At 38.3% G+C, this 54159-nt stretch carries 57 protein-coding genes; 16 read left to right on the plus strand and 41 right to left on the minus strand.

Annotated elements, in window-relative coordinates:
- The 8 genes from TERMP_RS10950 to TERMP_RS10985 form a co-directional block, all read right to left on the minus strand.
- The gene (locus tag TERMP_RS10950) at nt 1–768 is read right to left on the minus strand and encodes a hypothetical protein (RefSeq protein WP_013747408.1); all 768 of its coding nucleotides are present in this window, start codon (nt 766–768) and stop codon (nt 1–3) included.
- Nucleotides 765–4364, minus strand: coding sequence for an Eco57I restriction-modification methylase domain-containing protein (locus TERMP_RS10955; RefSeq protein WP_013747409.1), 3600 nt, complete (start codon nt 4362–4364; stop codon nt 765–767). The genes TERMP_RS10950 and TERMP_RS10955 overlap by 4 nt, the downstream gene beginning before the upstream one ends.
- Before the next feature lie 810 nt (nt 4365–5174).
- The gene (locus tag TERMP_RS10960) at nt 5175–6557 is read right to left on the minus strand and encodes an ATP-binding protein (protein WP_013747410.1); all 1383 of its coding nucleotides are present in this window, start codon (nt 6555–6557) and stop codon (nt 5175–5177) included.
- Nucleotides 6558–6780: 223 nt separating this feature from the next.
- Entirely contained in the window at nt 6781–7995 is a 1215-nt protein-coding gene (locus tag TERMP_RS10965) for a Cdc6/Cdc18 family protein (RefSeq protein WP_013747412.1), read from the minus strand.
- Between the two features lie 541 nt (nt 7996–8536).
- Nucleotides 8537–9466: a hypothetical protein gene (locus tag TERMP_RS10970; protein WP_013747413.1), complete on the minus strand. Its 930-nt coding sequence runs from the start codon at nt 9464–9466 to the stop codon at nt 8537–8539.
- A 249-nt stretch (nt 9467–9715) separates the two neighbouring features.
- The gene (locus TERMP_RS10975) at nt 9716–10348 is read right to left on the minus strand and encodes a nucleotidyltransferase domain-containing protein (protein ID WP_048160003.1); all 633 of its coding nucleotides are present in this window, start codon (nt 10346–10348) and stop codon (nt 9716–9718) included.
- Entirely contained in the window at nt 10314–10649 is a 336-nt protein-coding gene (locus TERMP_RS10980) for a hypothetical protein (protein ID WP_013747416.1), read from the minus strand. Before TERMP_RS10980 ends, TERMP_RS10975 begins: the two co-directional genes overlap by 35 nt.
- Nucleotides 10650–10789: 140 nt before the next feature.
- On the minus strand, nt 10790–10939 hold the full coding sequence (locus tag TERMP_RS10985; protein ID WP_373419383.1) for a hypothetical protein: 150 nt from the start codon (nt 10937–10939) through the stop codon (nt 10790–10792).
- A 49-nt stretch (nt 10940–10988) separates the two neighbouring features.
- Here TERMP_RS10985 and TERMP_RS11450 point away from each other — a divergent pair, with 49 nt between their 5' ends.
- A complete protein-coding gene (locus tag TERMP_RS11450; RefSeq protein ID WP_013747418.1) occupies nt 10989–11177 on the plus strand; it encodes a hypothetical protein in 189 nt (62 codons plus the stop codon).
- A gap of 2 nt (nt 11178–11179) precedes the next feature.
- Here TERMP_RS11450 and TERMP_RS10990 read toward each other — a convergent pair whose 3' ends face one another.
- Both TERMP_RS10990 and TERMP_RS10995 read right to left on the minus strand, forming a co-directional pair.
- Nucleotides 11180–11620 (minus strand): putative toxin-antitoxin system toxin component, PIN family, encoded by a 441-nt coding sequence (locus tag TERMP_RS10990; protein ID WP_013747419.1) that lies wholly within the window; start codon nt 11618–11620, stop codon nt 11180–11182.
- Nucleotides 11617–11940: a ribbon-helix-helix protein, CopG family gene (locus tag TERMP_RS10995; RefSeq protein ID WP_013747420.1), complete on the minus strand. Its 324-nt coding sequence runs from the start codon at nt 11938–11940 to the stop codon at nt 11617–11619. Before TERMP_RS10995 ends, TERMP_RS10990 begins: the two co-directional genes overlap by 4 nt.
- Nucleotides 11941–12274: 334 nt before the next feature.
- Here TERMP_RS10995 and TERMP_RS11000 point away from each other — a divergent pair, with 334 nt between their 5' ends.
- The 3 genes from TERMP_RS11000 (at nt 12275) to TERMP_RS11010 (ending at nt 14568) form a co-directional block, all read left to right on the plus strand.
- Nucleotides 12275–12766, plus strand: coding sequence for a hypothetical protein (locus TERMP_RS11000; RefSeq protein WP_013747421.1), 492 nt, complete (start codon nt 12275–12277; stop codon nt 12764–12766).
- A gap of 381 nt (nt 12767–13147) precedes the next feature.
- Nucleotides 13148–13735 (plus strand): hypothetical protein, encoded by a 588-nt coding sequence (locus tag TERMP_RS11005; protein WP_013747422.1) that lies wholly within the window; start codon nt 13148–13150, stop codon nt 13733–13735.
- Between the two features lie 110 nt (nt 13736–13845).
- A complete protein-coding gene (locus tag TERMP_RS11010) occupies nt 13846–14568 on the plus strand; it encodes a hypothetical protein (RefSeq protein WP_013747423.1) in 723 nt (240 codons plus the stop codon).
- A gap of 163 nt (nt 14569–14731) precedes the next feature.
- Here the strand turns inward: TERMP_RS11010 and TERMP_RS11015 are convergent, their stop codons facing one another.
- Nucleotides 14732–15103 (minus strand): GntR family transcriptional regulator, encoded by a 372-nt coding sequence (locus TERMP_RS11015; RefSeq protein ID WP_013747424.1) that lies wholly within the window; start codon nt 15101–15103, stop codon nt 14732–14734.
- 347 nt (nt 15104–15450) lie between these two features.
- Here TERMP_RS11015 and TERMP_RS11020 point away from each other — a divergent pair, with 347 nt between their 5' ends.
- On the plus strand, nt 15451–16050 hold the full coding sequence (locus tag TERMP_RS11020) for a hypothetical protein (protein WP_013747425.1): 600 nt from the start codon (nt 15451–15453) through the stop codon (nt 16048–16050).
- Between the two features lie 84 nt (nt 16051–16134).
- Here the strand turns inward: TERMP_RS11020 and TERMP_RS11025 are convergent, their stop codons facing one another.
- From TERMP_RS11025 to TERMP_RS11090, 15 genes are all read right to left on the minus strand, one after another.
- Nucleotides 16135–17061: a hypothetical protein gene (locus TERMP_RS11025; RefSeq protein WP_013747426.1), complete on the minus strand. Its 927-nt coding sequence runs from the start codon at nt 17059–17061 to the stop codon at nt 16135–16137.
- Nucleotides 17062–17185: 124 nt separating this feature from the next.
- Nucleotides 17186–20062: an McrB family protein gene (locus TERMP_RS11720; RefSeq protein ID WP_013747427.1), complete on the minus strand. Its 2877-nt coding sequence runs from the start codon at nt 20060–20062 to the stop codon at nt 17186–17188.
- A gap of 14 nt (nt 20063–20076) precedes the next feature.
- The gene (locus tag TERMP_RS11035) at nt 20077–21741 is read right to left on the minus strand and encodes a DUF2357 domain-containing protein (RefSeq protein ID WP_013747428.1); all 1665 of its coding nucleotides are present in this window, start codon (nt 21739–21741) and stop codon (nt 20077–20079) included.
- A gap of 38 nt (nt 21742–21779) precedes the next feature.
- Nucleotides 21780–23207 (minus strand): tetratricopeptide repeat protein, encoded by a 1428-nt coding sequence (locus tag TERMP_RS11040; RefSeq protein ID WP_048160004.1) that lies wholly within the window; start codon nt 23205–23207, stop codon nt 21780–21782.
- Nucleotides 23197–23355: a hypothetical protein gene (locus TERMP_RS11625; RefSeq protein ID WP_013747430.1), complete on the minus strand. Its 159-nt coding sequence runs from the start codon at nt 23353–23355 to the stop codon at nt 23197–23199. The genes TERMP_RS11040 and TERMP_RS11625 overlap by 11 nt, the downstream gene beginning before the upstream one ends.
- The gene (locus TERMP_RS11045) at nt 23352–24293 is read right to left on the minus strand and encodes an ADP-ribosylglycohydrolase family protein (RefSeq protein WP_013747431.1); all 942 of its coding nucleotides are present in this window, start codon (nt 24291–24293) and stop codon (nt 23352–23354) included. Before TERMP_RS11045 ends, TERMP_RS11625 begins: the two co-directional genes overlap by 4 nt.
- Nucleotides 24294–24295: 2 nt before the next feature.
- Complete coding sequence (locus TERMP_RS11050) at nt 24296–24637, minus strand: gamma-glutamylcyclotransferase family protein (RefSeq protein ID WP_013747432.1); 342 nt, start codon at nt 24635–24637, stop codon at nt 24296–24298.
- A gap of 2 nt (nt 24638–24639) precedes the next feature.
- Nucleotides 24640–25608, minus strand: a complete 969-nt coding sequence (locus tag TERMP_RS11055) for a class II glutamine amidotransferase (RefSeq protein WP_048160005.1) — start codon at nt 25606–25608, stop codon at nt 24640–24642.
- A 9-nt stretch (nt 25609–25617) separates the two neighbouring features.
- The gene (locus TERMP_RS11060; protein WP_048160006.1) at nt 25618–26868 is read right to left on the minus strand and encodes a DUF7662 domain-containing protein; all 1251 of its coding nucleotides are present in this window, start codon (nt 26866–26868) and stop codon (nt 25618–25620) included.
- Nucleotide 26869: 1 nt separating this feature from the next.
- The gene (locus TERMP_RS11065) at nt 26870–28411 is read right to left on the minus strand and encodes an MBL fold metallo-hydrolase RNA specificity domain-containing protein (protein ID WP_013747435.1); all 1542 of its coding nucleotides are present in this window, start codon (nt 28409–28411) and stop codon (nt 26870–26872) included.
- A gap of 129 nt (nt 28412–28540) precedes the next feature.
- A complete protein-coding gene (locus tag TERMP_RS11070; protein WP_013747436.1) occupies nt 28541–29572 on the minus strand; it encodes a type I restriction endonuclease in 1032 nt (343 codons plus the stop codon).
- Between the two features lie 6 nt (nt 29573–29578).
- The gene (locus TERMP_RS11075) at nt 29579–30127 is read right to left on the minus strand and encodes an NYN domain-containing protein (protein WP_013747437.1); all 549 of its coding nucleotides are present in this window, start codon (nt 30125–30127) and stop codon (nt 29579–29581) included.
- Between the two features lie 579 nt (nt 30128–30706).
- A complete protein-coding gene (locus tag TERMP_RS11080; RefSeq protein ID WP_013747438.1) occupies nt 30707–31078 on the minus strand; it encodes a hypothetical protein in 372 nt (123 codons plus the stop codon).
- A gap of 23 nt (nt 31079–31101) precedes the next feature.
- Nucleotides 31102–31494 (minus strand): hypothetical protein, encoded by a 393-nt coding sequence (locus TERMP_RS11085; protein ID WP_013747439.1) that lies wholly within the window; start codon nt 31492–31494, stop codon nt 31102–31104.
- Nucleotides 31495–31642: 148 nt separating this feature from the next.
- Entirely contained in the window at nt 31643–33133 is a 1491-nt protein-coding gene (locus TERMP_RS11090; protein WP_013747440.1) for a hypothetical protein, read from the minus strand.
- A 70-nt stretch (nt 33134–33203) separates the two neighbouring features.
- On the opposite strand from TERMP_RS11090, the gene TERMP_RS11095 reads away from it, so the two are divergent.
- Nucleotides 33204–33473 carry a hypothetical protein gene (locus tag TERMP_RS11095; protein ID WP_013747441.1) on the plus strand — a complete coding sequence of 90 codons (270 nt, stop codon included), beginning with the start codon at nt 33204–33206 and terminating at the stop codon, nt 33471–33473.
- Nucleotides 33474–33627: 154 nt separating this feature from the next.
- Nucleotides 33628–34521, plus strand: coding sequence for a transcription initiation factor IIB (locus TERMP_RS11100; RefSeq protein WP_048160012.1), 894 nt, complete (start codon nt 33628–33630; stop codon nt 34519–34521).
- A 181-nt stretch (nt 34522–34702) separates the two neighbouring features.
- Here the strand turns inward: TERMP_RS11100 and TERMP_RS11105 are convergent, their stop codons facing one another.
- From TERMP_RS11105 to TERMP_RS11355, 7 genes are all read right to left on the minus strand, one after another.
- Nucleotides 34703–36637 (minus strand): COG1470 family protein, encoded by a 1935-nt coding sequence (locus TERMP_RS11105; RefSeq protein WP_013747443.1) that lies wholly within the window; start codon nt 36635–36637, stop codon nt 34703–34705.
- Complete coding sequence (locus TERMP_RS11350) at nt 36634–37563, minus strand: metal-dependent hydrolase (protein WP_013747444.1); 930 nt, start codon at nt 37561–37563, stop codon at nt 36634–36636. The genes TERMP_RS11105 and TERMP_RS11350 overlap by 4 nt, the downstream gene beginning before the upstream one ends.
- Before the next feature lie 65 nt (nt 37564–37628).
- The gene (locus TERMP_RS11115; RefSeq protein WP_013747445.1) at nt 37629–38486 is read right to left on the minus strand and encodes an ATP-binding protein; all 858 of its coding nucleotides are present in this window, start codon (nt 38484–38486) and stop codon (nt 37629–37631) included.
- A 20-nt stretch (nt 38487–38506) separates the two neighbouring features.
- The gene (locus tag TERMP_RS11120) at nt 38507–39349 is read right to left on the minus strand and encodes a hypothetical protein (RefSeq protein ID WP_013747446.1); all 843 of its coding nucleotides are present in this window, start codon (nt 39347–39349) and stop codon (nt 38507–38509) included.
- A gap of 125 nt (nt 39350–39474) precedes the next feature.
- Entirely contained in the window at nt 39475–40071 is a 597-nt protein-coding gene (locus tag TERMP_RS11125; RefSeq protein ID WP_013747447.1) for a hypothetical protein, read from the minus strand.
- Nucleotides 40072–40133: 62 nt separating this feature from the next.
- Nucleotides 40134–41132: a hypothetical protein gene (locus tag TERMP_RS11130; protein ID WP_013747448.1), complete on the minus strand. Its 999-nt coding sequence runs from the start codon at nt 41130–41132 to the stop codon at nt 40134–40136.
- 6 nt (nt 41133–41138) lie between these two features.
- A complete protein-coding gene (locus tag TERMP_RS11355; protein WP_013747449.1) occupies nt 41139–42053 on the minus strand; it encodes a phospholipase D-like domain-containing protein in 915 nt (304 codons plus the stop codon).
- A 159-nt stretch (nt 42054–42212) separates the two neighbouring features.
- On the opposite strand from TERMP_RS11355, the gene TERMP_RS11140 reads away from it, so the two are divergent.
- On the plus strand, nt 42213–42734 hold the full coding sequence (locus tag TERMP_RS11140; protein ID WP_048160007.1) for a hypothetical protein: 522 nt from the start codon (nt 42213–42215) through the stop codon (nt 42732–42734).
- A 128-nt stretch (nt 42735–42862) separates the two neighbouring features.
- On the opposite strand, the gene TERMP_RS11145 is transcribed toward TERMP_RS11140, so the two are convergent.
- The gene (locus tag TERMP_RS11145; protein ID WP_048160008.1) at nt 42863–43414 is read right to left on the minus strand and encodes an HD domain-containing protein; all 552 of its coding nucleotides are present in this window, start codon (nt 43412–43414) and stop codon (nt 42863–42865) included.
- Nucleotides 43398–45449, minus strand: coding sequence for an NACHT domain-containing protein (locus TERMP_RS11150; RefSeq protein ID WP_158304574.1), 2052 nt, complete (start codon nt 45447–45449; stop codon nt 43398–43400). The genes TERMP_RS11145 and TERMP_RS11150 overlap by 17 nt, the downstream gene beginning before the upstream one ends.
- A gap of 552 nt (nt 45450–46001) precedes the next feature.
- Between TERMP_RS11150 and TERMP_RS11155 the strand changes: the two genes are divergently transcribed.
- The 4 genes from TERMP_RS11155 (at nt 46002) to TERMP_RS11170 (ending at nt 48296) form a co-directional block, all read left to right on the plus strand.
- Nucleotides 46002–46775 carry a type IV toxin-antitoxin system AbiEi family antitoxin domain-containing protein gene (locus TERMP_RS11155; RefSeq protein ID WP_013747452.1) on the plus strand — a complete coding sequence of 258 codons (774 nt, stop codon included), beginning with the start codon at nt 46002–46004 and terminating at the stop codon, nt 46773–46775.
- Nucleotides 46769–47596, plus strand: coding sequence for a nucleotidyl transferase AbiEii/AbiGii toxin family protein (locus TERMP_RS11160; RefSeq protein ID WP_013747453.1), 828 nt, complete (start codon nt 46769–46771; stop codon nt 47594–47596). The genes TERMP_RS11155 and TERMP_RS11160 overlap by 7 nt, the downstream gene beginning before the upstream one ends.
- The gene (locus TERMP_RS11165) at nt 47593–47772 is read left to right on the plus strand and encodes a recombinase family protein (protein ID WP_013747454.1); all 180 of its coding nucleotides are present in this window, start codon (nt 47593–47595) and stop codon (nt 47770–47772) included. Before TERMP_RS11160 ends, TERMP_RS11165 begins: the two co-directional genes overlap by 4 nt.
- Nucleotides 47773–47948: 176 nt before the next feature.
- Nucleotides 47949–48296, plus strand: coding sequence for a recombinase family protein (locus TERMP_RS11170; RefSeq protein ID WP_013747455.1), 348 nt, complete (start codon nt 47949–47951; stop codon nt 48294–48296).
- A 34-nt stretch (nt 48297–48330) separates the two neighbouring features.
- Here the strand turns inward: TERMP_RS11170 and TERMP_RS11175 are convergent, their stop codons facing one another.
- From TERMP_RS11175 to TERMP_RS11185, 3 genes are read right to left on the minus strand one after another with little or no spacing between them, the layout of a single operon-like run.
- A complete protein-coding gene (locus TERMP_RS11175) occupies nt 48331–49146 on the minus strand; it encodes a DUF3800 domain-containing protein (protein WP_013747456.1) in 816 nt (271 codons plus the stop codon).
- Nucleotides 49147–49180: 34 nt separating this feature from the next.
- Nucleotides 49181–49510: a restriction endonuclease gene (locus tag TERMP_RS11180; protein ID WP_013747457.1), complete on the minus strand. Its 330-nt coding sequence runs from the start codon at nt 49508–49510 to the stop codon at nt 49181–49183.
- A gap of 25 nt (nt 49511–49535) precedes the next feature.
- The gene (locus tag TERMP_RS11185) at nt 49536–49895 is read right to left on the minus strand and encodes a ribbon-helix-helix domain-containing protein (protein ID WP_013747458.1); all 360 of its coding nucleotides are present in this window, start codon (nt 49893–49895) and stop codon (nt 49536–49538) included.
- Between the two features lie 309 nt (nt 49896–50204).
- Here TERMP_RS11185 and TERMP_RS11190 point away from each other — a divergent pair, with 309 nt between their 5' ends.
- The 4 genes from TERMP_RS11190 (at nt 50205) to TERMP_RS11205 (ending at nt 52196) form a co-directional block, all read left to right on the plus strand.
- On the plus strand, nt 50205–50654 hold the full coding sequence (locus tag TERMP_RS11190; protein WP_013747459.1) for a plasmid mobilization protein: 450 nt from the start codon (nt 50205–50207) through the stop codon (nt 50652–50654).
- A 392-nt stretch (nt 50655–51046) separates the two neighbouring features.
- Entirely contained in the window at nt 51047–51568 is a 522-nt protein-coding gene (locus TERMP_RS11195; RefSeq protein WP_148221139.1) for a hypothetical protein, read from the plus strand.
- Nucleotides 51569–51597: 29 nt separating this feature from the next.
- The gene (locus tag TERMP_RS11200; RefSeq protein WP_013747461.1) at nt 51598–51828 is read left to right on the plus strand and encodes a hypothetical protein; all 231 of its coding nucleotides are present in this window, start codon (nt 51598–51600) and stop codon (nt 51826–51828) included.
- Entirely contained in the window at nt 51825–52196 is a 372-nt protein-coding gene (locus tag TERMP_RS11205; protein WP_013747462.1) for a hypothetical protein, read from the plus strand. The genes TERMP_RS11200 and TERMP_RS11205 overlap by 4 nt, the downstream gene beginning before the upstream one ends.
- Here the strand turns inward: TERMP_RS11205 and TERMP_RS11210 are convergent, their stop codons facing one another.
- From TERMP_RS11210 to TERMP_RS11220, 3 genes are read right to left on the minus strand one after another with little or no spacing between them, the layout of a single operon-like run.
- Nucleotides 52197–53201, minus strand: coding sequence for a transglutaminase-like domain-containing protein (locus TERMP_RS11210; protein WP_013747463.1), 1005 nt, complete (start codon nt 53199–53201; stop codon nt 52197–52199).
- Nucleotides 53185–53658, minus strand: coding sequence for a hypothetical protein (locus TERMP_RS11215; protein WP_013747464.1), 474 nt, complete (start codon nt 53656–53658; stop codon nt 53185–53187). The genes TERMP_RS11210 and TERMP_RS11215 overlap by 17 nt, the downstream gene beginning before the upstream one ends.
- Nucleotides 53659–53684: 26 nt before the next feature.
- Entirely contained in the window at nt 53685–54116 is a 432-nt protein-coding gene (locus tag TERMP_RS11220; protein WP_013747465.1) for an EVE domain-containing protein, read from the minus strand.
- Nucleotides 54117–54159 lie beyond the last annotated feature (43 nt).

The raw sequence follows: 54159 nt of genomic DNA on the forward strand, positions 1-54159 counted from the left end.
TTACTTAAAGATACGTTCTACTTCATTTTCTTCTACGTCAAATATTAGCGAAATTATTTCAATAGCATCACGTCCTCGTGTAATAGGACTAATTCCCCAGTATTTTGCGGACTTTTGTTTCATTTTTTGGGAGATATCTTTTCCCAGTCTTTCCATATCTTCTCTTGATGCTCCACCGACAAAGTATGCCTGAATCTTTTCATTATATACCCCATCAGTAAATGTTTCTATATCACGATGTTTGACACCGGGATAATGGAATAAGACTCTAATATAATAATCTTTAAAATACTCTTTTGGTTTATACGACGTCAAATAGGGTCCAAGGATATCAAAATACTCATTTAGAACACGTCCAAAATCCAGAGCATAAGGTATAGAAGATCTGACTTCCAAAGTTATGTTTTTATCAAAAAATGTTAGTTTAATATCATTGTGGGCTTCATAGTTAAACGTATCTACATTTATATTTTCACTATCTACCTGAATATCCAGGTCAATCCTTAAACATCTAGCAACAATGTTCAATATATTAGCTGTAAGCTTTTCTGCTATTAACCCTGATAAAATAGAAGTGAGCATGCGCTTTTCATCACGTTCCCTTCCATCTGGAGCCTTTCTATTGAAATTTTTCATAACCTTTAATGAGACTGGGCGCATATTTTCCATCAGCTTTTTTAGATACTCTCTATGACATTTGATAACTCTAAATGATTCATTTTTACACCCTTTACAGGTTCGAGGATATTCCATAACCTCAAACTTCATTCTATGTCACCCATATATTTCTCTTCTACTATCGATATAAACTTATGTTCTCCTGCTTTTTTTCTAATTTTTGCTATAAATTCTTTAACTTCATCGTCGGTGAAGAGCTCCCTTGCTATTTGATCGTGCCAAAAGTTGAACTTATTAACAACTGTGTATAGGTATTCGAATATTTTCTCAGTTTCTGATTGTGGTAGTATTTCTGGGAAATAAATACAATATATAAGATAGTCTAGTAACAGATCCACAAACTCACAATATTTTTTGTACTTTACGTTGCTATACAATTCAGTTAATAGTTTACTTAAGGCTGAAACTACATCTTTGATAACATCCTCATGGGGAATTACTATGGGAAGCTCTCTTAGTTCTGTAAGAGTAGTTTGTCTAAAATCATCCTTTAAGGCTATTGAAGACTTACCAAGGTATATAAAAGACAGCAGTTTGCTATTGATAAGAGCTAATAAATAGTAATAATCTACCAATGATAAAAACTCAGATTTTAGATTAAACACATATAAGTCCTTTTTTACAACACCTTGAAGGTTACAGAACGAGGCCATAATCCTGTCTTGTCTGCTAACAATCCTTCTAATCATTATCTTCTCTTTTGAGAGGTAAAGGTCTAAGTAGTCCTTGTTGTCCTTGTGCTGTGAAAAGTCAACAAATTTTGTTTGTTTTAAGTTAGTGATGTATCTATAGACATTTCCCTCTAGATAGGGTAGATGCCACTTGCTAAGCTTAACTAGGGAAAACTTATATTTAGACGCTAATATACCAATTGTTGAGTTTGTTAGATCACCTAATGGGTAAACATCATAATTTCCCCTTTGACTTAAGCTAGATATATGGTCTAATATCTCGTATATTACATTCCCACCCGGGAAAATTCTACATAATGGATCATTCAAGAGCAACGAATACCTTATTTTTTCTATTTTTGGATTCTCCCATACTGTTAAAAGTTCCTCTAGTCTGCTCCTTTTAGGAAAGGCATATATTAGAACCTCGTTGTCCATTGACGGCTCTTCATTTTTCAGGACTATTATTGAGTTATCCACATATGCCCCTTCAAATACATCAAATGGCAAATACAAAAAGACCTTGAGTTCCATTGTTTGCAAGAAGTGTTTTCTGGCCTTTGTGTAGTTTACGCCAGTTCCAAAACTTGCTGGAATTATAAACCCAAGATATCCACCATCTTTGAGCAATTCTTGACTTCTCCTCATAAAGGCGAGGAATGAATCTACACTATAAGTGGCCTCTTCTTCTCTATATCGTGTATCTATTATGTCTTTTTCGATATTTGATAATATGTTGCCGTATGGTGGATTTCCTATTATTATGTCAAAGCCACCTTCTTTCATTATCCATCCGAAGTCAACTACCCAGTGAAATGGTTTCAGAATATCTTCGTCGAACTTAATCTTTTTCTTCTTCCTTCTATTTTCATTAATTGTGTCGTTAATAAAGTTGAAATACTCCCCACTCACCCTTTGGTATATTCTCCTACGGATGCTCTCGAGTATCTCCTTCAGTATGGCAGCCTTCTTCCCGACGTTGTTCTTATATATCTCATAGAGGATACAGTACGCTTCCACATAGTCTTTAACCGTACTCGAATGGTCCTTGAGGAGTTCTTCAGCTTTCTTTATCTTGACAGCCTCTTCACCCGTTGCCAGCGCTTTCAATCCAATAAAGATACCCTCAACCTTTTTGTCGTACGGATAGTCAAGCGTTGCTATTGTCAATCTTTCCCCTATCCACCCCACGAGGGAGTTACCCACCCTCACGTTATACTCTATGTTCGGCAAAATAACATCTCCCCTTCTAACAGCATCAACGTCTAAGTCTTCAATGAGCGCCAACCACAACCTAAGTTTTGCAACTTCAACGGCCGTTTCATCTATATCGACGCCGTAGAGATTGTTTAAAATTATCTCCAACTTCAGCTTGTAGGTATTGAACTCTTCGCCAATAAGAGAATGCACCCTCTTCTTAATCTCGAGGAGCTCCTTCAATACAGAAATCAGGAAATGTCCACTTCCAACAGCTGGATCAAGTATTTTCATTTTGTTAATCTCGTCCAAAAAATCTTTTAGTACTCTTCCATCCCGTGTTATTGGCCGATCCTCGTTAAGGACTTCATCCAGAGTGCTAAAATTCAACAATTGTTCCTGCCATCCCCACTTTTTGAGGACTTCTTTCAGCTTCTTTATTACAACAGGCTCTACTGTACTTTTTACTATAGTTCTAGTGACTTCTTCTGGAGTATAGTAGGCACCAAGACCTTTTTGCCCCTTATTTGTTAAGAGGTTTATTAGCTTCTCATACACATGTCCAAGTATGTCGGGGTCCAACGATTCTTCATTACTCTTGCTTCCCAAAGTGAAGTCATATCTCTCCAAGAACTTGATGATTTCTTCCATAACATTATCGTCAGGAATATCATATTGTTTTTCATTCCTTAAGTTTTCTCTAAACAGACCACCATTTAAGTAGGGTATATCTCTAAAGTGTTCAATAACTTTCCTATCCCTTTCTTCTTCGGGAGTGTTGAAAACGCCGAAGAATAGTGGTTCAAGGTAGGCTTTGTAGTAACTCACAGGAACACTTGAGTTTCTCCACTCTTCAAAAGTTCTCTTCAGGAGACCTCCCGGGACAAGCCCTTTATCCTCTAGAAACTTTACAAAAATCAATCTGTTCATTAGAACAACTGCAAACTTCTGCTTATCTTCTTCTGTTGCGTCGAGAGGGGCTTTGATCTTATCGTACAGGCAGTTGTTTGTTACTTTTTTTAACTTCGTTTTGCTGTTCGTTTTGACTTCCCGATACCCAAAGACATAGTAAATGAAGTCGTCATAAAACTTTTTAGTTATCGCTTCCTTTTTCTCTCTAATAAATTTCGTTCTACCCTCTATATACTCTTCAATGTATTCTCTGGAAAACGCATAGTAAAATCTTACAAAGAGCTCTCTTAACTCTTTCACGCTGTATCCTATTATAAGACCTTTTTCTCTCTTTGAGAGATAGTTAAAGATTGGAGCAAGATCTATCTCGGCGAGTGTTTTTATCTCCTTTGAGGTATTATCATAATAAAGAAGTATCCACTCAAAACCATTCGTTGCTATCCCGATATCAACGTTGAAAGATCTTCTGTCGAGCCATTCTATCACTTGATTGACACCACTCCCCTTTTTATAGAGGTTGCTACCAAGAGGTTCAGCTTCTATAAGGATCTCTTCACCAAATATACTCTTTACGCGATAATCGGGTTGTTTTATTTTTTTGATCATGCTACTACCCAATACAGAGACAGTCCTCTTTACAACTTCTGGGGTTAGTTCGTAACCCAAAAACTTGAGAAGAGGATCTATAACGTGCTGCCTTGTAAAAGGTTCAGGTTGCTGGTCTTCACAATCTTCGGAAGTTATAGTGATATTTTGCCCCCTCAAAATCCCCTCCAGTTTTCTTCTTACTTTTGGATAAGAGCCAAGATCAGCATTTATTTTGTTTGCGAGTTCAAGAAATTTACCCCACTTTTCATACACATTTTTTGGGACTTCAATACCAAAAGTTAATACAGCTTGAGGCATGCGTCATCACCTTTTAATTTTTAGCTTATTTCTGAACGGATTCTATTCTAGGACTATAAGCCCCTAATTAACGTATATTTAATGCGGAATTAATAGTTTTAAATTTTTTAGTGTTATTTAAAGATACTCCAAAGCCCGAAATAAACATTTCCCTCCTACGATTTATCTCACTAATAGCTTTCACAATCATTGGGGCCTATCTACCTATCTAGCAGCTAGCACGTAGAATCCTTAAATTTTGTTGTCCCAACAGGATCCTTCTCAGACCAAGAAATTTTGAGTCAAAAATACGGATTGGATAATAAGAAGCAAGGTTAAACAGAAATATTGGTAGCAGGGCTCGTACTTGTTAGGCGATTCTTTAGTGGGGATTATGGATATCATTATTGAAGAGAAAGTAGAGACGTGTTTATCACTTGTATTACTTATAATGATAGTATAAATGAGGTCAATTCAAGAATTTTTGATAGAAATGCAGTGTCCTGGTGCTACATGACTTTTTCCGAAAGTCTGTTACAAGTGATAAACATCTCTCTGTCTCTACTGGGCTGTTTCTTGGTTGGTAATTTTTCTGACCTTGTCCCCGGTGTGAAGGGCAAGGGGCTTCCAACCTGCAAGATAGGTAATTTTATGCTGAGGAAAATTGCATAGACGCAAAAATGCTATCACTATAGTCACTATAGTTAATAATCAGTTCTCGTCAAAGCCACGCTTCGGGCATGCTCTGTCCTAAAGATCTCCTGTGTTTCCCACTAATAAAAAACTGGCCTCCTTCCCATCCCAAAGGACAAGGCTTGAAAAAGAAAAATATCAGAGCGTCAGTAAAAAGAGCTCTCTTGGCACGAACCATACATCGCCTTTCTTTTTCAAAGGACCATTGTAAATAACAACACCGCAGGTTAACCCCGTCTTCTTCATAGTCTTGATAACCTGGCGAAGATCCTTCTTTCCCCAACCGACCTCAATTACAATTCCTATGGAGTGCCCTTTTAGAATAAAATCTGCACCGCCCTTTTGGGCATCATAGTGAAGACCCAACTTCTTCTCCTTAGCGAGCAAGTGGAGATAAAGTGCTACAGCATCCTCAAGAAGCATGCCAAGCGTTTTTGAATCCCTTTCAAACAGTCCAAACTCATAAAGCACTGCACTCCTAAGCATTGGAGCCAAAAATTTATACTTTGGAGTCTTCCGAGCAACTTTACCTAAAGAACCGTAAGCCCTTACTGGGAAGATAACCTCAAGGTCCTCGAGCTTCTCAATCAGCTTCTCTATCGTTCCCTTAGCAAGCCCCAGCGTTGAGCTCAAGTCATCATATGCCAAGCTCTCACCGGAAGCAAGAAGAAGTAACAGACCAAGAGCCTTTTCCCGAGTTGTTTCGGAAAGCCCCTCGCGCACTAAATCAACTTCGACAATCTTTCTCACTATTTCGTAAGCATCTTCAAGCGGACTCGTGGAGGTGAGATAAATGGGTAGCGAGCCCTGAATGAGGTAATCCTCAACATCCTTTTCAGTGAACTTCAATAATACTCCTTCAAGCTTCTCCTCAATTCCCGAAAAATCACAGTTGAGGAGTGCATGCTTTAAAGCTATGCTGAGCTCCTCTGGAATCCTTATCCCTTTTTTCAAGAGCAGGTACTCGGTGAACGTTAGGGGTGGCACTCTGAGCTTCTTAGCTCTTCTCGTCAAGTCAGGGTCAAGCTTGAGGGGAAGTGAAGAAGAGCCAGTGACTACAATCATGAGATTGTTTGCGGAGTCGTGAAGGTCTTTCACTGTGATGCCAAAGTTCTCATCATAGTGGGCTTCATCAATAAATAGGAACGTAGGCTGGCTGAACTCTTCGACTCTCTCACCGAGAAGACGCTCGTATGCTTGAATAAAGTCGCTCAGGCTTATTCCCAGTGAACGAAGCTTGTCAAGGGGAACATAAACAAGTCTCTCTCTTGAAATTTGGGGAAGAAGTTTGAAGTAGGTTTGAGCGAGCATGGTGGTTTTTCCAACACCACGGAGACCATAAAGGACAAGGAGTTTGTTCTCTCGTGTTCTGAGGAATGATTCAATTTCTTCACTAAGCTTTGCAAGAGGCTTTCTTTCGGGTCGTTTTTCCCCAGCTGGAGTGAAGGCGTACTTTCTAAGCCTTGCCTCGGCTGTGTCAATTGTCCTCCTTACGATGCTTTCTACAAGCTTTTCATCCATACTTTTGCACCTTAGTGTAGTTCATTGCAATAGGATAAAAACCTATCGTTTTATATCACCAAAGTGATATTGAATGTAAGCTAATTGTGAAGAATCTCCAGTTGTTCTGTTTCCCATTATTGTGATAATGTTCCTTTCACTTAATATCCTCTTGAGAACACTGACCTCCATCCTGAGAGGGTGGAGGTAAATCATCACATGCAACGTCCAGAAAAAAGAGAGATTAAAGTTGAGTCGCGGAAAGATTAAATCGCCCAGCAATTATTTCTTTTGTGATGTTTTTCACTGTTGTTGGGTCCTCTTCAAGGTGGAACAAGTGCGTCCGCCCATACCTACCACGTGAGATTGCTTTCCGTGTAATTAATCCCTCCGCCTCCAATTTAGCCCCGATATAATTTATAGTATGTTTCATTGTTCTCGGGTACCACCCCAAAACATCACACAACTCTTTATATTTTAGATACAAGGTGCTACTGTCAATCTGAGCATGCCCTTTCTCTGTGAGAACGGCTAATGCATACAATAACAGTAAAGCATCGATGTCCAAACCATTGATAACCTGATTTAATACCTTCCTCTCAATGATTTCTACAGCTCTCCAAATTGATTTTTCTGTAATTTTTCCATTCTCAGCTTCATTTGGCGCTTCTCTTAAAACAAGAAATGCCCAACGTAGATCCCTCGACTCCCGGCGTATTAATGCAGCAAGCAATCTCAGAGCAGCGTCGTCAACAGTTCCAGGCGCAAATGCTTTTTCAACCCTATCCTTTAGAATAGCATATAGCTCATCGGTGTTGTAATTCCTAAAGTACACAAATATTGGCGAGAGGGATGAAAATGATGGGGCAGACAATCTTTCCACAATCCTGGCATTATTAGTTACAAAAAAGATAGAAACTACAACTTTACCCACCCGCTCATTAATACGAGAAAGACTATACACAAGATTATCAACTGGTTCTTCTCCGGGCCTTTTTCTCAATTTATCAATTTCATCCACTATAATAAGGTACTTGGACTCTTTTTCTTTCATATACATTATAGTGGAGTCATAAATATCGGCAATCGACATTCCGAGATTCACGTTAATTCCAAGTTGAGACGCAAGTTCATATAGGACTCTGCGGTACGTAAGATCCTTGGCAGATATATAGATCGCCCTTGAATCAATCTCATTTTCTAAAGCGACTTCATTGTAAGTTCTTTCAAGCATTCTTACTGCAACTGTTTTTCCAACACCTGGAGGACCATGTATGACAAGATTCTTGACTATAGAGGAAAATAAGAAATCTGCAGCATGTCCCGCTATTTCTTCAACTTCTCTGTCTCTAAAAAGCAACTTCTCAGGAATATATCCCTCAGATAAATACTGCGGGTAAAGCAGTATTCGAGTAGTAGTTCTTCGTTTTGTGAAAATTTCTTTGAGCTTGTCACTCATATTTAGCCCTCCACTTCCCAAGCAAATTTCCACTTCCTAACTCTCGCTTATCATTTATATATGTTTCTCCATTTCCTGCATTTCTCATCTTTACAAATGTCGGGGGGAAGGGGGTGTGTTAAGAAGTGGAACCTATTTTTGGTAATATTTTTAGCATTTTAGTAACTTTTTGTTATTAAATTATTATAGAGGATTAATAAAGATAAAAAGACATAAAAAATTCAAATTAGTTCAAAAAACAGCAATTATTAATGTTTACCCTGATAAAAGTCATATTAAATTAGTTTTTTGTTTCGATCAAGATAACATTTTGGAAAATTTCCAACAGTACTCTATTGGAAATTTGCATTAGGAAGTGGAACCCTAACATATTACACGGGTTACCGCATATAAGTTCCATTTCCTAACACACCCCCACCCCCCAAGGCACCATGTCTCTATATAATATCTTGGCAGTCCTCAAACTTTTCGTAGGGATTATCCGAAGGGCAACCCTTATCTTTTAGGAATAACCTTGTATAGCAAAGATATAGTAAAAAAATTAACCAAAAAACCACTCTTTGTCAATAGTTTCGATGGTTAGTGGATTCTTATCATCAAGTATCTTCTTTATCGGACCAAGTTTAAATTTGGGCCCTAATTGAAGCTTCTTGTAAAGGAGGTAGAGTAATGAATTCACTGGAATACAAAAGACATCCTTTTTAATATTCATCCCGACACTTTTAGCTATGAAAACAGGATAATACCTGTTTTCTTCTCCATTTCTTTTCATTTCATCCTCAAGGTACTTTTTAATTGCCCTGATGTCAGAGTCAGTAGGGGTGTAGTTCCAACGGTTCTTGCAGTCGTAAACAATGTAATAGTTATCTATCCACGCAATTCCATCAGCAAATTCACCTTCCAATTTGTGTCCCTTTTGAATTACGTTGAATCCAATAGCCTTTAACAAATCAGCTATTCTATCTTCAAATTCATCGTTACTCAATTCTTCTTCCTCAATATCCGAGAAATACTTTCCAATCCAGTCTTTCCAGTTCCATCCTCTTGCTTCCCCTTCGAGGAGTTTTAGCCACTCTTTTGGTGGCTTTTCTCCAAGTTCCTCAAGAATCTGGATTATTTCTTTCGGGCTGATAGAGAAGAACAATGCACTCTTGTTTGGAAGCCTCTTGAGGAGCTCTTCACTCTTAACCTTAGCTTTTCCTATGGGTTCAAAATCAAAGTGAGGTTCTCCTTTTTCATTGTATTTCATTCCTTTTACCCTTAAGTACACGAAAGGTTTGTGAAGATAATCGTGTATTTTTCCTTTTATTGTCTGCTTAATGTAAACGCCGAGACCAGGGAGAGGAAGAGATTTCTTAAGGTTTTCCCAGTCTTTGAGTTCCTTGTATGACCTCTTAGGATATGGGGCTTCTTTTGCGCTTTCCCAATAGTCCTCAGCCCAGGCAGTTTCCAGCACAAGAACACGTTTCATAAAGCTTTCCCCACTATCATCTTAGTCTTAACAGTATTTCAATCTTATTTACCTGTGTTGTTATCGCTATCCTTAGATATCTCTACTATGTTGAATTGCTTTTGGTGCAATTCAGTCGTTTCTGGATTCATCGCTTTCCAACAAAGAAGAGCTCGAGCCCTCTGATAAACTTCTCCAAGTTTCTACTTCTAAGCCCTCTTTCTGCGAGTATGTCCCTGAGCATTAAAGTCTCGTTGTTCACGAGGGAGGTCAGAATTGAAGGTAGCCAATAGTTCTCATCATGCTTTTTGTTCCATACATCAGGTAAACCTCATACTCCACTATCCAATAGTCCAGGAATTCTTTGAATTTATAGGTATTCTCTATGGGAATTAAAACTACCCAAGGAGCTAAGAACACTCCATTAAGATCTTTGAGAATTCCTCCACTTCCATCTCTCCCTTTAAGGGCGTAATTAAACTTCTTTCTTTGACTCCTGTCTAATCTTTGAACATTTATACTAAATAGGCTATAGCTCTCTCCATTCATGAGCTCATGAATGGGCTTTCCCTTGGTAAGAGAAAAGCCACTTATGATAATTCCAGGGGTGGCTAAGTAATTTGGGTCCCAAAGGCTTTCCAGATTAATAGCCTTAACATCTAACTTTTCATGGGAAAATCCTAAATCCAAGAGTATTTCCCTGAATTCAAAAGCTAAATCAAATCGCTCCTCTTCATTAGCTTTCTTTGTGATAACCATGAAGTCAAAGTCATTGGGAAGTTCCTTTCCAAGTGTGGTGGACCCATAAAGGATCACATCAAAGACTTTCTTGTGTTTCTTCTTGAAGTTCTTGGCTGCCTTCACAAGTTTACTTAATTCTATCGGCAAGCCTGAGAACTGCATTTCTTAACTCCCCCACTTCTCTTTTTGTGATCCTTCTCTCATAAGCATCTCTATAGAAATCAAAATACTTATTCACAACCTTGTATAAATCTCTGTAATGAAGTCTCAAAACTGCAAATCGTTCTGCGTGATTCTTTGGCTCAAGCCCCAAGTCCCTCTTAATAATGTAATCACAAATCCCAACCATAGCCTTGAAATACATAATGGTAGCAGAGTTATACTTTCCTCGTTTAAATGCTATTTCTCCGACTTCAATGCATTCCTGAATATTAGCCTTTAAATCGTCCAAATTTATTGGCATATTATCGCCTCCTTTCAGTCATGAGAACAATAAACCAATATAAAAGGCTTTTTGTTCTCATGATCACAGCAATGGATATTACATGCTCTTTTTAAATTTGCCTCTTAGTGCAAAATTGCCGCCACCAATAAGGTGAAGTGTTATCTTTTCAAAATCCTTTTCCAGAACTTCCAAGTAGAGTCCGATGGCTTCTTTGATGTTTCTGAGAGCTTCTTCTTTGGTTTCTCCTTGAGACATGCATCCAGATAATGCTGGAGCGTGATGTTTCTGATGACCTTGAACTGAAACATGATCATAAGGATTAAAATACCGTACTCCAGATTTGTTTGGGTGGGTATTATGGAGGATCGGTTTGAGGAGCTTGCGAGGGCTGTGTTGGGTAAGAGGGTTGTTAGGGTTGTCACTGGTCCGGATGGTTTTGATTTGGAGTTTGATGATGGCACCATTATTGAACTCTATGATGTTGGTGGTTATGTGATAACGAGCAGAAAAGAGGTAGAAAAATACGAAAAGCTTAACCAAGAGTAATCTCAGCACTCTTTCCTTAATTCTTCTTTCAGAAATTCTATTGGTTTAAGGATTTTAACTTGATGATCTTTAAGCCGCAAGACTTTCTTGTCATCTCTTAAATCCAATAGGTCATCGTCCCATGTTAGGATTACTTGAACCTTTGCATCATAGGCAATGTCAAGCAATTTGTTGTCATCTTCATCACGGCAAAGGTTGAAGTGTTCTTTTGGCTCAATTATTTCTGTTCCATAGAGGAAATTTGCAAGCACTTGCAGCCAATTTTTGCTCAGCTTTCCTTCCTCTTCTAGGATCGCCATCTTAATTTGGAGCTCCTCTAAGGCTTCTTGACTGGTATAATTAATAAAGTGCTCTTTATCGAGAAGCTCTATGAGAAGAGCAGCCAGTCCTCTTGGTTTTATCATGACAGCTAAGACAACGTTGGTGTCCATGACGAGCTTCATTTCTTTACACCTTTGAGCTCCTTCCACTTTCTGTCAGCATCCTCGAGGATATCTTTGATCTCTGACCATTCGTCTTCGATCTCTTCAGTGAAGAGCTTCTGAAGGGCTTGCCTTGATCTTGCCTTAGCTTCTTCTGGCGTGATTGTTTTCGCCTTTTCTCTCGCTTTTTCCATCATTATCTGTCCAAGTGTTAGTGTTACGGCGTATTTGATGAAGTCGGAGCGGCTCTTGAATTCGCCTTCCTTTACAAGTTCATCTATCTTTTTGATTATGTATTTTGGGAGTCTCACTGAAACTGGAGATTCAATAACCTGAGCCATCAGTATCACCAAATACAAATGTAATACAATTGTATTTAAATTTTCTGGTTATCATGATAACAAAATTAAAAGGGCCACTTGAGGTCGTGTTGGTGGCGTCTATTAACTTCCATTACTATATTAAAGTCTTTTTTGAGTCTGACATAATTGTCTGCCAGTTGCATAATTTTATTGGATCTCTCATCTATTAGTTTGCTCTCCACAAACACTTTCTTTCATCTATATATCTTATATTTAGTGTAATTATTTAGTGTAATGTGTCCAATTTGGTTTTCAAAATTAGAACGTTACTGTTATATATGAAAAGTGCAGTAATTATTATTCGGTGAGATTCGTGGGTCTGAGAAAGTTGATTTTGGGTTTTGATCCTGATGAATTACATGAACTAAAAACAGCACTTATTCGAATTGAGAATATTGAAAAAGAAATTCGAGAAGTGAAAGAACATATGAAAGAACTCCAGAGGTTGCTTAATGATAAGGCTGATAAGCAGGCCGTGGATTTATTGTCAAAGATGCTTGAAACTGAACGAAAAATCGTTGATTCGTTAGAACAGGAACTAAAGGAGATAAAACTAAAATTCGATACTTTAGAGCTATCTTCGGAATTAGCTGAATCTCATAAAGTCTCAATAGATGATTTTGAGTTAGAAGAACGATTAATTAAGCTAATTTCACAGGGTCATAATTCACCAACCGAATTAATACGTATGCTTGGTATTTCAGCAGATAAGCTTTATCAGATAATTAATAGATTAATAGCAAGCCGAAGAATAAAGAAGATTAAGAAAGGACGCAAAGTATACTATGTTTTAGTAGAAGAGTGATGTTATTATTGTTCGGTTATAATTCGGAGCCGAATATCGATATTTTATCTGGGTACTTTACTGAATCTCCCTTATGTGCTGGGAAAACGTCCTTTGTAGTACATTTACGATTGAATAGTTTGACATATGGGCTTAGATGAAAAATCTCCGAATTTACCCGAATAATTCAAATCACTGTTGTATTAGTGTATTTAGGTAAATTACTTGATATATTGAACTTTCTTGGCTCGAAGACTTGTTATATGGAATAATCGAGGGGGAGTGTTTAAGAAAATTATATATTTACCGTAGCATTAAAGATCATAATGGCAGGCCTCCGCTTTTTCTTTTTTCCATAACTCACTTAAACAATGAATGGGGACACAGTTATTAGTGAGGCATATGAAGAAAGTTAACTCATACTCTGTTAAGTCTTCAAATATCATAACAAACGATATTCCTCCCAAAATAAACCAGAACAGTCTGATTGACTTCAGGAGAAAGCTTACTTCCTTGATAGTTAGGGATTTGTTTGATGTTTATCTCAGAAACCCATATTACAAGAGACCTGTCCTTGTATTTGGTCCAGATATTCTGTACGTTCACTTCGACAAGACGTTCTATGTAATTGAGCGTGAAATTGGCAAAGCCCTAAATAGGTGGGCGAACTTAGCTCAGGCATTTTCACTTAATGAATTGGCTCCAGTAAAGGCTGATAGGATCGTTCTGAATGAGTTTTATACTGTGCCATTGTATCATGAGACTTTGAGAGGGATTTTGCATGAAGAAAGGACTCTAACATTCCTTGGTAATGAGCCAAGAAAATACACAAGCAGTGAGCTTAGGGAAATCTCCCGAGCATTGCTTAGCAGTAAAGGGGCTCTTTTTGAGTTTGAGATGTTTAGCAGGATTGAGAAGAGAAACAAGGAGACGTTGGTGGCTAAGTTTTATCTCTTTGTGCCCCTTGAAAAAGGGCTCGAGTTTCTGTGAATCTCTGCTTCTGAGGGGAATGAAACATACATTTTTCTGTGTTGTTTCATAGAGGAGTGTAACAAAATCTATATAACTGTGGAATCTGCTAAACGCTATGAGGGATTGGAATGGCAATGCCGAGAAGTATAAGAGAGTGTTTAGGAGAAATTATCCCTGCAGGAATTTTGTTGGTCTCATATAATCAGTATTCTTTGGGTTGGAAGGTTGGAATTAAGTTGGCGAAGGAGGAGATAGACTCTGGCGGGTTTGCTATTATAACCAATATTGCGATCCCTTTTAGGAAGTTTTGTGCAAGGGTGAATGCTGCAGGCTTGGATATTATAAAGGAGGGCGAACAAGGGAAGTTGGCTGTCATAAATGTCTTCAAGGAAGAGGTACCTTATGATTTCGTTTACAGTTTGGAGGATGTTGATGAGAGTACGTTTATTCCAAAATATGTAGAAGTCAAAAAGGAGATTGTTAAGAAATATGGATTAGGGAAAAGGAAGGTCATTCATGTATTTGCTACGTTGGATACGCTTTATACAAGATTTGGTGAAGATGTTATGAGGGAATTGTTTATGGCACGTTTGTATGCAGGAGAAGAGTTGGTTTTGAGGGGGTTTAATTTTTGGGATGTTCTCATTGTTAATAGGGACAGCATACCTAAAGAGCTACACTCTTGGATGGTCACCATTAGTGATTATGTCATCATGACTCAGGGAATTTTGAAAGAGCAGGAATTTATCGAGAATATCTCTGTATTAAAAGGAGTCTCCAAAAATTTTAGACCCATAGTTTTTCAAGTCAGAACATCAACAATATCAATACCCTCAGAAATGATATATTAAATGTGCTCGTATGAAATCTAAAGTTGTAGAATTGAGAGGTTAACACAATGAAATGGGGAGTGTTTGGAGAATTAAATGTGACAACTTGAGGTTTCATTTGAGTTAGACTTTGTCCTGAATCTTGAAAGAATTACAAAATTTTAAATTTATAAAATATCGAAGGTCAATAGTTCCATTTTTCAAATAGCTCTCTCGTGGTTTTTGCATAAATTTCGTCAAAGGCTTCTCTCCAGTCTTTGGTTAGCTTGAGCAGTCTGCGTGGTCGGTTTCTTGGATTCTCTACGAGTCTTGTTTCAATTATACCGAGCTCTTCCATCTCGAACATGAGGTTTCTCCAGCTTCTGAGGGCTGTCCCGGGATTCACACCAAGAAACTCGGCAAGTGCCAAGTTGCAGAGCTCTTCCGCTTCACATTTGCAGTAATCTTTGTGTGTCCAGCAGGGTCCTCCTATTTCCCGGAATGTTTTCTTTATTTTTGGGGCATTTTCAAGGGCTGCAATCATCCTCATTACATTCCTGAGCGTGGCTCCTCCCATGGTGATAACCTCAATGATGAATAGTTCGAATTGCTTTAAAAGCAATTCGGTGTGAACCACAAATGTAAATGCATTTTCATGCATAAAACTGTAAGGTGGTACTATGTTTGTAGATAGAAGGGTAGAATTCCCTCTTCTCAAAGTCTGGCTTTACTGAGAAGGCCAAGGAGTTATGTGAAAAAGAGGGAGTTAAGATGCTTAAGCCTGAGGATTTAGAAATTAGGTGATTTTTGGGTCAAAGGATGTCTTTGGTTTTTAGAATTTGCCTTTTATGATATTTCTACCGAGTGTTGCCATTAAGATTAAATTATTTGAATAAATATCTAAGAGAGGATGGGGGGTAAGAAATGCCCTCATGGAGAGTTCACAAGAAATGGGGAGAAAGGATTTTAGGCTTCTCAACTTCGAAAATTGATCAGTTAATAGACCAGGATGAAACTCATGATGCGGGGAGATATGATATTAATATCTTTGAGAGACAGGTGACTCATGTAAAGTCACTATACGGGGAAACGGGAGTTGAATATTATATCCTCCACCACTTATTAGACTATGCTGAGCAGAGATTGTTAAGTATACTATCTGATGAAGCTATAAGGGAATATTATGAGAGGACTAGAAGTGCAGAAGAAGTTTTAAGAGAGGTTAGACGTAAGCTTCTTGAAGATCTTCAAGAGTTTAAATTAAAAGATGACCCTTTTATAGCTAAAACAATAAAGAAGATAGTAAAATTCTATCAAAATTTAGACATGCTGGATGAGCTTATTTTTGATATAATGAACGGAGATAATTTTCCTAAGCGATTGGGAAATATCATTTATATGAAGGCCATTCCTCACTCAAAGAGTTGGTATTTCATTGATCAGAAAAAAGTGGACGAGATAGTGAACATAGCAATCGAATGTATAGGTGAAATATTTGGAATTTTGGCTAAAAAATTTCAGTAGTTGGAGCCACGATGTTCCCTATTCATTTTGAATTACTTTAAAAGCAACTCGATTAATTATATTAATATTTCCACGTTTTAATTTTCAAATAAACTCAAATCCAAAGCTAATCAAGTCCTTCACAATTGAATGCAAATGGATAGAATTACTATTCACTTCTGGGACAAAATACCTGACTAAACCATCATTCAGTAGGTCATGTAGCTCTCTTAAGAAATGCACTTTAAGCTCTCTTACTTGTTCTTGCGGATTACCTTTAGATAGCTCTTTACATTTCAGTCCACCAAAATATGAGTCTAATGTGCCTACGTGGGATGTAGGTCTCTTATTTTTCCCCAGACATTTTCCCCATAGATGAATGCTCATTATATATCCCCTTATTGGGTATAGCTCTTTGAAAATCTGAGATATTCTCTTTTTTGAAAATCTGCCAATTTCCATGTTGTGAGCTGAAAATAGTTGTGGTATGTCTAAAGCAATTCTCAATTTTAGCTCACGTGTTTCTATTAGCTTTGTCAGCTTCTTTAAATCGTACGTAGTTGAGAGTATGAAATTGCCACCATGATATTGTGTTCCATACCTATTTTCGATGAATATCTGCACATCCGGATACTTGTTTAGGATTTCTCTTTCGAACTTTTCATAGAGGTCCACGAAATGACTTAAATTTTTACAGTAATCATTGAATGGTGGATGTATTTCAATTATTTTTGGCGGTCTTTTCTCACCTACAAGCCTGAAAATAAAAACAATAAAGTCCCCCACCCAGTCTTCATCAAACCATAATTTGGGTACCCCTCTTTTATCTGCTCTCTTTATCCCTATTAACCCTTTGCAAGCAGGAGAGGTAAATTTTCGTGGATAATATGAGTATTCCGTGTGAAGTGAATAGTCAAAGTTGCAGGGTATTTTTGTTTTACTATCAAAATGAGCTGGGATTTCCTTGATCTTGGGTTTGATTCCATAGGGATATCTCTTGTTCCCATAGAGTATTGGTATAAGCTTAACCATAATTTCACACCTATCTTGTGATTATTTTTTATAAGTATCTATCTGTTTTCTGTTTTTAAAGTTCAATAAGGAGGATTTTTTTAGTTTTTAGAATTTTGCCTTTGATAGTAAATAACAAAAAGAATCAACTAAAGGATGCAAAGCCAATCTCATAGAGCTGTCTGAGCATTCTAAGAACTTTTTTGGCTGTGTGTTGGAGTGTATAGTTGCTAGTAGAATTTGCAAGTACTTTAACCACCACATCACTCTTGTTCTGTATGTTCTCAGTCTCAAATACCTCTTTGAATAGTTCGTCAACATCTTTGTCGGCGTCTTTTTCATCAAGCATCCCTTTCTTTGCGAGCTTAAGAACAAGCAGTAATGGTTTCTCAAGCTTCTTTCTGTTGCCGTGGAATTTTGGAAGTATTTTCATAAGAAGTGCAAGGTCGAAAATTTCATTGTTAACTTTATTTTCATCATTATTATTTTCAAACTCTATTATTCTTGCTTTCCAGCTTTCTTTTGCGTTTTCGAAGAACAAAGCAATCTCATCAACTACTCTGTAACCAAAGTGCAAGTCGTATGGCTCGAGGGTCTTGTTGAGTTGCTGGAGTATTTGCCAGTATTTTCCATTGCCAGCGTTTTTGAGCTCTTTAAGGGCTTCTTCAATATCGCTTTTTGCTAGGCCATCTTTTCCTTTCTTGTAAACTGTTAAGAATTTCCCACTCCTTCTTAGATCATCAAGGACTCTCTTTCTTAAATTTTCAAGTTCTTCCTGCGATAACTTGGCTTCCTCTGGAGGGTAACCTTCAAGATCCACATCATGGAACTCTATTGTAAACGCTCTATCGAGAACCTTAGGGCTGAACATGTAAGTTGTTTCGTCTATATTCACCGTACCTATTATGTATAGGTTTGGCGGGAGTTTGAGTTCTTTGGGAATGCCTTGCTCTTCTACAACTTTATCAACATCGTGGAGCTTTATGCTCTCTCTCGTGAAACCGCTATCATCTCTGCCGCTCTCAAGGACGCTGAGGAAGTCGGCGAAGTAATATTCGACGTGAGCAAGGTTCATCTCGTCGAGAATGATGAAGTAGGGCATGGCTTTTTCTCTGTTCTGTTCATAATCTTTGATTGCCCTTAGGATGAATTCTAAGAGAGGAGTTTTGTAATATTTGCCATCTAACGGGTTGTAGTAGCCAAGCAAAGGCTTTGAATCTCTCCAATCTGGGCGGACGGAGAGGAAGATGTGATTACTAATCTTAGGCATGCAATCTTTTGGAGCTTTGACCTTGATGAACCCTCCACCACTCATGTCACTACTCCTAGCTGGTCGTTCTTTTTCAACATCCCAAAATTGTGATACACTTCTATCACACTCTATGACCTTTATAGCTTTTAAGAAAATGTCATGCTCTTTGATGTAGTCCTCTACAGTCTCATCATAAACCCTTTTAACCCATTTCATACCTTTTTTCCAGCTTTCTGGCAATTCTTTTTCTTCTTTTAAAATTCTATCAACTATAAAAAGCCCGTAGGGAACCTTTCGATAGTACTGGGTATCTTTTTCATCACTATCATACACCCACAGGATAAATGGAAGATCAATATCTTTTGCTTTTCCTGCAGGTCTCCAAGCATAAATCACGTATCCAATTTCTTCAATTGTTTTTTCAATTGCCTTGATTTCCTCTTCAGCTTTCGTATTTGGACCTGATGCAACCATTAATTGAGGGATTTTATCCCCTGCTAATCTATCTTCTAAAAGTTCAGCAAACTCCAAAGCAATTTTTGTCTTTCCTGTTCCACTTAAGCCTGAAAGAATTACAAAACCTTTTGTTTTTAGGGCAGTGTAAAATTGAGCAATGACATGATCTGGGAAGTGGTAACCTTTTGAGTGGAAATATTGCTTCAAATTTTTAATATTCTTCGAATCTGAATCATCTTTGCCCATAAATTCACCCTCAAAATACTCCTCCAACACCCATTCTATCTTTTTAATGATGTCTTCTGCTTCTTGTCTTTTTTCATCTGGAAGTTCTGGGTTATTTAAAAGCTCTTCATGTTGTTGTTTTGCTTTTAAAAGGAGGTTATATACACTTTCTGGCTTAATAATCTCATTTTCTCCAATATATACTATCTTGTTTTGACCAAATTTTTTGAGTCCTATCTCTTCGGGAGAAAATTTAACATATGCCTCTGGAAGGAACACTGTTGATAATGTTTTTTTGCCCCTGAGTTTGCTTACAACTTCATTAACTTCTCCAGATAGCACTTTGGCAATATATTCAGCATGCTTTTCCGAAATATCGCCCTTTTTTATTGCCTCATTTAAGTATTCTTTAGCTTCATCTGGAAGAATCTCGGTTAGTGCTTTACCGGTTCTAAAACCCTCCCTTGAGTATTCTCCTTTTCCATAGAACCCCACAAGATAAAATTTCCCATCATCTATGTTTCTTGAAATGAAAATTACTAAACCCTCACTAAACTTGCCAAGTTTTCCCCTACTCTCAACGTGGCCATAATAATATTCTGGACTGAAGTTTTCATAGAAATTCCACCATTCATGAGCTAACCCAGTCTGTTTAACGTACTCAAAGCCATATTTATCCCTTTTCTTAAATCCTTCCTCATCAAATCCTTTCCATCTGTTATGCGCCCAAGCAATATTTGCAACTATCCCAATTGTTTTCGTTTCTATTTGTTTCTCAGAGTTTGAGTCTCCAAAGAATTCATGAATCCTTTTTTTATCCCTGTTATCAACAGCATATTTCAACAACCTTTGCATTAGGGGCTGAGGATTGTTGTTAATTATCCATTCTTTCAAGAGCTCATCAAACCCTGCTACATTCAACCCAAGTTGCCGTGTATACTTATCGGATACAGTGTTTATTTCTACTCCATGTCTTTTTGCAACTCTTTCTGTTGCCTCTTTTCTAAGCTTTTCTAAGTCTTGCTCGGGAGAATACATATCCTTAATTTCCTTAAGAACATCTAATATTTCGTCAATCCTCCGGGACACTTCTCATCACCTTTTTAGGGTTTACAACTTAAATACCCAATTCCCTCAAGTTTAACATTATCTCTGTCCAATAATGCCCTTAAATCGAATTTTCCTTTGCATTCTTTTAGGTCTCCAATACATTTCTTGCTTATTTTGTCAAAAAACAAACTCCTATCCCCCGGATAAAGCACCACAGCAAATTTAGCATTTAGAGCATCCCTATAAGTGTGCATCTTATAAATATCCTCAAGCTTTGCCCATGTCTGAAAATTGGGCGCTCTTTCCATTTCTCTGTCCTCTTCTGCAAACTCGTTAACGTCAACAACATCGAGCTTAAACTTAGCGTCGAAAACCCCAATGATATTTCTTCCTTTTAAAAGCAAAAAGTCTGGCCTTAATGAGACAGAATAACCACGCTTTTTCAGATTATAATAAAGCCTCCAACCGTTATCAAACTCTGCATAAACATGTCCTCTCTCAGATAGCTCCCCGGTTGGTTCAACAATTATTCTCAAGTTTTCTTGTCCAAGTATCTTCCCAAGTTCCTCCACAAGCTTGAAGAAGCACCAGTACTCGTAAAGCTTGGCAATGTCTTTGTTATCTATGGCTTTTTGCATTTCATCGAAAAACGGTGAGTAACTCCTGAACTCTCGCCAGAGCTGGAGTAAATCCCTGTATCCTTCACGTTTAAGAAGCACTTGAGAAGTGTATGGAAAGATGACCATCTCACCAACATCATCGAAAATATCACTTGTGGCATAGTATTCCAGTTCACCAAGAATAGAGGTTAGTTTGGAAGTTGCATTCTCCTTTTGCTCTTTTGTTAGATATGACGAAGTTAGAATTGCAGCAATAGCTTTCTCACCCCATGTTATCAACTCGTTGAGGAAGTGCTTGGCAAATCTATTCTCATGAGTGTCAAAGCTTTCATACTTAATTCTTTGAGCAACCTTAGTGGGAACATGATTGTTCAAGTATTCTGCAACTGCAATAGAAGAGGGCTCCGCTTTTATCAAGTATTCAGGATGGGTAATGATTGACATCACAGTGTCTTCATCAACTTCACTTACTTCCCAGAAGTTTAGCCATTCTTCCCTCTCAACAAGTTTTCTGTGAGGACGTCTTATGATTTCTTCATAGGCTGAGATTATCCTCTCCCTGTTATTCACAAGAAAGTGATATACAAAGAGTTCGCTCATAGGCTCTTCGGATTCTTCAACTCCAAAGGCTGTGGGAGCACTAACCGAGAATGGAAGAGAAATTGATTTTTCGCTTATGTATTTGAGTAACGCATTGTAGAGTTCCTCATGCTTCTGTATAAGCTCTTCTGTATTCTCTGGACTGACGTTGTAAATTTTCCCCACTTTCTCTGAGAGCACTTCAAAATTCTTGAATTCAAGGGAGATTGGTTTAGTACCCTCCAGAATCTCGATGTGAGTCTTTCCAATGTAGTTTTTGAACTGAAATGTTGCTATGTAGGTATTTTCGTTGATTTTCTCTGCCTCAATCTTTTCATCTCCAATTCTTACGCTGAATTCTTTTTCTCCTATAATCATATATTCTTGCCATTCAAAGAGATATAATGTCTCTGCATCTTTTATTATACTCTCCTTTTTCTTCTTGGCTTTTAGTTGATATTTTCCACCCTTATCTAATGATATTTCTGGAAGGAAATTTTTATTCCTGCTCTTTTCCATATCTATATATTGTCCCTCCCATAATTTACCTCTGTCATTTAAAATAACACAAATCTGAACTTATCTTTTTCGGTTATGAAATGATTTGTTAGAACTTTCTCCAAGTTATCAGACCAGGCGTTCCATAAATCTCCAGTGAAGTTAGCCGGTATCGGTAAGTTGAAGATTTTTGGCTCAGACATGTCTATGTTGTAGAGGGCATACCAGAGTCTTTGTTTTTTAACTTTCCCAAGTAGTATGTGCGGCTTTTCGTTAATCCAAACAATGCCCTTGATCCTCCATCTCCAGTTTCTTCTCTTCATAAACCAGGAGAACGTAAGTTCTTCATAGCTCCCAACTAAGTAGTAGCACTCCTTACTCACATAGTTGACTTTAATACGAGATTCTAAATTGTGAGTCACACTTATTTCCCAAGTTAGATGTTGTACATTCCCACACTTCCCTCTGATGTATTCCCCCAACTTCTTCAGATCCTCCTCAACTTCTCTTGGGTAGAAGCTCTGTAGCTTTAGAGCATTTTCATTTCCAACTATTTTTGCAATGTCTTGCAAGAGCGTTATACACTCCACTAAATCAATTGACAGCATGCACTCTTCTCCGTTTAGTATTGAGAGCAAGGCATCGGTTAGCGGCCACTCATCACGGTCAATCTGCTCAAGCAGTTTCTTAGCCTCCTCGGCAGTTAAATTTCCGCTAATTAAGTCAAGCGCAACCTTCAAAGCATAAATGTCCGTATTAGCATCACCAGTCATCTCAATTATTCTGTTAATGTCGTCATCATAAAGAGAAGCATCGCCGAAGTCGTGTTGTGTTGAATAATGAATACAGATTGCGTTCACCATGAAGTCAATTGCTTTCCTATTCATGCCCAATTCAGCATAAGTGAGTGCCAGGTTATATAGAGTAAGTGCCGTCTCACGTGGGGTCATTGCATATCTCAACGCCTTCTTAAGCACCATTAGAGCTTTCTCAGGGCGGTTAGTTTCATAATAATAGGTGCCTAATATGTTCAGTATTATTGAATAATCTTTTGGAATAACGCCGAGCTTCATGACCTTTTCTCCAAGCTCAACGGCCAGCTTTAAGTATTTTTCAGCCTTCTCAGGATTATTTTGCTGTGAAAGGTAAATCAAAGATACCGAGGTAGCGATATTAGAAGCCTTGATGTAATATTTTGTGACTAATTTTTTGTAAGTAGGGCTTTTAGAAGAGGTACCAAAATACTCATCCAAAAACGCCTCAACTTCATTTTTGCTACCCTTTTTAGATCTTTTCTCGTAGTATTCAGCAATGCTGACGAGTAGCTTTATGTAGCCATCAGCGTAAAGAAGCTTCTCTCTTTCCCAAGCTTCCTCATACGCTTTCTCAAGATCTTCCAGAGATTTTTCCGAAAATCCTTCTGCAAAGAATTCTTCAACTGTAATGCCCTCTGGCTTTACAAACTTCTTAACCAACTCACCCATCATCCTTCCTCCTCTTCTCCACCTCTTCGCAAACATCAGCAAGGAGCTCCACCAATGCTTTCCAAAAGGATCTTCCAAGTGCCAAAAGGAAAAGCAAGAGCACGACCCAAAGCAAAAAGCCAGCTATTATTTTGATTGGCTCCATGATCATTTCTGCCGCCCAAGAAGGCTGTCAATGAAGGTGTTGATTATTTCTCCAGCGTATTCCTTCGCCTCGATCTTCTCGAGCCACTCTTGCGGAATGGCGCCAATTCCATAATACGTTCCAGCCAAGCCGCCAGTAACGGCTCCCGTAGTGTCAGCATCCTCCCCGAGAGAGATTACCTCCTTTATCGCATTGACAAAGCTCTCGTTCCTCAGGAAAGCCCAGAAGCTTGCCTCAAGAGTATGCACGACATAACCACTGCCCCTAATCTCGCTCCTCTCAACCTTGTGAATCCTCCCGCTCAAGACCCTCTCGTAATGGGCGAGCTCCTTGGCAAATGATTCTCTTAAGTAGAACTTTTCCGCTGTCTCTATTGCTTTATGATACGCTTTAAGCTTGTCCATTCCGTCAAGAATGTTCCACACGATCAAGGAGTAAATGCCGCAGCCAATGAGCGCTCTGGGATGAGCGTGAGTAATCATGGAAACCTCGTGAATAAGCTTAAGCCTTTCCTCCAAAGAGTTGAGCTTGAAGTAAGCATAATACGCCGCTGGCGGGATTCTCATCAGCGAGCCGTTGCCGTTATCCCACTCTCCTCTACCGCCAGCCTCAAGGGGCGGAACTCCATTAGCAATGCGCTCTATTGCTCTTGAAGTTGTGTTGCCCTGGTCAAATGTATAACCCCTCGGCGTGAATTCGCCGTCATAATACCAGCGGAGGAAGTTCTCTGCAATCCTCTCAATGCTGTAGCCTTCCCTCAGTGCGTGGGCGGTTGCCAAAGTCAAAGAGGAGTCATCACTCCACAAGCCGTCAAGCATTGGGATTTCCTTGGGTTTTGGATAATTCAATTCCATCGCAAGCCTGCTGGTGAACTGGAAGGTTAAGCCAAAGGCATCTCCAACGAGGACTCCCCAGAGACCGCCTTCAAGCCTTGAGCGGAGCACATTCACCACCCTTTAAACTCGACATCATCAAAATCCCCGCTCTCTACTCTCTCCCCACTCGGCTCATGTACCCACTTCCAGAGAATCGCCCTGCCAAACTTTGTATCCACTTCAACTGGCTTGTAGCCGGCGTTTACCTCCATACGACTAATTCTCTCGAATGTTTCTTCATCAACCTCGTAGATTTCAACCTTCAGTCTCCCTTCACCCTTAACGGCGTAAGGAAGGACGTCAACGTAAAGGTCGTAACCTTCAATCCAGTCCTCGCCAAGGAATTTACTCTCCCTTAAATAGTCGTGCAACGGTTTGCCTTTCCTCAAGGTGCCGTAAACTGCTATCTTCATAATCACTCCTCTACAATCAGTTTGACTATTGCCTCCCTGTAATCGTTTATTACAGCCCCACTCTCGGTGATTTTCAGGAGTTTTAAGTCCACAAGCCGCTTGACTGTCTCGTTGAGCTCAACGTTCTCTCTATTCAAAACCGCTCTGAGGACTTCTATGGCTTCGCTGTCGAGCATTGGCTCGATTCTGTTTCCTACCTTGAGCAATAAGGCACCATCCCTGAAGATGTAGAGCTTCTTTTTTTCTATCTTTTCCCAGTTTTCGTCTGTGAGCCTTTTTGTTGCCACAAGGTAAGCATACTCATCCTCGGCTTTTACGTCTCCAATTGAAACTTCAAAATCTTCGTCAAGGAGCCTTGCGCGACCCTTATGTGGTGGATGACGCTTCAGCAGCCACATGCCTTTACCGGGATAATAACTGTAGGCAAAGAGGTACCTCCCATTGCTTATCAGAACATTCAGCGTGCCGTAATCACTGAGCTCGCTCAAAAGCTGGTAGAGTTTGGTAAAGAGTTCTCTTATTGTTCTTATCCCCTCCAGGTTTTCCATTATGTAGCAGAATGCTGCCTCTGAGTCTGTTGTTCCTAAAGGCTTGAAGCGCCTGGGCAGTTCTTCAACACCATCAAGCACTCCATTGTGGGCGAAAATCCACTCATCGTACTGACCGATGCTTTTAATCCTCCTAATGAAAGGGTGAGTGTTCAGGTAGTTGATTTCACTAGTAGCAAATCTTACGTGGCTTATGATGACTTGGCTCTTTATGTTAAGCTTTGGGAGTGTGAGGGCAATTCTGCTTTTGTAAGCTGGAATCGGTTGCTTTACCAGTGAAGCGGCCCTTTTTCCGTGGAGGGCTGTTAAATACCAGCCAACGCCCCAGCCGTGAGGATTAAGCTTGCCTTTCCTCACGAAGCCCCGCCACGTAAAGTTGACATCTACTTCTTTGTTTGCGTTAACTCCAAAGAGTTCACACATATCTATCCCTCACGGCACTACTTCGTAAATCCTAATTGCTATCTCTTTGTTTCCGAGTTTTAGGTCTCTCCGAAATCTGCAGATTACTGTAGGCTCTGGAAAGTCTTCTTTTTCAGTTATTCTCTTTAATTGCCTAACGAAGGTTACGGGCTTTCTAATCAAGTACTCTCGGGTAACTTTGAATCCGGTGTTTTCCTTTAAGCTGATGAATGGTTCGTATCCACGAGCAGGGTTGCTGAGATAGCTAACCATGTGTTCATCAGCAACGTAGACAAAGTACCTCTTGATATTGCCCTGCTCTTTTCTAAAGAGGGCAAGTTTGAGGATGTCGGCGAACACAGCTCCAGCATTGTCCGGTTTGGGCATGGCGTTATTACCAATCTTTTTTTGGAATTTCATCTCGAATGCTAAAGCTGGTCTGTTCTCTTTAGGAGCTACAAACGTGTCAAGCTTCGCGTATTTCTTATTGGGAACTTGTGGATGCGGGTATTCAAGGTAGACATCCGTTGGATCAACTCCTCCAACGGTCGTTAGCGAGTGAAACATCATGTACCTAACTGTGTCCTCGCTTTCTTGGTAAATTTCCTCAAGCTCAGAGCGTCCTTCAGCTATGGCTTTCAGCCTTTCCTCTATGAGTGTAGCAAACTTTTCGAAGACTCTGTACATTTTTTCGTCGAATTCGTCCGGAGGAAATCTCTTATTTTCTGGGAATATCCTATTTTTCTGGATTTTCTCAAACCATACTATTTCATCTCTAAGATCAACATGCCTAATCCTCCATCCCGCTTTTAACCATCCATGTACTGCTTGAGGATGCTTTTTGTCGTTAGCCCACCAAGCCTTGTATGTCCTTGCCGCTGGTGGGAGTTCTTTCCCAATGATGCGTTCAATGTCTCTAAACCTCAGAACTACAGTGTCTTTAGCGATTTTTGATAAATATTCTCCAAGTGGGGAATACTTAGAGATTCTGGCCGGCTTATGGTTTTTTCCATCAGAGATGTGTTTCTCTCTGTATTCTACCACAAACCCAAGTTTTTCCAAATATCTCGCTGCTTCGTGGCTTGTGAACTCTGAGGAAGGTAGAAGTTCCCCGTTAACGTATTTGTTGGCGAGCTCTACCACATACTTTACTGGATATCTGTTTCCGTTGTAAACCAAAAACCAGACCCTGAACCTCCTGTTCTTGGGAGTGCCATTTCTATCTATATCCTCTATGGCTTTCAACACGTGCTCCCTCAATATGTTCTCCGGGATGGGCATGTCAAACCCTCCAGCTTTCCCCATTCTTTAAAACAACAGCCTCTTCACCCCAATTTTCCCTGAACCATTCGAGCTTTTCTGTGTGAACTGGAATAACGTAGTCCGGATCAATTTCTTCAATTACTTCTCTCAACTCTTCCCTGGAAATGTGTCCAGAGGCGTGAAGTCCTTTCTCAAAAATTGGCATTCCATACTTATCTACCTCAAACCCGTGAACTTCAAAACCGAAATACTGTAGCCAGTTCCATAGGCGGAGAAAGCTAAAGACCTGTTCTTCTCCAAAAGCCTCACTGGAGGAGTAAATGTAAGTCCCGCCATCAGGCATTATGTCAAGCAGATGAGGCATATCGTAGAACGAGAAGCAGAGGATGTAGTTCTCTTGGTTCTCCCTAATCTCGAAGGGAGAAATGTACTGCTCGGCATAATTCCCATGGACAATTATGCTTTCCCATTTGTCCTGGGTAGCTTTGAAGTTACCATAAATCCTCAAGCCTTCGAGTCTGTTGATGCCATCAACCAGCTGGAGAGCATGTAGGAAGTAAGCGTCTTTAGCCGTAACCACGAGCTCTCTTCCAGTATTCTCTGCAATCTTTTTGAAGCTCTCGAGCCTCTCGAAATTCCTTGGAGAGAAATCGGCTATCACAAGCCCTTTGGCATCTTCAACAATCTTTAGAGCATTCTCATAAACTTCCTGCTCTGAAGTGTTTCCATGCTCATCTCTTCCAACTCTCGTCCCCTCGGTTATTAGGACGCTTGAGTTCTTGGCTGCCTTGATGAACTTCCTTGTCTCATCTCCTTTCCCACCGTGTAGCCTGAAGTCTCCAGTGTAAGCCAAGCTGATGTCACCTTCAATTATGTAGGCTGTGGCTCCATAAATTGAATGATCCACGTGGAAAGCCTTGACTTCAAAGCCCAAATCTTCTTCATCAAGGGTTTTCACCTCGTTGGGGATGATTTTCTTGGCTTTTGGTGACTCTTGTCCGGGCCTGTAGAAGAGGAATTCGTGGAGAGGCTGAACGTATTCGATGAGAACAATTTTCCTTGAAGGATAATCTGCTTTCCTGTCACTCTCTATGATGTAGCCTTCCGAGTCTTTTATTTTTCTGATCTTGTAGTAGGGGAGCTCAATCCCAAAGTGGTTGCCTCCCTTAGAAGTGTCGTTGATGGCTTTGAGGATTGCAATCGTTGTTGGAGAACCTACGATCGGAATATTTTCATCAAGCAGGGTTATGTTACCTACGTGGTCCAGATGGGCATGGCTTATAAGGACTGCGTTGACTTGGGGCTTTGAGCATTGGCTAATTTCTAAGGCAAGGTCTTTTGGGATTAAATCTTTTCGGTAAATGTTGAGTTTTGGGATTAGGTTGAGCTTCCACAAGTCGTAGATTCCTCTTGAGGTTCTTTCACCAAGGTATTCCTCGTAATAAAGTGAATATTTTGCGAAGTTCATTCCAAAGTCTAAGAGAAGCCCATTTCCGTTTTCCTCTATGTGGATCTTTGTTCCGCCAATAGTATCAGCACCATCGTAGATTGTTATCTTCATCACAAACCCTCCGTTCAGCAATAGATAGTGATTTTTCAACATTTGATTAGAATACTGTTATCGTTATTTCCAACATTCGTTATTTTCAAATAAACTCAAATCCAATGCTTATTATGGAAATTCCTCGGATCAATACACTTCTATGGCTACGTCAATTCCGGTTCGCTGTTTGATTTTCTTGAGAAATTGCACAGTGGAATTCCCATCACCTGGCATTATTACACCAAAGCCATTTCCTATTTCAATAACTCCGGCACTTCTAGGAATGATCCTCTCTAAACGATCAATCTTAGAAGGAATATGCAAGTTGCTAATGTCAATCCCCTTCTGCAGGAGAAATACAACTACAGCTGGCAATAAGGTGCTCCACTTGAGCCTTGGTGATCTTCCCCACCTTTTCCCACCAACAATCTCGAGCCTCCACCACGTTTCGCTGAGTTTCACATACACACTTAATGGACGCTTACCTTTCAAATCCACATAAAGAAGCTCATCGATTGTTGGAGCATTAAGTGTACTTACCGGTATCCCTTCCACCTCCAGAGTTTTTATCCTTGAAGACTCACGTATTGGTATTTTTTCTATTAGTCGTGTTGAGCCTGGGTTGCTTTCTTTTAGTTTAGAATCATCACTTTGAGGAATCTCTACAAGCCTTTCTTGGATATTGGCTACGTTTTTGATTTTTTCCTTGGATAACCATGATAATCTTTTGATGCTTTCTTCTAATGGAAGGCGTTTTAGGTCTATGACAATGAGGAGTCTATCTCTTAACTTCTTCTTTGGTTCAAATGCATTAATTACGACCCACTGGATGCCGTTGGTGAGTATTCCAAGCTGGACACCATCGCTGAAGCAGTATTTCCCAAGTTGGCTAAGTGCGTTGTGATCTGATATTATGTTCACGCCAAGGCTCTTGGCTTCAACATATGCTATGCACTCACCATTGATGTAGAGGGCATAGTCAACTCTGCCTCCTTCCTCAGTGCTTACCTCTGGAATCACGTCTTCAGGGTTGAAAATATCCCACTCAAGTGCACTTAAAATCGGGAGTACAAGATGTTGTTTCGTGGCTTCTTCATTGGAATGATAAAGGGTGGCCCAAGAATGTGCTATATCCAGGACCTTTTTAATTGTTATCCCCATTGGGGTCTTTTCGCACATGATGAATCACCCCTGAACACTAATTTCTTCAATGTTCGGGTAAATATTATTATCGAATGTAGCATTAAGCACACTGAATTCAAGAAGGTTAATTACTTGGTATCTGTTCTTGATGACATTTGCGGTAGAGTCTGGAAAAGCTGCAAAAAGAACTGTCCTGCCAAGCTCTTTTGCTTTTTCTGCAAGAGGCAAAAAGTCTCTGTCGCCTGAGACAATCACAATAGCATCAATTGCTGGCCTCTCATAGAGTATGCTTATTCCATCGACTATCATAGTTGCATCAGTCGTACTTTTTGGTCCGTTTTCTTTCATAGTAGAATCTGCTAAGACAACTTTAATGCCCATTTTTTCTAAGTTGTTGGCAATGTGGGGATTTTTGAGGAATATGAATGGGTTTGCATAAATTCTGGCTATTGTGACTTCATAATCCAGAGATTCAAGGTACTTGAAGAACTTCTTCCAATTTATGTCTTTGTCGAGATGTACTTTTCCACCAACGACATCCCTGAGGCACATCACAACATTTTCACCATCAATCAACACAGCCGCCTTCATCCTTACCACCTCTTCCGTAATATTATGCAAGCAGTTTTTGTAATATTAATCTTCTTCATTATGTAATATTGTTGTTATCATATTTAAATCTTCCGGTCTGATAATTTGGGTGATCATGAATATGATTTTAACTGACGTAGATGGTGTTACCCTTGAGGATATCAGGAGGTAGTGCTCTCACAACAGTACTGCCTTGCAAATCCTCTAGAAGTCTAAAACTGGAGAGCCCATCATTTTTGAGCTTTGCACTCCCACCAGCTGAAAGATTGGCTACCAGAAATTTTCATTTCACAACTTCACTTCTGCAAACAAAAATGGTACCTCTGAGAGTTTGTCTGAATGTCATTGAACTCCCACAATTAGGGCAGAATCTCATACTTTATCACCTCAAACACTAAATAGTCGATCTAATTCATGTTCTAAAAATAATTCCTCTAGTCAATTCACAACCTTTCTGATACTCAAAATTTCATCAGCCCCTTTATCAACTTTTAAAAAACGATTCCAATCCCTATACCAAACGTCTTCTTTTCGTTTTTTCCATTAAAAATCTAAACTTAATAAAAGCTAAGGCCGAGCCTACGATATTTCTTCTTTCTTGTCAAATATCAAAACATCCACCCATCCGTCCTCTAAAAACAACTTCTTCAACCATTCCTCAAACTTCTCCTTACTCATCACGCACTCAAACTTCTTGTCAATTCTAAAAAACACATGGCACTCGAACCCATCATCTTTTTCAACCATCCTCTTCTCAATCACTTCAAGCCCAAACCTTCTTATATCTCCATCAAACGTATCATCCTTCAACCACTCAAACTTATTACTTTCGCTATCGTCAACATAACAATACCAAACCGTCCCATCAACCCTTTTCCCTTCAATAACAACCGAATACGTTACGAAACCCTCAACACCCAACAACCTATCCTGAGCAACTATCACCTCCATCCTCAAGCCCCTCCTACAAGCTTTTAAATTAAGGAGATAAACAGAGCGTCCAAATCAGTTTTTAACCAATTAAAACCCTCTTCAAGTCCTTTCATTAAAGAATCATTTTTGAAAATTTCAACATACCCAAACAGAACTCTTGCTTTTGGGACATCCCATTCAATTTCTTTTGCTAACACTTTAAAGCCGTGTTCTTGAGCAATCTCATCGAATTCTTCACTTGCTAATTTCTCAACGCATTCCCAACAATCAGCTACAAGGTACTCAATCAACGCTTCAAATAATAGTTGTCCATTTTCACGGCCTTTTATTCCCCTAGCTGTGTAATACACTCTTGTTCTTTCGTTTTTCTCATTTACAAGATCCTTAATCCCAACAATTAACCTTGGCTCAGCAAAACTACCAATAGCCCCCACCATATCACCTCCTCCGTAATATTAGACTAGAAACTTCTGTAATATAAAATTTTTGCATTTTGTAATATTATCATATTTAAGTTTTTCGGTTTTTTCATAGTGCATGACCCCTTCAAGTACCAACTTAAAGAAACAAAAAGAAGAAAAGTTAAAGCAGTTCTTTGAGAATAAGTTCTTCTAAGATCTCTTTTACTTTCTTTCTATGGAACAGTTCCAGTATTCTGACGAGAGGCTTTGGAAATGTAGTTGTGAACACTTCAGAGGACCTTGAAAATGCTGAGAGCAGATCCTTACCTCCTTCCTGTTTTACAAGCAGGTACTCAAGGAATGCATCGACACCCTTAGCAACGCTGAGAACCTCTAACACTTCCTCATCAATTTCTCCCTTCTCAACTTTTGCCTTTGCCTCAGCTACTTTTTCTTCACTCAACCCTACAGCCTCATAGTATGCTTTTTTAGCAATGCTCCTTAATCTTTCAAGATTCTCCTTAACTTCATTTTTGCTGGGCTTTCTCTTGAGAGCTATTCCATCTATCTTGAGCTCTCTTTCTGAAAACTCCATCCTAAATAGGGGTAGGGGGTAGTCTTCAAAACAGTAGGGCAGAAATTCAGCATGCATGAATTCTTGACCCTCTTCCGGGTAAATAAACGGCTTGGTACCCTCCCTGAACAGTATCTCTATTTCCTTTTCAAAATTGTGGCAGAAGATACTCTTGTAATCATCAAGAGTTAAAGCTTCTCCTCGCTCAAGCTTTGCCTTTATCTTTTCAATAACATGAGGACACTTCACGAAGGCATCAAAGAGAATCTTCTTATGAAATTTCAGCACAACTTCCGGCGGAAATTCTTGAATTGCTCGTACTGGATACTCAAACACAACATAGTGGAAGTCGAGAGTATTCACTTCTGGACCTAACCTTAGGAATATTTCATCATTCTCCTTGAAAACACCCACATATGTGTAGAAAAATGCTTCGGGGGTCTCAAAATCACTGGCAACAGTTTTCTCAAAAAGCAAGTCCACAATTTCCTCTGGAATATTATCTCGCTTGACATAGGCTTTCACGAGACGCTTCAAAAAATAGTGGATATGCTTTAAGTCGGAAACACTTATCGGCTCCTCATGTTCATAAATTAGTATGTACTTTCTGCCCTCTTCATCCTCATTAAATGTCCTTCTCTCCTGCAGTTTCTCTAAACCTTCAAGAGACTCTTTAATTAGCAAGTATGCTCTTGGAGTGATTGTACCTGTTTCATTCAATTCTTCAATGAGGCTTTTAGCTGCATTGATCAAAAGTCTCCTGAGAATTGCTGACGGGGACGTCTCATGCTTGAGTGCCAAAGCATAAAGCTTCACCCATAAGGGGAACGAAATCCTGAGGGAGAGAAGCTTAGGTGTAAGGTTTTTCTCAAGCTCTTTGAGGTAGTCTTTTTTCGAGGACTCCATCAGCTCCTTTGCCTCGGCAAACTTTCCTTCCTTTACGAGCTCTGAAATTAGCTGCTGGACTTTGTCTTTCTCAATAAATCTTGGCCTTTTTGTCTCAAAGTCGTAGTATGGTACTTTGTCTGTTAAGGCTGCAATGTACTCCATCTCTTGTAAGTTTTTGTAATTTAACATATTAATATCCCTGTATTTCATAATCTTCACCCAATTGTAATTTAAGAGAAAAGTATTTAAAATTTGCTGGAAATGGTTTGTGGGTGGTATTGTGGTTGTAGTCAGGGTTCTTAAACCTTCTGAGATCAAGGCTTCATATTCAAACTGGGCTGAGATTCTTGATGAAACGGGTTGGTGGTTTAATAATGGTGAGATTGTTGTTGTCAAGCAGGAGAACAAGTTGGAGGAGCTGAAAACAATTTTGCATGAAGTTTTTGAGTTTTACCTCGAAAAATACTTTGGACTTTCTCATGAGGTTGCCCATCAATTGGCCCTTAATCTTGAGGAGTTTGCTGAGAAGTCTCTAAAGAAAGTGCAGTAATTTTGCATTACGGAGATTTTAGGTTGTTAAGTGGAGAGTAACTTTCATACAGTGGTCAGGAACTTACATGTTTCTGGTAGAAATTCCTGAAGCCCAGGATTTCAGGAAATTCTGATTTTAAGGAATCCTTGGGGGTGGTTGGTTGTATTTTGGGGTGGATGTTGGTAAGTGTCCAAGTTGTGGTTCCTCCAAGCTGATTTACGACTATGAGCGTGGGGAAATCTTCTGTGCAGTTTGCGGAAGCATTGTAACGCAGGATATTGTTGACCTCAGGCAGGAATGGCGTGCTTTTGATGCTTCTCAGAGGGAAAAGCGTTCAAGAACTGGCGCACCTGAGAGCATTCTGCTCCACGATAAAGGTTTATCCACAGACATCGGGAGCGACAGGAATATTACCGGCTTGATGAGAGAAAAGATGTACCGTTTGAGAAAGTGGCAGTCTCGCTTGAGAGTCAGTGATGCCGCCGAGCGTAATCTCGCCTTCGCTCTCAGCGAGCTTGACAGAATTGCCTCACAACTCAAGCTTCCAAGACACGTTGAAGAAGAGGCAGCTCGTCTTTACAGGGAGGCTATTAGGAAAGGTTTAATTAGGGGGCGTTCGATTGAGAGTGTCATCGCTGCCTGCGTTTATGCCGCTTGTAGGCTCTTAAAGATTCCGAGGACGCTTGATGAGATTGCTGACATTGCAAGAGTTGACAAGAAAGAAATTGCGAGAAGTTTTAGATTCATTGCCAGAAACCTCAACCTGACTCCAAAGAAGCTTTTTGTTAAGCCAACTGATTATGTGAATAAATTTGCTGACGAGCTTGGCTTAAGTGAAAAAGTAAGAAGAAGGGCAATTGAGCTTTTGGAAGAGGCTTATAATAGAGGATTAACGAGTGGCAAAAGTCCAGCTGGATTAGTTGCTGCCGCATTGTACATTGCTTCTCTGCTTGAAGGTGAGAAGAGAACCCAGAGGGAAGTTGCTGAAGTTGCAAGGGTTACTGAAGTAACCGTTAGAAACAGATACAAAGAATTAGTAGAAAAGCTTGGGTTGAGCATTGTTTAAGTGTTTCTTATTCCTTGTTATTTAGGTTCAGCAAGGTACTGGCTCTGAGATAAGGTAACAACATAAATATTTATCCTCTACACTCTTGGAAATTTGTATTGGGTCGTATGAGTGCATTCCTTTCTATTCATAGATTTTTTAGAAGCTCATATAAAATTGGGTCTTTGAAATAGTTACCTCATTATTGTCTTTTTCTCAAATTTCCAATTAGTATCACCCCAATCACTGAGATAATCCATGAAAAGGCATAGATAAGTGAATCAGGCTTCGTCACTCTGATTATAACAAAGTCACAGGTTTCTTTTACCTCATTTAGAACGCATACCTGCACACTATACTCCCCCTCTCTCCTGTCAGTTTTTATTTTAATTTCAATTTCTTGCGTTTCCCCGGGCTCGAGAGCAAAGTTTGATTGTGATACTTCATATGACCAGCCTTCGGGGACTTCAGCAACCAGAGATAGGTTTTCCAGTTTTGTATTCCCCGCATTTCGCACTTTCACTGGAATTGTTATTTTATCTTGAGTCTCATAATAGTAGGAATCCAGAATTATCTTAATCTTTGGATTCTCGAGAACGTGAAGTCTGAGAACTTTCTCTGTGATGTTCTCTGTAGTTAACACCCTAAATGTCAGGTTGTAAGTTCCAGAGTGCATATCTTTGGCTTTCAGCTTTAGATACAGGACAGAAATTTCATTAGGTCCCAGCTTGAGAATTGAGAGAGCTTTCTCTGAAGTTGGGCTTTTAAGCACCCACCACCTTATGTTCTCGGGTCCAGATAAATCAAACATTATCTCTCTTTCCTCGTAACCCAAATTTTTGAGAATAAACTTTACAGTAGTGTATTCCTCATTCAGCTCTACATCTAATGTTTCAAAGGACAATTCGACCTTCGAAGGTTCTTTTTCCAAGATGACATCGAGCTCTCTGTTCTCAGCGAGGCTAAGGCTCAAATTGATAGTTTTGTTTCTGTATCCTTTGGCAGCTAATGTCATTGTATAGGTCCCGGGATTTAGTTCAAACTCAACTCTTCCTTCTGAGTCTCCAATTTTTGTTAGATTCCCAAATTTCACGATTGGATATTTGATTGGGACTAAGTCCTCATTGAAGACTCGTATTTTTACACTTATATGTTGGGTTCTACACTCACCGAGAAAGCTGACATTGAATTGATATCTATTTCCGTTGATAAGCACCTTGATTTTTCCTTCATTTGGGCCAGTATATGGTTTTTCAGCAACTAAGTACACAACTTTTTTCTCGTTGGGTTTCAGAAACAGAACTCTGGTCTTTTGATTTTCACTATCATAAAAATCGACATTCCAGTTTTGTGGCTTCTCGAGTACTCTAAATATCGCAAAAGTTTCTTCTCCATAGTTTTCTACAATAATTGGAAACTCAGCCCTTTCATCGCATGAAACCCGAAGTTGTGAATAGGGGATTGTGATTGTTGTATTCTCTTTATGCTCTTTGTCGGGAAATTCTATTTTGATCTCTCCTACAAAGCTGTTTATTCTGAACCTAACCTTGTCAGTTCTTGCGTTAGCAGGGATATCAACTATTAAATACAGCCTGATATTTTTCTCTGGTCCAAGAAGTAGCTGTTTGAGTGAGTAAGCCCTTTCAGAAGTTTCAAAGTGAGCTTTCCAAGTATTGGGCACATCTACCAGGTCAAATGTTAAGGTTAGGTTGTCCATTGTGGGATTCTCTATTTCAATTGGTAATTTTAGTGTAGTTCTTGGAGTAGCTTCTACAACAAGTGGTTGGTATCTAACCCTGAATTTCTCAGCCCTTTGAACTTTCTGAACTTTTGTATCTGGACCATAGATAAGAACATGTAGCCTTTCATTTGCCCACTTGCCGATGATAAGAGTGAAATTTCCAAATTCAATTTGCTTCCCGAATATTGCCTTTCCAAACCACACTATTTGGGTTTTGTTTGTAACCATCAAGTATGGTTCTCCAGAAAGGCTGAGCTGAAGCTGTATTGTAAAATTACCCACTCCTATGGCGTCATAGGTGGTTAGGTGTCCATTAAAGATGGGCTCTCCTTGTAGGGCTTGTAAAGAAGGGAGAGCTGATAAAAATATTAAGAATATGAGGATACCTCTTTTCACTTAAGAGCCCCCTTGTACTTGTAAATCTTTACTTCAGCCCCAGGGTTCTCTTTGAGAATTTCATTCAAGTCTACATCCTTGATGTATCTCGGCACTTTATTTGTTAGAACAACATCAAAGGGGCTCAACTGAAGCTTTTGATTCATAACGTCCCTTAAAGGGAGTATTTTTGTGTAATAGGGCCCTCTCGTCTTCATCCAATAAACTTTGGGAACCCTGTTCTCTGTAACCTCAAAGTATCCCCTTGGTGTTGCAAGATAAAATCTCTCATAACCAGCTCCAATGATTTCCCCCTCCAAATCATAGCAAAAGCCTTCACAGTATGTGAGCTTTACAAAAACCCGATAAGCCTCACCCTCACGGCAGCCTTTTTCAAGATAAAGATTCCTTGCACCAACAAAAGTTGGCATGGCTGATCTGAAAACAGAACGCCAGCCGATGTAGTAGATGCCAACTGTCGAGACAGCCAAGAATGAGAATATAATGAAGACCACAAGCTCCTGCCTTGAGTTTGTCTTCACCGTGAGCCTCTGTGGAATAAAGTAAACTGGTCGTGAATTTGGCCAGAAGAGCATTACTCCTGTCTTGGTCATCCCATCTGCTATAAGATGACTTAGTGTTCCCATAGAAAAAGCCACAGCATACGTTAGTTCTCCTACTGGATATGCAATTGCCAATGATAAACACGTTCCTCCCAGCCAGAACCAGAGGCTGTGTGTGATCGTTCTGTGTCCATAACGTTTGTTAATCCATTTTGAAAGGGGTAGGAATAACATCCCTATACTGCTGGTTGGATTATCAATGTCAGGAACCAAAGCCCCAAATGCCACTATTGCGAGGATGCCTCTTGTTATTGGAAGATTGAAGATAGAAGCTGTTGCTCCATAAAAGAATATTGAAAAGACAATGTGGGTAAGCCCCATCATGATTTTGCACCACTTTTTGTTTGTGTGTTTTTATTCGCCCTCCGAATATACCCGAATTTTGCACATCAGTCGTTTCTCACGGGATACACCACCAAGCTCTTGAATGCAAAGTAAAGCATCATTGAGATAAAGCTGCCAAAGCTGTAGAGCTCCTTGTCTCCTGTGCCCCTTGAAATGTACTTGAAAGCGACAAGGCTGAAAGCTAAAATCACAAGTATTGGAAAAAGATTAATAGGCTTGTCCTGAATTGCTCCGTGTTCATTCTCCCTCAGCTCTTCACCTTTTTTCAGAGCTTCAAGCTGGCTCTTAATGCAGAGAGCATTTCTGTTGCAGTTCTTCAAAATCCGCTCTTTCATTTGTTTGCTCAATGAAAGTCCAAGCCTTGACGACTCCTCTTCGATAAATTTCTTTGCTTCTTCTTCAGTGAAGGGCTCCATTTCAATGGTCTTAAGTTCCCATACGAGCCTTTTCATCTCGGGCTTCTTGTAGAGCTTGTCCACATACTCGTCATTGGCAACGCAGAGAAGTTTTACTTTCTTAGTTCCCTCTATAAGAAGTCGAAACGCTGTCGCTGAAGTTGTGGTGATTGTGTGAAAATCATCGAGGATTATGACCATTGAGAATTCTCTCCTATTCAGTTCGTTGGCAATATATTGAGCCAGCTGTGGTATGCTCCCCCTCTTATAGCTCTTCCACTTTTCGTTGGCTTCTCCATCTTCAAGAACCATTTTCAGAATCTCAAGGAGAATTGCCTTTGGAGGCTTCGGCTGGGGGAAGTAAAGCCATATTTGAGATGCTCTGTCATTCTCTTGGAGCAGTTCATTGACAAGATAAGTTTTGCCGACTCCATGCTGACCCCTTAGCAGGATATGGTTCCCCTTATTGAGTTCCTTTAAAATCTCTTGTTTGAGTTCTTCCCTCATTTTGAACCCTCTTTAAGAGCTTATAAGAAAACGTACTCAATTTCACGGTAATATTCTGGCAGTGTTTCGTTAAATGGAAAAATTGATCCAGTTTGCGGCTCTATAATGTAAACGCTAAGCTGGTTTGTGCTGTTTATCTTAAAGATTATAATGTTAAAAACATGATTTTTAGAATACGCAACGCCCAGTGCCAGGAGAGAATAGTGGGTTTTGCTCTCCGAGTAGAGCCTCCATGCAAAGTCATCACAATCATTAAGCTCGGCTTTGTATTCAAGCTCAGGGATCTTGGTCCAGTTTATGAATATCTCAAGTTTGTCTATGTTTTCTATTGGCGGAGTTATGTACACAATGTCGCTCGTAATGATTTTTGCCTTGGGAAAAATTTCCTTTAGCTTTTCTTTGATATCAAGGTTTGTAAAAGCAGTACCGTTTTTGTAAATATCTTTTTCCTCAATAGGTAGCGTTTGATTCTTGTTATTGCTTATTTTTCTGAGGACTAAGTTAGTATTCTCATTTGTATGCTCGATTATTTGTTCAAGCTCCATGAGTTTAAACTCGGTTCTTTGAGCTGTAGTGTTGATTACGTGTTCAAGCTCTCTGAGGGTCTGATTGAATTTATGTAATTGGGCATGGAGAGATTGGATTTCTTTTTGTTGTTGCAGGATTATTTGATTAAGACTTTCTTGGCTTGATTTTAGTGTCTGCATCTGGGTGATGCTTTTGTTTATGTCCTTGTGTATATCGTCTAACTGCTGAAGAAGTGGCATAAGAATTGTTTCTTGGGTGGTGTCGTGGGGTGTGACTTGAGAAACAACAAGGAGAGTAGCAAATACGATGGCTCCTATTCCAATGTGCCATTTCATTTTATCCTCTCCTGGTTGTTTTCATACAAATTATGGTGGTAAAAACAATAAAAAATTTTCGATAGTCGATAGTAATCATGATTTTGACAATAGTAATAAATTTATAAATGAGCAAAAGAGAAAGTTCAAAGAGAAACTATAAACTTGATGATATCGCCGTCGGGAGTATAAAGATATCCTGCATGAGGTCTATTTCCATCAACTCTGATTTCCCCCAAATCCGTGGATACCATGAATGTCTTCTTACCTATCTTTTTGAGCCCTAAAATCCTTACTGGAGAATTCTGGAGATGCTCATAATATGCTTTAACAGCTATAATAGCAAAATCCCCAGTAGTGGAGGGTTCTTCATTTACTTTGACTCTATATGTTGGGTTAAACATCGGATTCTTTATCTGTTCAATTCCTCTGATATGGAACTCCTGGATTTTTTCTTCAGGAGATTGTTTTTGAAGTGGTGGCTTGTAGACCTTTGGTCTTCTGGATGTGGCTTTATAATGATAAAACAGCAGGACTCCAGACAGCAATAACTCTTTTTCATCTTGTACCAACTTAGATAGAGCATTGGCAAGTACATCTGGGTCTTCATTTCTGGATAAAGCATTTTTGATTAGTCTTTCTAACTCGTCAATCTTTTCAAATGGCGGAGAACCTCTGTAAAGGTACTTTATCAGGCTGTCCTTTATTTTTGAGTCTACTAATAGAATTTTCTCCGTTTTCATGTTAGCACCTATTTTTAGTATTTTACCATTAATAGTTTTAAGCTTTTTGATTAGAGTGATAATTAATTTTTGGTTATTCTTTTTAACCAAATTACCAGTAGAAAACTACCTACAAGGATTATCCCAATTAAATTGATATCTCGTGAAACTCCCTTTTCGGTGTTCTCCGAAATGTAGATCTCTCCAGAAATAGCAACTGTCTTAGTTCTAATTAAACTTGGTACAAATATCCTTGCTACTTGCAACCAGGAGGAATCAGATTTGATTTCTTTGAGTGTGATTCTATTTTCATTTTGGATTTTACTAACTGTGATCTTCTTACTGGAAGAGTCAAAGCCAATGTAAAACGTCTGCGTTGACGACAGATTTGGGTTTAGTGTTACTCTATGTTCTCTTCCTCCTTCACCTTTAAGGTATACAGTCACAGGAGTAGAGGCATCAATCCTAAGGAGCAACTGTTTAAATGTCACTGGCTCAGGGAGCAGCAGATATCCGTTGGGTATTTCTTTGATTACAAAGTCGGTTTCTCGGCTTTGAGTATAGATGTAGAATTTTATATCTTCGATTTTGGTTTTGGAGCCCTCTGGTAGAAATGCGCTTATAACAATGTTACCCTCCAAAAACTTCTCTTTCCTCCAGTTCTCTACATAAAGGGCAGTGTGGTACAAGGAAGAGTTCATTAGGTATGTTGAGGCTATGTATTCTCCATTGCCAAGTGGATAAATATCAAAACTCATTCCGACTCCGAATTTGTCTGAACTACCTTGTTTCTTGATTAAAAACAGATTAAAGTCTTGTGCTAAGTTTTCTCCTAAATTCGAGAATCGAAGTGTTATCCCTATAATTTGGGCTTCTTCCGATAAAGTGAAGTTGCGTCTTATTGAAACGATGTTATTGTCTCCACTGATTGTTTCGTTTATGGGGATGGTATAGACATCAATAAAATTCTGCGGACGGATTATTGCTTTGTATCTCCAGCCATACTGGTAATATGCTCCACTGCTATTTAACGGCAGTATCAAAAAGAGCAAAAACAAACTGATGAGAACATTTCTTTTCATTGGAAATCACCGTATTGAATAGAAATAACTGATAAGCTCTTTTGCGAAATCTTCTGAATAAACTAAGACGCTAACTTCGTGGTTGTAGTAGAGAGCACTTTCGGTCCAGTTGTGGCTACCTATCAGCACGACTTTTCCATCAATTATCAAGATTTTTGCATGTGTTGTTTTTGAAGGAGAGTCAAAGCGGACGTCAATTCCATATTTGGCCAAGTATTCTTTTGTAGCTTCGTTTACATTTGGATAGTTGTCTAAAATTACATGGACGTCAACACCTCTTTGCTTGGCTTTTATGAGGGCATTTATCAGGTCATTGGCCCAGTCAAACGAATCCCCAGCATCATATTTGGCAACATACATTATAAGGTAGATGCTTTCATTGGCTTGATTAATAAGAATAAGGGCTTTATGGTAATACTCTTGGTCTATTAGGAGATAAGTTTTAGTTGATTCTTGATTTTGAAGCTGTGATAGTTGAGATTTGCATGAAAGATAGCTCCGGTTTAGCTTAGTTAAGTTTGCAGAACAGCTTTTGTAGAGTTTTTCATAATATGTCTTCTCTTTGAAGAACTTAACAGTCATATTTACAGATTTTTGAAGGCTTTGGTTCATTATCTGGAGCTGGACTGTCAAATTTCTAATCTTTAATTCGAGTTCTTTATTGAGCTTGGTGAGATTATCATAGGCTTCTTTTGTGAGATTGTATTTTCTCTCCAGCTCGAGATATTTGGATTTCCAGTATTGGAGTTCTTTTGAATAATTGTCGTTATGAGTTTGAGTTATTGTTTGTTGTGTTTCTCGGGGACTCACTGTAGGAGTTGAGACAGAACTTGTAAAGGAAATAGTTTTGGTGTCTATACACCCCGAGCTTAAGAGTAGCAGTAGGAGTGGTATGACAATAACAAGACTTTTTTTCAACATTGACACCATAGATAAATTACAAATTTGAATTAAATATCTTGTTGTTCTAAGTTTCCCACTTACCAGAGTTTTAGTGGTAGGTAAAGTTTATTAAGATGATTAAGCATAAAATAATTAATATTTGCTTGTGCTATTTTATAAAATCCAAGGGGGAGACAAGTGGTTAGTCTATCCCTTATTGTTGGAGGAGTTATGTTTGTTGTGGGGCTTATAATGCCCATTATTTGTTGTTCAACCAAGGAAGGAGTAAACAGATATTTCTGGGTAGGAATTTTAACAGGCTTTGGAATTTTATTTATAATGTTCAAGTATGACCTTTGGCTTGAGCACTTGTCTAAAGTTATAGTGGGGTTTATAGGATGGTTTTTCGGCGCATCCTATGGGACTGAGATTGCAAAAAACAGAATTAATTCAAAAATGAGAGAAGAGTTGCTCAAGAGTTCTAGTTCGGGAAGTAGTTCTATATACTTAACTACCCATTTGCAATCTAAACCAAAAACATCGAAAACACAGGCTAGTAGCGATGGATATACGTATGTTGGAACTACGTCTATTGGAATGAGCAAATATGCTGTTTATCAAAATAGTCAGGGTAAAAAGAAATATATCCGAGTGGGTTTGGACTATACGAAAATGGCTGCTGCTTCAAGATTTATTAGGCGAAATATGCGCAGAAGATGATATATTTTTTCAATTGTAGTTTTTGTTGTTTTTATCAGATTGTTTTTTATTTAGTAAAGAGAATAAGTCTTAGTTTCTTATGAAATCCTTGATAATAACTCTATGAACCTTTTCCTGAATAATCATTTTCATTCTTTGCACCTGAGTATAACATCAGCAATTCTTTTTGCAGTTGGAGTTATCAATGAAGACAATACATCCTTAATCCATTCTTCTGTGTTATACCCCTGCTTGCTGTATTCTATTGCTTGCAATAACATATCTAACTTGTCTGCATCATGGGTTATTATGGCTTCTTTACTTTTCTTCTCTTGGTACTCATTAAATGTATCAAAAAATATTCTCTTTATAGATGTGGGTAAATTATCTATTAAATCCTTCATAATCTCTTTCTCCAATTCCTCCTTGTTTTTGATGTATTTTTTAGCTCGGGCAGGTAAGTCTAATAATCTAACTTCTGCCAAATCATGTAATAAACACATTAGCACAACTTTATTCATGTCGACATTTTCTAGATTAGCTAAAATTACTCCAATAATTGAAGTTCTAAACGTGTGATCTGCTACTGATTCAGGTAATTGGATACCAGCAAATAACCAACCTGAACGAGGAATATTCTTAAGATTTCCTATTTCTAAAAGAAATTTAGCTAAATGCGTGTAATCAATAGACTTGTCCATTTTTAGACCTCCATTTTTCTATTTCTCTTTTGATATCTTCAATCTTAGATAATGTTTCTGGCTCTAGTTCATCTTTTAAGGAGATTAAAAAATTGATGAATTTTACTAGTTGGTTATATGTCAGTTCATCATCCATATATTCTAACAAGTTTTTTTGAATGGCATACAAAGCTTCTAATAAATATCCCTTGGATATAACTAATCTTCTCCGTTCTTCATTTTGAAGAATGCATTGACGAAAAGTTATAAGATCTAAAGGCCATCCAGCTTTGTGGTTAATAGATAAGAAGTGGCGTATTATATTACGGACAGTGTTTTCACAGTCTTTTTTCCCCAGATCAATATACGATCTAACTTGATCCCCATAGTACATTAGATAATATCCGCAATTAACCTCACGTTCTTCCCAATCTTTCTCAAGAAGTCTTAAATACTCCTTGAGAATGTCTTTCCTATTAGCATGTCTAAATAATCCAACTCTTATTCCTCTAGTGATAAATTTGTTTGTTTCAGTTCTTAATTTTCCTATAAGGAAATTCTCTATATCCTCCTTTATGTCTTCTGACAAATATGGAATCAAAATGGCTAGGTAATGAGCTGTCTGTTGTTTTCCCATAATTATCTCGCTTATCTCTCTCTTTGTCTTTGGATTATTATTTATGCTTTCTAAATCGATTTTATTGTAAATTGTTTTCAGAGAAAGAGCAACTTTCTCTATGGCATTTTTTTGAAGAGATTTTAACATATATTTAAGGAATCGCTCAATATCTGAAGAAATATGTATTTTTAAAATTTCTGTACCCTCTTTAATTTTTTCGTATTCTAGGACCTTCACAATATATTTTGCGGTATAATAATCTTGAAAGGACGTATGAATAAAAGAATATTCATGTTCCCCTTGGCTTCGTATAAGAGAATGATTACAGATGTTGTACTTGACATCCTTTAAAGAAACATCTACTCCAAATCTATTTGTTATTTCTTTTAGTTCATCTATAGTGAAGTACGTTCTATTCTGTTTAAATAAAAAACCTGCTAAGTCTGTTAAAATTTTTTGCTTTGTGTCTATATCCAGTTTTGCGTGTTTTTGTTTTTTGTTTGTTTCATATGCTATTATATTAGTAACATAGTGGAAATACAATTGATAAATATTCCAATGTTTTAGTCTTTGAGGTTCGGATAAATAAAGATGGATAGTCATGGATAGGAGAAGAGGATATTTAGCAAGTTCAAGAATTGCCTTGTCATTTTTGAGCATATCCATAAAATCGCTAATAATTCCAGCAGGTTCATTAATTTTTTTATCCATCGTATTTTTTTCTGGAAGATTGTACAAATATTTGATATAGTTACTGACAAAAGTCTCTATTTTCTCGTAATCCATAGGCAGAATCTCGATTTTTTCGGTGATTTGATCCAATTCTGAATTTTTTACATACAACTGATACTCATTTTTTCTACACGAAATTAATAACGGACAATGTCCAAGTGCTTCGATATCTTTGTTCAGTGATGTTAAAAGTGAAGGAGGAGCTTCATCTAATCCGTCTAGTATGAAAATGATTTTTCCCTTGTTGATTCTATTCTCAAATTCCTTATATGAAAGTGGAAATTTGGGGATCTCCTCTTCAGTTAGGTATTTCCATAGAAGAGTTTTAAAAGATTTTCCATTATTGTGCTTTTCAAAAAATGAAGATATTTTCCTAATTTCAATAAATAAAGGTATAAATTCTCTGTTTTTCTTGTATTGATCTTTAACTTTACTAAATATTTTTTTTAATAAAATACTTTTTCCTTGTCCTGGATTACTCAAAACTAAATAACTTTTATTTTTCATTGTCATTCCATCTATTATTACCAAAACTAAGGAATCATGTCTAATCTCTTTTTTGTTAAGAAACTTCCAAGGTAAATCAACAAATACTTCATCCTTTAGAATATCCCCCACTGTTAACCCTAAGATACCGGGTACCTGTGTTTTTGTGAGATTATTGAGCATTAAATTTAGATAAGAACTCAACTTATGTTTTTTCATAGAAAGCCGGATTACGTAGATACAAAATAAAAATAATATTGATATCAAAAGGATGTACATAAATAAATTAAACATATAGCGCGATAGTTTTATTTTTAGTATATAAATAGATGAAACAGTTAGTATAAATGTTAATATCTGAGATATATCAGAGAGAGTTGATAATAATTCTTTACGTCTAGACATTTTTATACCTCCCTAATGTGATATTCTAAATCCTAAACTAAAATTATGATTATAATTACAAACTATTAAACATAAAAATTTTGGTACAATAATATCATACTTATGATCGATCTAAGACTACATTTAATTCCAGATAATTATGAAATCCTGTCAAAACCGGTCCCTAATGCAAATATTTCTTTACCCCTTCCAATTTTAGCAAAACATAAACTAAAGCAAAATATTTATAGCAAAGAAAACTAAAGCAAAAGAAGGCTAAGTAATCAATATTTACCCGGCAATGAAGGTCTCTAAATCCTATACAAAATGTTTATATTTAAAAAGTCTCATAATAAGGTAATAATATTTACCTAATGGTGAGAATATATGAATAAAATGGAAGTCCTAACAAAGCTCTTAGAACTTGGAGAAGCATTCACAATTCAAGAAGCACTTGATCACCTTAAAATTGACAGGAATCTACTGAAGTATTATCTCAAAACTCTCTCTGAAGCAGGCTTCATAAAAAGGATTGGCAAGGGCATTTACGCTATAACACCAGATCCCAACGAACCACCTTCAGTCCACGAATTCGTTCTTGCCTCCCTCTTCGTAAAGCCAAGTGCCATAGCCTACTGGAGTGCTCTAAATTATTACGGCTTAACGGAGCAGATCCCCAACATCACCTTTGTGCAGACGCCAAGAAAGAGAGGTTACGAGAAAATCGTTGAATTCAACAATAGGAAGTTCAAAATAGTGACAGTAAAGCCCAGCAAGTTCTTTGGTCTGAATACAGCAAAGATTGGAAGAAGGAAAGTCAACATCACAGACCCAGAGAAGACCATAGTGGATTGCTTAGACAAGCCCAGATATTGTGGCGGAATAATCGAGGTTGTGAAAGCCTTAAAGAATGCAAGCTTTAACCAGGAGAAGCTTTTACAGTACGCTCAAAGAATGGAAAACAAAGCAATTTTGAAGAGGCTGGGATATATCAGTGAACGACTGGGTTTAGGGTTGGAGGAAAAAATTCAACTTTCAGATAAAGATAGAAAAAGTTTTTCACTCCTTGATCCAACGATGCCTGCCAAGGGGAAGTTTAACTACAAATGGGGACTTCTGGTAAACGTTCCCAAAGATTACTGGGAGGAGTTGGAATGGTGATTGATGAAATCAAAAGGAAAAGCTTTGAATTAGGTTTGCCAATCTCAACAATTGAAAAAGATTATGTAATCGGCTGGATTCTTTACGGAGTCTGGAGGAGCGGACTCTGGAAGGACTTGGCATTTAAAGGTGGAACATGCCTGAAGAAAGCTTACTTCAGCGATTACCGCTTTTCTGAAGATTTGGACTACACTTTGACTGGGAAAGTTAGTGAAGACAAGCTTAAGGAGAGACTTGAAAGAATGCTGGAGTTCGCAAACGCTGGCCCAGTGGAGTTTTTGGGATTGGAATTTGAGCTCCGCTATGGAGTCAGGAACTTTGAAGGAGAACTGCTGGGGTTTGAAGTTAAGATCCCGTTCAGACTTGTTAGGAGAACTGGAACCCCATCAAAGATAAAGATGGACATCACGTTGGAAAAATATGAGAAGATTGTACTCCCGTTGCAGGAGAAGGAGTTACTTCATGAATATTCTGATGCAGACAAGTTTTCACTGGTAAGGCTGAAATCCTATAGTTTGGAGGAAATTTTTACCGAGAAAGTTCGCTCGCTCTTCCAGAGAACAAGACCAAGAGATTTGTATGATGTGTGGAAATTAAAGGATATCATCGAATTAGAGACTGCTTTTAGCATTCTTCCCGAAAAGTTCAGACTTAAGAATGTCCAGTTTGAGCTGGAAATCTTTAAAGAACGTAGAATCTATTATGAGAGAGCTTGGGAGAGAAGTTTAGCCCATCAAATAAACCCACTCCCAGAATTTGATAAAGTCTGGAATGATGTTCTAAAATTCTTGGAGGAACTCAAGGAGAGTGTTAAGCTATGAGAATTAAAGCTGTTGTTTATTCCCGTGTGAGTACTGAGGAGCAAAATCCAAAGGCTCAACTTGAAGTGGTCCTACAATACGCCCAGGAGAGGGGTTATGGGGTTGTAAAAATTTTTGAGGAACATATTAGTGGGAGCACAGACCCACTGGAGAGACCAGTTTTTAAGAGCTTCTAAAATTCGTGAAAGAGAATGACATTGGGGTTATTATTCTATATGATCTCACCAGATTTACAGGGCTGCAAGCCCTACCACAGCCCTCAACAAGCTCAGACAGATTATGGATGAGTATGAAGTGTTTTTGACTTGCAAGAGAGCCTGAAATAGAGGATCCGCTCTTTCGAGAATTCTGGATGTTTGTCAAGAGCTGGTTTGCCAGCTATGAGCGTTTGCAGATTAGTTTGAGGACAAAGTACGGCCTGATGAGGCTTAAGAAGGAGGGGAAGCTTTACCACAAGCCCTCAATTGTTCACTATTATGCTGCCTGGCTTTATGATAAGGACTTTAGTGAGCTTACTAAAGAGGAACTTGAGAGTGCAAGAAAGCAGTTAGTAAAGATTGTAAAGAAGTACTGGGATAATCCTGCCGTAAAGAAGACAAAGATTGGGGAGTTGCTAAGGCAGAATGAATTAAGAGAGATGTACATAAGATTCCCAAAGGCTCCAGACAGTTATTTTACTTGGAGACGGCTCTTGAAATAATTTTGTTACTAAATTTTTTATTATTTTGTATACTCTAGAGTCCAAGATCCCAAGAGATTTTTTGAATTAAGGACTCACCTAAGTTCCCTTTCCTGTAATGCTCCAAATATAAAGGTATAAATCCAGTCCTTAATATAGAAACAGCTTCTTTTTTTCTTAACTTAGGACGAACATATTTTATAAATAGACATCTCGATTCTTTATACCCACGTAAAGCATTGAGTACTATATTTGAAATATAATCCGCAACTTGAATCCCAAAAGAATATGTAGAAACTTCAAATGCTATTGAATCCTTTATGTGAGAGTATTTTTCTACGAACTCTCCTCTAAGAAATATTTCGCTATAAAACCTAGATAATGGTTTTAGAAAAGCCACATCATATAATATAATCCCTCTTTTCCCTTGTTCTTTTAGTTCATCCTCAATTCGTAACATTATTGTTTGAAGGAAATCTCTCTCTATATCCCTTTGATTTTTAAAAACCCTTTCAAAAAAATATGTCCATACTACAATGATAACAGAACTTCTTGGTATTAGTTTAAGACTCTTCTCAAGAAATTCCATATAGTATTCATACCCCTTCTTACTATCCACAAGGTATTTTTTAAGCCTCTTATTACATCTTTTTTCTAAGTTAGGGCTATTCTTTTCCTGACATATTTTCAAAAACCATATGTCAGAAGTCTTTAACTCTTCATCTTTTGGAATCCCATATTCTTCTTTTAAAGATAGAAACTCATTAGAGGCTTCAAAATATTCTTTTTCCGGAATCACAACAACACTTCTTAGGTAATAATTCCCAACTCCAATCCTCCCAGCTTCATCTGAAAAAATAAACTCTACCATGAGTCCCACCAGAGATCTAGATGATCTTCTAAACTTAACAATAAACCTTTCTTATCCTAATGTTTCTTTTTTTAGCCTCCTTTTTTGCAGGCTTTGTTAAGGAGACTCGGGGACCAATTACAAGAACTGGTTTGCCTTTTATTGACCTTGCAACTTCTGCTAATTTTCTAATAACTGATGATGTCACTACTTGTTTACCTGCTTTAGTCTCTATAACTAACTTTTTTTGACGTTTTTTCTTTGCTATGATATCTATTTCTGTTCCATTTTTCACTTTATTTCTCTCTATAAAATAACCAGCCCGTTTATATCTGCTTGCAATTTTTTTCTCAAACCCAGATCCTTTACCTCTATTTCGTGGCATATCCTCCCCCTCCATTTTTAGTTAGTTAAATGTAATACAAATTCCTCTCCAACTTTCTCTGTATTTTTTTAATTTTCTTCTTTAATATCCTAATTTCATCCAAGGAAAGGCCAGATAATCGAATTAATTCAACCACGTCAGAACTTTCAGCCTTTTCTATTAATTCATCAATGTATTCATCTAAAGGAACACCTTTCTCCGAAGCTTCTTTTGCAACTTTTTCATAAATCTCAACTGAATCCACTAGATCCCAAAGAAGAAGATATAAGGCTTCACGAATAATTTCACTTCTTGTGGCGTATAACCCTTTCTCCACCAAGACATCTAATAACTCCACTAGTTCTGGAGGCAAAGAGATAGAAAGTTTTTTAAATATTGAGGGCATTTTATTCTCACCCTAATAATACCTTAGTAGTATTTAACTATTTAAATTTTTCGGTTTAGATATACATACCTTAGGTATCACCTTTCAAAGCCATTTAGTAACATTACCAAAGAGGTCAGTTAAACAGAGAATAAATTCTTACAAAATCGTGCCAAAAGGCAACTAGAGAGACAAATCTGTGAACAAATACCAGAAATTTAAACTAAACGCCCCATTGCTTGTCCTGATAGTATAAATAACGTGCAACACAAACCATTTAAACAGTGCAACGTTAAATCTTAATGAAGACAACACAAAAAGGTGGGAAAAATGTTTGAATCTATCCTCAAAAAGCTCCACAGAACAAATGCCCCTATTACTGGCAAATCTAAAATACCAGCCGCTGGAGTCAAAGCCTTTGAAGCAATCCTCAAATCCAAGGGACTTAAAGAAGGAAGTGAGGCAGTTAAAATAGCGCTCTCTGAGTTTTCAAAATACAACAACGAAAATGAAGAAACATTTCAAGAGTTCAAGAAAATACTAGAGAGGGAGTTTTCAGGGCTTAGGGGGGCGAGAATAATCAAGGCTAAAGCTAAAGCCCTAAAAGAGCTCTGGGAAGCTGAAGCCAAAGCACTTTTCGGTCCAGTAAGAAGAACTAAATGGATCTCCATTAGAGTCACGGAAGAAGAATATAATAAAATCCTTGAAGAGGCAAACAAAGAAGGTTTGGATGTATCAAACTACATACGGAAAAAGCTCGGACTCAGTTATGAAGTCTAATTTTTCTTTTGTTCTCCTTTTTCAACGCCTCTTTTATAGTGTGCAATTGTTAAGGAGCTACTTCGGGCAAAGCCCGAGGCGGGTTAAAACCCACCGTATTCCGCTGCGCGCGGGAGGCAAGCCCCCCGTGCTCGCTCCATAAGGAAGTTAAATCAGTGGGTATCTTCACTCATTCAGTTTTAGAGCTTCCCTAAGCTTGGCACCATTTCAAAAATACCAGCTCTTGTGAGAGAACCTGCTCCATACTCTCAACGAGGTTAATGTTCAAGATTTCGAATTGCATTAAATGCAACTCAAACTTTTCTCAACTAAACTTTGCCTTTATGTTGCACGAAAAATCAATTTAATGTTGCACCAAAAAACTTATAAATGTGTTGCACACATAGGGTATTTTGAGAACCTTTGCGGAGGCCTGCCAAATGGAAGTTGTCCAAACCCAAATTGTTGGATTTTTGAAGCCTGCCATGAAAAGCCCAACAGAAGAGCCCAAAGTTGAGTTTAGAACAGCCCTGGAATTTGAAGCCATTGCAGAAAGGAAGAGAAGAGCTTTTGAGAAGTGGCACCCCATAATAAAGAAGACTGAGTTTTTAGTTATTAGGGAACACCTTCGGGCAAAGGATGTGTATGGAAAGGATTACATTGAAAAGGTTTTGAACGTGCAGTTTTTGGCTGAAATTCTGGAAAACTACAAGGTCAAAGCCCAAATTATAATCTATGAGGCTTATTTTGAGGTCAAATTCTTCCACCACCTTAGTAAGGTCAAGTACAGAAAGATAGTGCAGGAGATCAACAGGGTTACACTCCAGGAGCTCAATGAAAGGGCCCAATGGGACAAGAAAGAGAAAGTCCTCAAGGTGCCGAGAGTTAAGGAGAAACCCATTGACGAGCTGATGGAAGTTGAAATTGACTTTTGATTCTTTTTCACTTTTTGGAGGGGCTTGAGATGAAGGAGTTGAGATGTGCAATTTGTGGCCAAGAAATAACTCACAATGAAGTGGGCTTTATTTTCAAAGATGGGGAAGTTATGTGTGTTTACTGTTTGGACGAGGCTCTTTTGGAGATCCAAGACGAAGAAATTCCCCCAGAGGAAGTTAATCATATGATTAGAGAATTTTTGAAGAGCTTACAGCTTCCTAAGCTTCCAGAAAAGGCTTTCAAGGTGGTGAGGGCATGAAGATAAACGTTTACAAAGACTTCGAAGATTTGGAGCCACACCATGGAAGAAAAGTCACTAAGAGAACCCTTTTGAAAGTTCTTGAGAAGGGTCTATATGAAAAGATTGTGATTGATATGGTCTTAACAGACGATTACATGTGGGATTCAGTTCTTGACTTCCAGAGAGGAAGGGAGATCCTAAATGTCAAAAAACTCATTGAAGAAATAAAAAGAGGATGGGCCCGTCCTTATTGTTTGGCCCTTTACTATCCAGAGAAGCATGCCATAGAGGTAAGCTGGTACAGACATCAGTATTACACGATTTATTTGAAGCCTGAAGTTAGAGTTATTGAAAAGATAAAATCAAAAAGGAAAAAGTATGCCTAACTACTGTTTCCTTCTTCTTTTCTTCCAAAAGATTATCAACATCCCAAAAATTCCAATAAGCATTAAAAAGATAGTTCCATTAGAAAGACGAGCTGTAGAAAAGTCTACATCAACAATCGAGGTGTCATCAACTTTTACGTAGGCTTTCCTTTCAGTGATTAAACATAAAAATCCCATGTAACATTTTTTGATCTTTAAAAGATACTCATTTTCGCCTAAAAGAAACGTTGCCATCCCATTTTCATCAGAAATCTGCTCCAACACTTTTCTGGGAGATCTATATCTATCAGGATACCTTTTCATTAAATATGTACTATAGACAACAACTGTAGCGCCTTTAACTGGTGTATTCCTTTTAGAAATTTTCACAATCAATTTTCCTCGTTTTATGTATTCATCAGAAACATCAATCCTGTCTGCAGGATTGAACATATCAACAGATTCTACATAGGACCAATGTCTTCCTTCAGCAAACTTCTTTGGATCAACAATAGGACCAACAGTCGATGGATCAAACACAATTTTAATGCCATTATAGTAATATTCCGCCCATGCATGATCCTCACCAGGTGCTCTAACAATCCTCGCTTTAACCCCCGCATGAGTCATTATGAATACAAAAACTCGAGCATATTCCTCACAGTTAGCTAATTTTGAATGAAGTATCCATGAAACAGGAGTTGGATAAAATGTTGGCCTCAAAAACCATCTATATTCCCCCTCTATTTTATATATGCCTATGTTTCTGAGAAGTTCTGGAGTTTTTTGATAATAAGTATATGGAGACACAAAGTTTGATTTTTCCCAAAAGTAAATATTCAACGCAATTTTATTGGGATTAGTCTCATTTCCAATAACAGTAGATACTACATCATTAATAATTTTCTCACCCCATATCGCATCATAAATAGCAGGTATCAAATTAAGGAGGAAAATCCATACTAATGATACCAATAGTCCATGTTTTACTCCCAAAACAATTGTCAACTTAAGACTTCTTTTCATCAGATTGTTTCACCTTTTTCTTCTCTTCTGGGGCTTTCTTTAAATAATAATTGATGCTAACTAAAGTGCCAACAACAGATCCAAAGACAGAACCAAAGGTAATCCCTAAAACAAAATATCTTCTCATTGTGAGCCTAATAGAATTCTTAAGAGACAAGACTTGAGAACTCAACTGCTCTATTCGTTGATTTAGAATATTTATGTTGTTTCTTATCTGTATTAACTCAAAATTGGTAACATTCACACTAATGTTTTCGTAAAGACTTTTGTAATAGTCCCTTTCTTTGGTGACATTCTCCAGTGTCTTATTGAGTATTAGTAATTGTTGATAACATTCTGCAAGAGCCTGATCAATATTTTCTGAAATCGGAGTAGTGGGAATACCATAGACCAAAAGCACTGAAACAAAACTAACAACAAACACAAAAATCCAAAATAAACGAAATCTAACTTTCATAATTATCACCATATAATGTGAATACACTAAAGCAAGCTCTCTATCAACTTGTAGTCCTCTTCTGGCAGTTCTCTCATAGCTTTGCCCATCAAGTGACCGCTCCACTTCTTCTTGTTTGTGATGAACTTCAGCTTTGGAATTAAGGGCTTGAACTCAACCTCTCCAAGCTTTACGGGCTTAATTTTGACTCTCAGAGGATAAGTCTCGTTGAGATGCGGCGGAGACTTGAAGATTTTTGTTGAGTCCTGATAGGGCTCGCTTACAACTTCAAAAATGCCAACAATCTTTGGTTCCAAAATTTGCTTATCTTTTCTTTCTTGCTTCACGTAAATTACAAGCTTATCACCGAGCTTTACTTTGGCAATAGTGTTCCTATGCCTCTTCGGCACACCCCAGACGTTCTCCTTTTTGATAACCTCCCAATTATCACGGTTCGTAATGCAAAGCCAGTACGCCATATTACCACCAAGAAATATTTGTTTGTATTCTTTTTAATTTTAA

This window comes from Thermococcus barophilus MP (assembly GCF_000151105.2).
Lineage (GTDB): Archaea > Methanobacteriota_B > Thermococci > Thermococcales > Thermococcaceae > Thermococcus_B > Thermococcus_B barophilus.

Excerpts from the sequence above, each read along its gene's own strand:
- TERMP_RS10950 (WP_013747408.1), bottom strand. The coding sequence starts at position 768 with ATGAAGTTTGAGGTTATGGAATATCCTCGAACCTGTAAAGGGTGTAAA.
- TERMP_RS10955 (WP_013747409.1), bottom strand. The coding sequence starts at position 4,364 with ATGCCTCAAGCTGTATTAACTTTTGGTATTGAAGTCCCAAAAAATGTG.
- TERMP_RS10960 (WP_013747410.1), bottom strand. The coding sequence starts at position 6,557 with ATGGATGAAAAGCTTGTAGAAAGCATCGTAAGGAGGACAATTGACACA.
- TERMP_RS10965 (WP_013747412.1), bottom strand. The coding sequence starts at position 7,995 with ATGAGTGACAAGCTCAAAGAAATTTTCACAAAACGAAGAACTACTACT.
- TERMP_RS10970 (WP_013747413.1), bottom strand. The coding sequence starts at position 9,466 with ATGAAACGTGTTCTTGTGCTGGAAACTGCCTGGGCTGAGGACTATTGG.
- TERMP_RS10975 (WP_048160003.1), bottom strand. The coding sequence starts at position 10,348 with ATGCAGTTCTCAGGCTTGCCGATAGAATTAAGTAAACTTGTGAAGGCA.
- TERMP_RS10980 (WP_013747416.1), bottom strand. The coding sequence starts at position 10,649 with ATGCCAATAAATTTGGACGATTTAAAGGCTAATATTCAGGAATGCATT.
- TERMP_RS10985 (WP_373419383.1), bottom strand. The coding sequence starts at position 10,939 with ATGTTTCAGTTCAAGGTCATCAGAAACATCACGCTCCAGCATTATCTG.
- TERMP_RS11450 (WP_013747418.1), top strand. The coding sequence starts at position 10,989 with ATGGAGGATCGGTTTGAGGAGCTTGCGAGGGCTGTGTTGGGTAAGAGG.
- TERMP_RS10990 (WP_013747419.1), bottom strand. The coding sequence starts at position 11,620 with ATGAAGCTCGTCATGGACACCAACGTTGTCTTAGCTGTCATGATAAAA.
- TERMP_RS10995 (WP_013747420.1), bottom strand. The coding sequence starts at position 11,940 with ATGGCTCAGGTTATTGAATCTCCAGTTTCAGTGAGACTCCCAAAATAC.
- TERMP_RS11005 (WP_013747422.1), top strand. The coding sequence starts at position 13,148 with ATGAAGAAAGTTAACTCATACTCTGTTAAGTCTTCAAATATCATAACA.
- TERMP_RS11010 (WP_013747423.1), top strand. The coding sequence starts at position 13,846 with ATGGCAATGCCGAGAAGTATAAGAGAGTGTTTAGGAGAAATTATCCCT.
- TERMP_RS11015 (WP_013747424.1), bottom strand. The coding sequence starts at position 15,103 with ATGGGAGGAGCCACGCTCAGGAATGTAATGAGGATGATTGCAGCCCTT.
- TERMP_RS11020 (WP_013747425.1), top strand. The coding sequence starts at position 15,451 with ATGCCCTCATGGAGAGTTCACAAGAAATGGGGAGAAAGGATTTTAGGC.
- TERMP_RS11025 (WP_013747426.1), bottom strand. The coding sequence starts at position 17,061 with ATGGTTAAGCTTATACCAATACTCTATGGGAACAAGAGATATCCCTAT.
- TERMP_RS11035 (WP_013747428.1), bottom strand. The coding sequence starts at position 21,741 with ATGGAAAAGAGCAGGAATAAAAATTTCCTTCCAGAAATATCATTAGAT.
- TERMP_RS11040 (WP_048160004.1), bottom strand. The coding sequence starts at position 23,207 with ATGATGGGTGAGTTGGTTAAGAAGTTTGTAAAGCCAGAGGGCATTACA.
- TERMP_RS11625 (WP_013747430.1), bottom strand. The coding sequence starts at position 23,355 with ATGATCATGGAGCCAATCAAAATAATAGCTGGCTTTTTGCTTTGGGTC.
- TERMP_RS11050 (WP_013747432.1), bottom strand. The coding sequence starts at position 24,637 with ATGAAGATAGCAGTTTACGGCACCTTGAGGAAAGGCAAACCGTTGCAC.
- TERMP_RS11055 (WP_048160005.1), bottom strand. The coding sequence starts at position 25,608 with ATGTGTGAACTCTTTGGAGTTAACGCAAACAAAGAAGTAGATGTCAAC.
- TERMP_RS11060 (WP_048160006.1), bottom strand. The coding sequence starts at position 26,868 with ATGCCCATCCCGGAGAACATATTGAGGGAGCACGTGTTGAAAGCCATA.
- TERMP_RS11065 (WP_013747435.1), bottom strand. The coding sequence starts at position 28,411 with ATGAAGATAACAATCTACGATGGTGCTGATACTATTGGCGGAACAAAG.
- TERMP_RS11070 (WP_013747436.1), bottom strand. The coding sequence starts at position 29,572 with ATGTGCGAAAAGACCCCAATGGGGATAACAATTAAAAAGGTCCTGGAT.
- TERMP_RS11075 (WP_013747437.1), bottom strand. The coding sequence starts at position 30,127 with ATGAAGGCGGCTGTGTTGATTGATGGTGAAAATGTTGTGATGTGCCTC.
- TERMP_RS11080 (WP_013747438.1), bottom strand. The coding sequence starts at position 31,078 with ATGGAGGTGATAGTTGCTCAGGATAGGTTGTTGGGTGTTGAGGGTTTC.
- TERMP_RS11090 (WP_013747440.1), bottom strand. The coding sequence starts at position 33,133 with ATGAAATACAGGGATATTAATATGTTAAATTACAAAAACTTACAAGAG.
- TERMP_RS11350 (WP_013747444.1), bottom strand. The coding sequence starts at position 37,563 with ATGATGGGGCTTACCCACATTGTCTTTTCAATATTCTTTTATGGAGCA.
- TERMP_RS11115 (WP_013747445.1), bottom strand. The coding sequence starts at position 38,486 with ATGAGGGAAGAACTCAAACAAGAGATTTTAAAGGAACTCAATAAGGGG.
- TERMP_RS11120 (WP_013747446.1), bottom strand. The coding sequence starts at position 39,349 with ATGAAATGGCACATTGGAATAGGAGCCATCGTATTTGCTACTCTCCTT.
- TERMP_RS11125 (WP_013747447.1), bottom strand. The coding sequence starts at position 40,071 with ATGAAAACGGAGAAAATTCTATTAGTAGACTCAAAAATAAAGGACAGC.
- TERMP_RS11130 (WP_013747448.1), bottom strand. The coding sequence starts at position 41,132 with ATGAAAAGAAATGTTCTCATCAGTTTGTTTTTGCTCTTTTTGATACTG.
- TERMP_RS11355 (WP_013747449.1), bottom strand. The coding sequence starts at position 42,053 with ATGTTGAAAAAAAGTCTTGTTATTGTCATACCACTCCTACTGCTACTC.
- TERMP_RS11145 (WP_048160008.1), bottom strand. The coding sequence starts at position 43,414 with ATGGACAAGTCTATTGATTACACGCATTTAGCTAAATTTCTTTTAGAA.
- TERMP_RS11150 (WP_158304574.1), bottom strand. The coding sequence starts at position 45,449 with ATGAAAAAACATAAGTTGAGTTCTTATCTAAATTTAATGCTCAATAAT.
- TERMP_RS11155 (WP_013747452.1), top strand. The coding sequence starts at position 46,002 with ATGAATAAAATGGAAGTCCTAACAAAGCTCTTAGAACTTGGAGAAGCA.
- TERMP_RS11160 (WP_013747453.1), top strand. The coding sequence starts at position 46,769 with ATGGTGATTGATGAAATCAAAAGGAAAAGCTTTGAATTAGGTTTGCCA.
- TERMP_RS11165 (WP_013747454.1), top strand. The coding sequence starts at position 47,593 with ATGAGAATTAAAGCTGTTGTTTATTCCCGTGTGAGTACTGAGGAGCAA.
- TERMP_RS11170 (WP_013747455.1), top strand. The coding sequence starts at position 47,949 with ATGTTTGTCAAGAGCTGGTTTGCCAGCTATGAGCGTTTGCAGATTAGT.
- TERMP_RS11175 (WP_013747456.1), bottom strand. The coding sequence starts at position 49,146 with ATGGTAGAGTTTATTTTTTCAGATGAAGCTGGGAGGATTGGAGTTGGG.
- TERMP_RS11180 (WP_013747457.1), bottom strand. The coding sequence starts at position 49,510 with ATGCCACGAAATAGAGGTAAAGGATCTGGGTTTGAGAAAAAAATTGCA.
- TERMP_RS11185 (WP_013747458.1), bottom strand. The coding sequence starts at position 49,895 with ATGCCCTCAATATTTAAAAAACTTTCTATCTCTTTGCCTCCAGAACTA.
- TERMP_RS11190 (WP_013747459.1), top strand. The coding sequence starts at position 50,205 with ATGTTTGAATCTATCCTCAAAAAGCTCCACAGAACAAATGCCCCTATT.
- TERMP_RS11200 (WP_013747461.1), top strand. The coding sequence starts at position 51,598 with ATGAAGGAGTTGAGATGTGCAATTTGTGGCCAAGAAATAACTCACAAT.
- TERMP_RS11205 (WP_013747462.1), top strand. The coding sequence starts at position 51,825 with ATGAAGATAAACGTTTACAAAGACTTCGAAGATTTGGAGCCACACCAT.
- TERMP_RS11210 (WP_013747463.1), bottom strand. The coding sequence starts at position 53,201 with ATGAAAAGAAGTCTTAAGTTGACAATTGTTTTGGGAGTAAAACATGGA.
- TERMP_RS11215 (WP_013747464.1), bottom strand. The coding sequence starts at position 53,658 with ATGAAAGTTAGATTTCGTTTATTTTGGATTTTTGTGTTTGTTGTTAGT.
- TERMP_RS11220 (WP_013747465.1), bottom strand. The coding sequence starts at position 54,116 with ATGGCGTACTGGCTTTGCATTACGAACCGTGATAATTGGGAGGTTATC.